The sequence below is a fragment of the Lacticaseibacillus yichunensis genome (assembly GCF_003946405.1).
Lineage (GTDB): Bacteria > Bacillota > Bacilli > Lactobacillales > Lactobacillaceae > Lacticaseibacillus > Lacticaseibacillus yichunensis.
Genome location: NZ_RHOG01000024.1, coordinates 1 through 43,916, shown reverse-complemented (window position 1 = coordinate 43,916; position 43,916 = coordinate 1). Strand labels below are relative to the sequence as shown.

General features: G+C 56.0%; 49 protein-coding genes, 1 tRNA gene and 1 pseudogene. 9 read left to right on the top strand and 42 right to left on the bottom strand.

Going from position 1 to position 43,916, the window contains the following annotated elements:
• Positions 1–239: 239 nt before the first annotated feature.
• From sufB to sufC, 5 genes are read right to left on the bottom strand one after another with little or no spacing between them, the layout of a single operon-like run.
• Complete coding sequence (gene sufB / locus EKM95_RS08305) at positions 240–1,676, bottom strand: Fe-S cluster assembly protein SufB (RefSeq protein ID WP_125697393.1); 1,437 nt, start codon at positions 1,674–1,676, stop codon at positions 240–242.
• Positions 1,669–2,112, bottom strand: a complete 444-nt coding sequence (gene sufU, locus EKM95_RS08300) for a Fe-S cluster assembly sulfur transfer protein SufU (RefSeq protein ID WP_125697391.1) — start codon at positions 2,110–2,112, stop codon at positions 1,669–1,671. Before sufU ends, sufB begins: the two co-directional genes overlap by 8 nt.
• On the bottom strand, positions 2,099–3,295 hold the full coding sequence (locus EKM95_RS08295; protein ID WP_125697389.1) for an aminotransferase class V-fold PLP-dependent enzyme: 1,197 nt from the start codon (positions 3,293–3,295) through the stop codon (positions 2,099–2,101). Before EKM95_RS08295 ends, sufU begins: the two co-directional genes overlap by 14 nt.
• A complete protein-coding gene (locus EKM95_RS08290; protein WP_125697387.1) occupies positions 3,288–4,307 on the bottom strand; it encodes a SufD family Fe-S cluster assembly protein in 1,020 nt (339 codons plus the stop codon). The genes EKM95_RS08295 and EKM95_RS08290 overlap by 8 nt, the downstream gene beginning before the upstream one ends.
• Complete coding sequence (gene sufC / locus EKM95_RS08285) at positions 4,300–5,067, bottom strand: Fe-S cluster assembly ATPase SufC (protein ID WP_125697385.1); 768 nt, start codon at positions 5,065–5,067, stop codon at positions 4,300–4,302. Before sufC ends, EKM95_RS08290 begins: the two co-directional genes overlap by 8 nt.
• A 221-nt stretch (positions 5,068–5,288) precedes the next feature.
• On the opposite strand from sufC, the gene EKM95_RS08280 reads away from it, so the two are divergent.
• Both EKM95_RS08280 and EKM95_RS08275 read left to right on the top strand, forming a co-directional pair.
• Entirely contained in the window at positions 5,289–5,690 is a 402-nt protein-coding gene (locus tag EKM95_RS08280; RefSeq protein WP_125697383.1) for a hypothetical protein, read from the top strand.
• A gap of 51 nt (positions 5,691–5,741) precedes the next feature.
• Positions 5,742–6,440: pseudogene (locus EKM95_RS08275) on the top strand (SDR family oxidoreductase).
• Between the two features lie 72 nt (positions 6,441–6,512).
• Here the strand turns inward: EKM95_RS08275 and EKM95_RS08270 are convergent.
• From EKM95_RS08270 to EKM95_RS08155, 24 genes are all read right to left on the bottom strand, one after another.
• Entirely contained in the window at positions 6,513–7,211 is a 699-nt protein-coding gene (locus tag EKM95_RS08270; protein ID WP_125697381.1) for a methionine ABC transporter permease, read from the bottom strand.
• On the bottom strand, positions 7,208–8,269 hold the full coding sequence (locus tag EKM95_RS08265) for a methionine ABC transporter ATP-binding protein (protein ID WP_125697379.1): 1,062 nt from the start codon (positions 8,267–8,269) through the stop codon (positions 7,208–7,210). Before EKM95_RS08265 ends, EKM95_RS08270 begins: the two co-directional genes overlap by 4 nt.
• Before the next feature lie 21 nt (positions 8,270–8,290).
• A complete protein-coding gene (locus EKM95_RS08260) occupies positions 8,291–9,103 on the bottom strand; it encodes a MetQ/NlpA family ABC transporter substrate-binding protein (RefSeq protein ID WP_125697377.1) in 813 nt (270 codons plus the stop codon).
• Between the two features lie 402 nt (positions 9,104–9,505).
• The gene (locus EKM95_RS08255; RefSeq protein ID WP_125697375.1) at positions 9,506–9,796 is read right to left on the bottom strand and encodes a glycine cleavage system protein H; all 291 of its coding nucleotides are present in this window, start codon (positions 9,794–9,796) and stop codon (positions 9,506–9,508) included.
• A gap of 3 nt (positions 9,797–9,799) precedes the next feature.
• Positions 9,800–11,017: an FtsW/RodA/SpoVE family cell cycle protein gene (locus EKM95_RS08250; RefSeq protein ID WP_125697373.1), complete on the bottom strand. Its 1,218-nt coding sequence runs from the start codon at positions 11,015–11,017 to the stop codon at positions 9,800–9,802.
• Between the two features lie 80 nt (positions 11,018–11,097).
• A complete protein-coding gene (locus EKM95_RS08245) occupies positions 11,098–11,319 on the bottom strand; it encodes a DUF2969 domain-containing protein (protein ID WP_125697372.1) in 222 nt (73 codons plus the stop codon).
• A 2-nt stretch (positions 11,320–11,321) separates the two neighbouring features.
• Complete coding sequence (yidD, locus tag EKM95_RS08240; protein WP_125697371.1) at positions 11,322–11,609, bottom strand: membrane protein insertion efficiency factor YidD; 288 nt, start codon at positions 11,607–11,609, stop codon at positions 11,322–11,324.
• 10 nt (positions 11,610–11,619) lie between these two features.
• A complete protein-coding gene (locus EKM95_RS08235; protein ID WP_125697370.1) occupies positions 11,620–11,790 on the bottom strand; it encodes a DNA-directed RNA polymerase subunit beta in 171 nt (56 codons plus the stop codon).
• Between the two features lie 17 nt (positions 11,791–11,807).
• Complete coding sequence (gene mreB, locus EKM95_RS08230; RefSeq protein ID WP_125697369.1) at positions 11,808–12,797, bottom strand: rod shape-determining protein; 990 nt, start codon at positions 12,795–12,797, stop codon at positions 11,808–11,810.
• Positions 12,798–12,850: 53 nt separating this feature from the next.
• Positions 12,851–13,087, bottom strand: a complete 237-nt coding sequence (locus EKM95_RS08225; RefSeq protein WP_125697368.1) for a DUF1146 family protein — start codon at positions 13,085–13,087, stop codon at positions 12,851–12,853.
• 349 nt (positions 13,088–13,436) lie between these two features.
• Complete coding sequence (locus EKM95_RS08220; protein WP_125697399.1) at positions 13,437–13,847, bottom strand: F0F1 ATP synthase subunit epsilon; 411 nt, start codon at positions 13,845–13,847, stop codon at positions 13,437–13,439.
• A gap of 35 nt (positions 13,848–13,882) precedes the next feature.
• Positions 13,883–15,337, bottom strand: a complete 1,455-nt coding sequence (gene atpD, locus EKM95_RS08215; protein ID WP_125697367.1) for a F0F1 ATP synthase subunit beta — start codon at positions 15,335–15,337, stop codon at positions 13,883–13,885.
• A 21-nt stretch (positions 15,338–15,358) separates the two neighbouring features.
• Positions 15,359–16,285: a F0F1 ATP synthase subunit gamma gene (locus EKM95_RS08210; protein ID WP_125697366.1), complete on the bottom strand. Its 927-nt coding sequence runs from the start codon at positions 16,283–16,285 to the stop codon at positions 15,359–15,361.
• 11 nt (positions 16,286–16,296) lie between these two features.
• Positions 16,297–17,811, bottom strand: coding sequence for a F0F1 ATP synthase subunit alpha (gene atpA / locus EKM95_RS08205; RefSeq protein WP_125697365.1), 1,515 nt, complete (start codon positions 17,809–17,811; stop codon positions 16,297–16,299).
• A gap of 22 nt (positions 17,812–17,833) precedes the next feature.
• Positions 17,834–18,379: an ATP synthase F1 subunit delta gene (gene atpH, locus EKM95_RS08200; protein WP_164510139.1), complete on the bottom strand. Its 546-nt coding sequence runs from the start codon at positions 18,377–18,379 to the stop codon at positions 17,834–17,836.
• A complete protein-coding gene (gene atpF, locus EKM95_RS08195; protein WP_125697363.1) occupies positions 18,366–18,857 on the bottom strand; it encodes a F0F1 ATP synthase subunit B in 492 nt (163 codons plus the stop codon). Before atpF ends, atpH begins: the two co-directional genes overlap by 14 nt.
• A 38-nt stretch (positions 18,858–18,895) precedes the next feature.
• Positions 18,896–19,111 (bottom strand): F0F1 ATP synthase subunit C, encoded by a 216-nt coding sequence (gene atpE / locus EKM95_RS08190; RefSeq protein WP_125697362.1) that lies wholly within the window; start codon positions 19,109–19,111, stop codon positions 18,896–18,898.
• A 16-nt stretch (positions 19,112–19,127) separates the two neighbouring features.
• Entirely contained in the window at positions 19,128–19,844 is a 717-nt protein-coding gene (atpB, locus tag EKM95_RS08185; protein WP_125697361.1) for a F0F1 ATP synthase subunit A, read from the bottom strand.
• A 643-nt stretch (positions 19,845–20,487) separates the two neighbouring features.
• Positions 20,488–21,117, bottom strand: coding sequence for a uracil phosphoribosyltransferase (upp, locus tag EKM95_RS08180; protein WP_125697360.1), 630 nt, complete (start codon positions 21,115–21,117; stop codon positions 20,488–20,490).
• Between the two features lie 86 nt (positions 21,118–21,203).
• The gene (locus EKM95_RS08175) at positions 21,204–22,436 is read right to left on the bottom strand and encodes a serine hydroxymethyltransferase (protein WP_125697359.1); all 1,233 of its coding nucleotides are present in this window, start codon (positions 22,434–22,436) and stop codon (positions 21,204–21,206) included.
• A gap of 50 nt (positions 22,437–22,486) precedes the next feature.
• The gene (locus EKM95_RS08170; protein WP_125697358.1) at positions 22,487–23,497 is read right to left on the bottom strand and encodes an L-threonylcarbamoyladenylate synthase; all 1,011 of its coding nucleotides are present in this window, start codon (positions 23,495–23,497) and stop codon (positions 22,487–22,489) included.
• Positions 23,498–23,536: 39 nt separating this feature from the next.
• Positions 23,537–24,367 carry a peptide chain release factor N(5)-glutamine methyltransferase gene (prmC, locus tag EKM95_RS08165; protein WP_125697357.1) on the bottom strand — a complete coding sequence of 277 codons (831 nt, stop codon included), beginning with the start codon at positions 24,365–24,367 and terminating at the stop codon, positions 23,537–23,539.
• Positions 24,360–25,439, bottom strand: coding sequence for a peptide chain release factor 1 (gene prfA / locus EKM95_RS08160; RefSeq protein WP_125697356.1), 1,080 nt, complete (start codon positions 25,437–25,439; stop codon positions 24,360–24,362). Before prfA ends, prmC begins: the two co-directional genes overlap by 8 nt.
• Before the next feature lie 8 nt (positions 25,440–25,447).
• Positions 25,448–26,029 (bottom strand): thymidine kinase, encoded by a 582-nt coding sequence (locus EKM95_RS08155; RefSeq protein ID WP_125697355.1) that lies wholly within the window; start codon positions 26,027–26,029, stop codon positions 25,448–25,450.
• A gap of 257 nt (positions 26,030–26,286) precedes the next feature.
• Here EKM95_RS08155 and EKM95_RS08150 point away from each other — a divergent pair, with 257 nt between their 5' ends.
• On the top strand, positions 26,287–27,660 hold the full coding sequence (locus tag EKM95_RS08150; protein WP_125697354.1) for a Mur ligase family protein: 1,374 nt from the start codon (positions 26,287–26,289) through the stop codon (positions 27,658–27,660).
• A gap of 227 nt (positions 27,661–27,887) precedes the next feature.
• Here the strand turns inward: EKM95_RS08150 and manA are convergent, their stop codons facing one another.
• The 7 genes from manA to EKM95_RS08115 all read right to left on the bottom strand — a co-directional run bounded on the left by manA (position 27,888) and on the right by EKM95_RS08115 (position 36,340).
• Complete coding sequence (manA, locus tag EKM95_RS08145) at positions 27,888–28,898, bottom strand: mannose-6-phosphate isomerase, class I (protein ID WP_191988593.1); 1,011 nt, start codon at positions 28,896–28,898, stop codon at positions 27,888–27,890.
• Positions 28,899–28,908: 10 nt separating this feature from the next.
• Positions 28,909–29,907, bottom strand: coding sequence for a serine hydrolase domain-containing protein (locus EKM95_RS08140; protein WP_125697352.1), 999 nt, complete (start codon positions 29,905–29,907; stop codon positions 28,909–28,911).
• Positions 29,908–29,922: 15 nt separating this feature from the next.
• Entirely contained in the window at positions 29,923–30,804 is an 882-nt protein-coding gene (locus EKM95_RS08135) for a VOC family protein (RefSeq protein ID WP_125697351.1), read from the bottom strand.
• Positions 30,805–31,196: 392 nt separating this feature from the next.
• Positions 31,197–33,086: an ABC transporter ATP-binding protein gene (locus EKM95_RS08130; RefSeq protein WP_125697350.1), complete on the bottom strand. Its 1,890-nt coding sequence runs from the start codon at positions 33,084–33,086 to the stop codon at positions 31,197–31,199.
• A complete protein-coding gene (locus EKM95_RS08125) occupies positions 33,086–34,816 on the bottom strand; it encodes an ABC transporter ATP-binding protein (protein ID WP_125697349.1) in 1,731 nt (576 codons plus the stop codon). Before EKM95_RS08125 ends, EKM95_RS08130 begins: the two co-directional genes overlap by 1 nt.
• Positions 34,813–35,478, bottom strand: coding sequence for a TetR family transcriptional regulator (locus EKM95_RS08120; protein WP_125697348.1), 666 nt, complete (start codon positions 35,476–35,478; stop codon positions 34,813–34,815). The genes EKM95_RS08125 and EKM95_RS08120 overlap by 4 nt, the downstream gene beginning before the upstream one ends.
• Positions 35,479–35,653: 175 nt before the next feature.
• Entirely contained in the window at positions 35,654–36,340 is a 687-nt protein-coding gene (locus EKM95_RS08115) for a histidine phosphatase family protein (RefSeq protein WP_125697347.1), read from the bottom strand.
• Between the two features lie 88 nt (positions 36,341–36,428).
• Here EKM95_RS08115 and EKM95_RS08110 point away from each other — a divergent pair, with 88 nt between their 5' ends.
• The 6 genes from EKM95_RS08110 (at position 36,429) to EKM95_RS08085 (ending at position 40,436) form a co-directional block, all read left to right on the top strand.
• Positions 36,429–36,749, top strand: a complete 321-nt coding sequence (locus EKM95_RS08110; protein WP_125697346.1) for a hypothetical protein — start codon at positions 36,429–36,431, stop codon at positions 36,747–36,749.
• Positions 36,742–36,930: a hypothetical protein gene (locus EKM95_RS08105; protein ID WP_125697345.1), complete on the top strand. Its 189-nt coding sequence runs from the start codon at positions 36,742–36,744 to the stop codon at positions 36,928–36,930. The genes EKM95_RS08110 and EKM95_RS08105 overlap by 8 nt, the downstream gene beginning before the upstream one ends.
• 150 nt (positions 36,931–37,080) lie before the next feature.
• Positions 37,081–37,151 (top strand) — tRNA-Gln (locus EKM95_RS08100).
• 291 nt (positions 37,152–37,442) lie between these two features.
• Complete coding sequence (locus tag EKM95_RS08095) at positions 37,443–38,873, top strand: C69 family dipeptidase (protein WP_125697344.1); 1,431 nt, start codon at positions 37,443–37,445, stop codon at positions 38,871–38,873.
• A 94-nt stretch (positions 38,874–38,967) separates the two neighbouring features.
• Positions 38,968–39,603: a TMEM175 family protein gene (locus EKM95_RS08090; RefSeq protein ID WP_125697343.1), complete on the top strand. Its 636-nt coding sequence runs from the start codon at positions 38,968–38,970 to the stop codon at positions 39,601–39,603.
• A gap of 74 nt (positions 39,604–39,677) precedes the next feature.
• Positions 39,678–40,436, top strand: a complete 759-nt coding sequence (locus EKM95_RS08085; protein WP_125697342.1) for a potassium channel family protein — start codon at positions 39,678–39,680, stop codon at positions 40,434–40,436.
• Between the two features lie 207 nt (positions 40,437–40,643).
• Here the strand turns inward: EKM95_RS08085 and EKM95_RS08080 are convergent, their stop codons facing one another.
• The 6 genes from EKM95_RS08080 to EKM95_RS08055 form a co-directional block, all read right to left on the bottom strand.
• A complete protein-coding gene (locus tag EKM95_RS08080) occupies positions 40,644–41,411 on the bottom strand; it encodes a class I SAM-dependent methyltransferase (protein WP_125697341.1) in 768 nt (255 codons plus the stop codon).
• Positions 41,412–41,562: 151 nt separating this feature from the next.
• The gene (locus EKM95_RS08075) at positions 41,563–42,156 is read right to left on the bottom strand and encodes an Asp23/Gls24 family envelope stress response protein (protein ID WP_225423248.1); all 594 of its coding nucleotides are present in this window, start codon (positions 42,154–42,156) and stop codon (positions 41,563–41,565) included.
• A gap of 29 nt (positions 42,157–42,185) precedes the next feature.
• Positions 42,186–42,578: an Asp23/Gls24 family envelope stress response protein gene (locus EKM95_RS08070; RefSeq protein WP_125697340.1), complete on the bottom strand. Its 393-nt coding sequence runs from the start codon at positions 42,576–42,578 to the stop codon at positions 42,186–42,188.
• An 8-nt stretch (positions 42,579–42,586) separates the two neighbouring features.
• Entirely contained in the window at positions 42,587–42,784 is a 198-nt protein-coding gene (locus tag EKM95_RS08065) for a DUF2273 domain-containing protein (RefSeq protein ID WP_125697339.1), read from the bottom strand.
• 10 nt (positions 42,785–42,794) lie between these two features.
• Complete coding sequence (gene amaP, locus EKM95_RS08060; RefSeq protein WP_125697338.1) at positions 42,795–43,334, bottom strand: alkaline shock response membrane anchor protein AmaP; 540 nt, start codon at positions 43,332–43,334, stop codon at positions 42,795–42,797.
• 57 nt (positions 43,335–43,391) lie between these two features.
• Positions 43,392–43,658, bottom strand: coding sequence for a GlsB/YeaQ/YmgE family stress response membrane protein (locus EKM95_RS08055; protein ID WP_125697395.1), 267 nt, complete (start codon positions 43,656–43,658; stop codon positions 43,392–43,394).
• Positions 43,659–43,916 lie beyond the last annotated feature (258 nt).

Below are 43,916 nucleotides of genomic sequence, written 5' to 3'. Positions count from 1 at the left end.
CGATAAACCATGGATAAAACCTCCGAGTGAATTTCGTAAATGCACGGGAAATGTCTGAAAACCGGAATTTCGTATGCATTTATTATATGACAGTAATGACCTAAAATCACTAGTATCAAATGCTACACGTTTTTGAACAGCCACTACCTATAGCGTACTTACTAAATAAAAGCGGGCAAAAAACGGGCAGCCGTTTTTTCTTTGCTCAAAAAGCACCCCGAAACCGCGCCATTACGGCATCACCCAACCGAACCGTCCATTTCCATAGAGATCAAGCGGTTGAGCTCCACCGCATATTCCATCGGCAGCTCCTTGGTGAACGGCTCAACGAAGCCCATGATGATCATCTCAGTGGCCTTGGCCTCAGAGATGCCGCGGCTCATCAGATAATAGAGCTGCTCTTCTGAGACCTTGGAGACCTTGGCTTCGTGTTCCATTGCGACGTTTGCATTATGGATCTCATTATACGGAATCGTGTCGCTGCGACTTTTTTCATCCATCAAGATCGTGTCACACTCAACATGGCAAAAGGCCCCGTCCGCTTTTTTCGTGAAGCGGACCGTGCCGCGGTAATCCACGGCGCCGCCATCCTTGGCGATCGACTTGGAGACGATGCTGGACGAAGTGTTTGGCGCGTTGTGGATCATGCGCGCCCCGTTGTCCTGATCGACGCCGGCGCCGGCCACTGCGATCGACAGCATCGTGCCGTGTGCCCCTTCGCCGTCGAGGTAGACACTCGGATACTTCATCGTGGTCTTGGAGCCGAGATTGCCATCGACCCATTCCATCGTGGCATTCTTCATCGCCTGGGCGCGCTTGGTCTCCAAGCTGAAGACATTCTTGGACCAATTTTGAATCGTGGTGTACCGCGCATAGGCGTCGTCCTGGACAAACACTTCGACCACGGCAGCATGCAGGCTGTCCGAGCTGTAATTCGGCGCCGTGCAGCCTTCCACGTAATTGATATGCGCGCCAGGCGAGACGATGATCAGCGTGCGCTCGAACTGGCCCGTGTTTTCCGCATTGATGCGAAAATACGACTGAATCGGCACATCCGTCTGCACCCCTTCCGGCACATAGATGAAGCTCCCACCGGACCAAACGGCGCCATTGAGTGCGGCAAACTTATTGTCGGTCGGATGGACCAAGGTGCCAAAGTACTGGCGCACCAGGTCCTCATGCTCGCGCAACGCACTGTCCATGTCCATGAAGATGATGCCGAGCTTATCGAACTCGTCCTTCATGTTGTGGTACACGACTTCCGACTCATACTGCGCGCTGGCACCGGCGAGATACTTACGCTCCGCTTGCGGCACGCCCAGCCGATCAAACGTGTTCTTGATCGTGTCCGGGACATCTTCCCAGTCACGGTAAGTCTTATCGGTGGCCTTTTGAAAATACAGCATGTGCTCAAGATCAAGGTCCGACAGATCCGGCCCGTAATCCGGCATCGCCAGCTTCAGGTACGTCCGGTAGCTCGCCAAGCGGTAATCAAGCATCCACTGGGGTTCTCCTTTTTCCTTGGAGATCGCCCGCACCGTGTCTTCCGTCAACCCACGGCCGGTGGAAAAGACCGGTTTAATATCATCTTTGAAGTCGCCGGGATTGTCATCGGGCAAAAAGTCGATGTCCGCGGCGACCTGTTCATTGTTTTTGGTATTCTTCGTTTCAGTCATGTCGCTCCCCCTTACTCAAGGCTTGACTTGCCGCCTTCCAGGCCAGCGTGGCGCATTTGATGCGGGCGGGAAAATCATGCACGCCCTTTAAGATCGCCGCATCCCCCAACGCCTCTTCGGCTGGGGCGCGGCCATCGATCACCAAAGTGGAAAAGGTCTCGACAAGTTGTTGCACGGCGGCCGGTGTTTTGCCAATGATCAGGTCAGTCATCAAACTGCCCGAGGCCTGCGAGATCGTGCAGCCGCTGCCGGAAAATTTGGCGTCGGCGATCTGCCCGTCGCTCAGCTTCAGCTGCAAGGTCAAGACGTCGCCGCAGCTGGGATTCTGTAGCGTGACACTGTGGTCGTAATCCGGCAAGCTCCCGTGGTGCCGCGGGTGATAGGCTTCATCCAAGATGACTTGACGATAGAGTTGATCCAGCTTAGATAACGGCATCAAAGACCCTCCTTGCCGACTGGACGGCCGCGATCAGCCGGTCGATGTCCGCCTCATTATTGTAGACGCCGACACTGGCGCGCACGGTCGCCGGCACGCCAAGCCGCGCCATCAGTGGCTGGGCGCAGTGATGCCCGGCGCGCACCGCCACCTGCGCCTCATCCAAGATCGTAGCGACATCATGCGGATGTACCCCGGTGAGGTTGAACGAGACGATGCCGATACTAGCCTCGTCGCCGTACAGCTGAATGCCATCGATTGCAGCCAAGCCCGTGCGCAGCCGCGCGACCAGCGCCTGTTCGTGCGCCCGCACCGCAGCCAGGTCCAGCGTTGCCATGAAATCAAAAGCCGCCCCGAGCCCGATCACGCCGGCAATGTTCGGCGTGCCCGCCTCGAACTTCAGCGGCACCTCGGCCCAGGTGGTGTCTTGATCCATCACCGTGTCGATCATCTCGCCGCCGAATTGCACCGGCGGCATTTTTGCCAGCAAGTCATACCGCCCATACAAGGCGCCAATGCCGGTCGGCCCGTACATCTTATGGCCGGAAAAGGCAAAGAAGTCTGCCCCCATGGCCTGCACATCGACTGGCAGATGCGCGATCTGCTGCGCGCCATCGACGACCATGAAGCCGCCATTGGCATGAACGCGGTCGGCTAGCGGCCGAATCGCGACTGCCCCGCCAGCCACATTGGTCACCGAGGCCAGCGCCAATAGTTTGGTGCGCGGGGTGATCAAGTGCGCGACCTGGGCCGCATCGGTGTTGCCATCTTCCTGAACAGGTGCGATCACAAATTTTGCTCCGGTCCGCTTGGCGAGCTGCTGCCAGGGAATAAAGTTGCTGTGATGTTCCGCGCCTGAAACAAGAATCTCATCGCCGGGCTGCACCACCAGCGGGCCAAAACTGGCGGCGACCAGATTCAGGCCATCCGTGGTGCTGCGGGTATACACGATCTCCTCAGGCCGCGCCGCATGAATGTGCGTGGCGATCTGCTGACGGACCGCCTCGTATTTTTCCGTAGTCGCATAAGCCAGCTGGTACAAGCCGCGATGCACGTTAGCGTTGTCCGCAACATAATAATCGCGCAAGGCATCCAGCACCGCCTGCGGTTTCTGACTGGTCGCCGCCGAATCCAGGTACGTTAGCTCTGGGTGCGCCGCGAAAAATGGAAATTGCTCACGCATCAGCATTCACCAGCGTTTCATCGATCGTGTCAAATAATTCCTGCTTCAATTCGGGATCCGCGATCTCGCCCAGACCCGCTTCCAAGAAGCCGCGAATCACGAGGCGCTTGGCCAAGGCCTCCTGGAGCCCGCGACTCATCAGGTAATACATTTGCCGGGCATCCACCCGGGTGACCGAGGCGGCATGGCCCGCCGTCACGTCATTTTCATCGATCAACAGAATCGGATTGGCATCCCCACGGGCATCTTGGTTGAGCATGAGCACTCGATTTTCCTGCTGGGCATCGCTGCCTCGGGCGCCCTTCACAATGTGGCCGATGCCGTTGAAGATCAGATGCGCCTTGTCGGTGATCACCCCGTGCTGGTTGATGTGGCCAACCGTTTTTTGCGCCTGGTTCGTCACCGCGGTCACATAGCCGACATGCTGGCGCCCGCTGGCAAGCACGCCGACGTTGATGGTCGCGTGCGCCCCGAGGCCATTGAGGTTCACCGTCGCCAGACTCGCGCCGCTGTTGTGGGAAAAACCGGCAATGGTCCAATTCAGCGTGGTGCCGGCGCCAAGATCGACGGTCCGCTGCACCACCGCGACCGGGGCGATGAAGGCATCATAGGTGAGCCAGTCGACTGTGGCGCCCGCGTCTGCGGTGAGCCAAACGCCCACCCCGAGCACATCGCCATCCGCCTGCCAGCGCTCCTGCAACACAACATGCGCATCCTCACCAACATGAATCTGAATCACCCCGCCACCAGTGGCCGGGCCGCGCAAAACGATCGGGGTGTCCGCCTGAAAACCGGCCGGCACGTCGATCGTGGTCACCTGCTGTGGCGCCTCCAGCAACCAGCTGTCCAGCCCATTCACGGTATTTTGCGTCAGCTTGACTGGATGAGCCACTGTGACCGCTGTCGGGGCGGTCACCTCGACCGGCGCGCAAGGCGTGTCATCTTTGCCCTGCGCCAAATACCGCGCCAAGTGAATTTTCGGCGTGTTTGGTAGTGTCAACGTCTCAGGCATTGGCGTCACCCACTTTGAGATGCTCGTACCCCGTCTTTTCCAACGACTTCGCCAGATCCGCGCCGCCGGTCTCGATGATCTCGCCATCTTTCATGACCGATACCACATCCGGCACAATGTAATCTAGCAGGCGCTGGTAATGCGTGATGATCAGGCTGGAAAATTCCGGCCCGCGCATCAGGTTCACGCCATGGGCCACGATGCGCAGCGCGTCGATGTCCAGCCCGGAATCGATCTCATCCAGCATCGCCAGGCCCGGGTGGACCATCATCAGCTGAAGAATCTCGTTGCGCTTTTTTTCACCACCGGAAAAACCTTGGTTCAAATAGCGATCCGCCATATCCTCAGGCATCTTCAAGATCGCCATCGTCTTGTCGAGGTCCTTCAAAAACTGCATGATCGGCACCTGATCGTCTTCCGGCCGGCGCGCATTGATCGCCGCCCGAATAAACTCCGCGTTGGTGACGCCGGAGATCTCCGCTGGGTACTGCATGCCTAAAAACAGGCCAGCCCGGGCACGCTCATCCACGCCCAACGGCAAAATGCTTTGGCCATCGAGCACAATATCGCCCTGGGTCACCAAGTAGCGGGGGTTGCCCATGATGGTCTCGGCCAAGGTCGATTTTCCGTTCCCATTTGGCCCCATCAGCGCATGGATCTCGCCGGATTTGATCGTCAGATTCACCCCGCGCAGAATTTCCGGATGCTCAGGTTCTTCCTTGACTTTGACATGCAGATCTTTGATCTCTAAAATGCTCACAAACGTCGCCTCCTAAAGCTTCTTGCCTAATTGTACGGCATCTAATTGTCTAAAACAAACGGTTACAAGCTGTATTTTGATCCACGCAGACCATCCAATTCAATGTACCATATTTTACGAGCCAGCTCGCCTCACTTCAAAACAAATTGAGATGCCCCGCATCCTTGGCCGCGAATTTGTTATGATAACTGGGTGAATTCAAATCGAAAGGAACCTTCAAGATGACCAAGACGCGCACGCCCAGTCCCTATGAACAGGCACATCCCCATTACGTCAAAAATCTAGGCCGGCTGATGGTGCTTTTCATCGGCGGCGGCTTCATCCTGGCTGTGGCTTGCGATATCTGGATGACGATCAAAGGCTATCGCGGCCCCTGGTATCTCGGTCGCGACAGTTTCGGGCATATGGGCAATACCAACATCAGCCCCTTTGTGTTCTTTTTGATCTTAGGGCTGCTTTTGACTACGCTCGCCGCCATGCTCATGGACTGGCAGAGCACGTGGCAACGCGCCAGAACCGCGCCGAAGCCCTTCATTGGCACGGTGGTCGCGATCGCAGTCATGATTGGCCTCTTGATCGTATTTGGGCCAGACATTTGGCATTTTCTCAGCCAGGTCGCGTAACCACATGGAACAAAGCGCGCATGGCCGCAAGCAGAAAGAAGGAAAATCGGAATGAAATTAGCCACACAAACAATTTTGATCATCGGTGGTACCTCTGGCTTTGGGGCCGCGGTGGCCGTGCAAGCCGCAGCGCAAGGCGCCAAGGTGCATGTGATCGGCCGCAATGCCCAACGGCTTCAAGTGTTTCTGGCCAGCCATCCCGAACTGACTGGCACCGCACTGGACGCCACTGACGAGGCAACGCTCCAACCTTTTTTCACCACGCATCCAGCCTTTGACCATCTGGTGTCGATGCTGGGCGGCGCGGCCAGTGGCGGCTTTATGTCCGATCGGGTCGCCATTCGTGAGGCGATCGAAGGCAAATTTTTCGCCAATCTTCAGCTCGCCCAGCTCGCGGCCCCGCATCTTCTTCGCAGCATGACCTTTACGGCTGGCTCGGGCGGCCATCCCAATGATGCCGCCGGGGCGATCGTCGGTAACCAGGCGATCGCCACCATGGTCCAGGGGCTGGCGGTCGAGTTGGCCCCGCGCTTGCGGGTCAATGCGGTCTCCCCGTTTTGGACGCCGACTGGTCTATGGCGCACGATACCGGTGGCGCAGCAACAACAGCAGGCGGACGCCTTGGCCAGCAGCATCCCGCTTGGCCGAGTCGGGACGATCGATTAAGTCGCGGCGGCCTACCTTTTCGCCATGACAAACACCTTTATGACAGGCCAAGTCCTGCACATCGATGGCGGCGTGGATCTTTAGCCGCTGATTGCAACAGCAAGACGACAGACAAAAACACCAGCCCGCTGTGGACTGGCGTTTTTTCATCCCATTTTAGTGATGCAATTTTTTTGCAATGATATCGCCGACAAACTGAACGATGAAGACCATGATCAAGATCAAGATCGTGGCAACCCAGATCACGTCGTTCTTGAATCCGTTGTAGCCGATCTGGATGGCGAGGTTCCCCAAGCCACCACTGCCGATCGCCCCAGCCATCGCAGTCAACCCGATGACCGAGATAATGGTCAGGACGCCGACGCGGACGAGCTCGGAAAGGCCTTCGCGCAGGTAGACACGCCACACAATGGCAAGTGGTGAGAGCCCCATCGCTTCGGCCGCTTCAACGACCCCAGGATCGATGGTCAACAAGGCATTTTGCACCTGCCGCGCGAAAAACGGAGCGGTGCCTGCGACCAACGGCACCAAGGCCGCGGTCGGGCCGATGCCGATGCCGACCAGCGCCCGGGTGACCGGATCCAAAACGGCGAGCAAAATGATGAATGGAATCGCCCGGAAAATATTGACGAGCTTATCGAGGATAAAATAGGCTGGGCGACTTTCCCACAAGCCGTGGTCGTCGGTCAACACCAGTAAGACGCCGAGCGCGAGGCCGATGACGCCGGCGATCACCGACGTCCAAAAGGTCATGTAAATGGTGTCCTTGGTGGATTGGATGAAGCCCGTGTCGCCGCTCCAGTTCTCAACGACATTTGGCATGATCTTCTCGATCCAATTTTCTAATCCGGTCATGCGGGGGTCTCCTCCTTTCCATCTAGGGCGACCACGGTCACGTCATTGTCATGCAGATAAGTGAAGGCCCGCGCAAGATCTGTGTTTGTGCCAGACAACACCACGATCAAATTGCCAAATGGGGTGCCCTGCAGGATCTGAATGTCGCCAAACAAAATATTGGCGGTGACTTGGTAGTCTTTAAACAGCGTGGCGACAAGCGGTTGATCGGTGCTGGCGCCGACATAAGTCAGTCTGAGCAGGCGATCGCTTGGGGCCAAATTTTGCACGGCTGGCTCTTGGCGAACCGCTTCAAGCGCCGCATCCAGCTGAATGGTGGTGTCAATGAAGTCCTTGGTCAGCTGCTCTTTCGGTTGGGCAAAGATCTGAAGGAGATCGCCGCGCTCAATGATCCGGCCGGCGTCCATCACCGCGACCTTGTTGCAGATCTGCTTGACGGCTTCCATTTCATGGGTGATCAAGACGATCGTGAGGCCCAACGTTTCATTCAGATGCTTGAGCAGATCCAGAATCGATGAGGTGGTTTTGGGGTCCAGCGCGCTGGTCGCTTCATCGGAGATCAGAATCTCGGGGTCACTGGCCAACGCCCGGGCGATGCCGACACGCTGTTTTTGGCCCCCGGATAATTCCGCCGGATACGCATCGGCACGTTCATCGAGGCCGACGAGTTTCAGCAGGCTATCAACTTTGCCCTTGATCTCCGCCTTGCTCTTGTGGCCTTTTAGGGGAAAAGCCACATTTTCAGCAATGGTGCGGGAATTCATCAGGTTAAAATGCTGGAAGATCATGCCGATGCGCTGGCGCTCCTGGCGCAACTGCTTCGCGTTCAAGCTCAGCATGTCTTGCCCAAGCACCAGGCTCTTGCCACCGGTCGGGCGCTGCAACAGGTTGATCGTACGCACCAAGGTGGACTTGCCGGCGCCGGAATACCCGACAATGCCGTAGATGTCGCCTCGGCTGACGGTCAGATCCACATGATCGACCGCATGTACTTCCTGCCCTTTTTCACTGAACTGCACATCGATCTGTTGCAGCTCGATCACTGTTTCACTCGCCATGTTCTTCCTCGTTTCTATTGACTACTTCCAAGCTGGAACGGCTGCGCCCTTGTAGTACTTCTTGATCAAAGCCGCGGTACGGTCAGACTGATAAGCCTTCACGATCTTCTTGTAGGTCTTGTTGTCCTTATCCTTGCTGGACTTTGCGGCGATGATGTTGATCCATGGATGCGCCGCCTTGTTCAGATCGGAAACAGCGATGGCCTTGTCTGGGTTGAGGTCGGCCGCCGCAGCGATATCGTTGGTGACGATCGCCGCTTGCACATCATTCAGGCTGCGGGCAACTTGGGCTGCATCCAGTTCGGAGATCTTCAGGTCAAGCTTGTTGGTCTTGATGTCCTTGACCGTCGGCTGGCTGGCGTCATCCAACTTGATGATACCTTCCTGATCCAGCAACTGAAGCGCACGCCCTTCGTTGGACGGATCGTTTGGCACGGAGACGGTGTCACCCTTCTTGAGGTCCTTCAGCGACTTGATTTTGTTGGAGTAAGCGCGGATCGGTGCGATGTAAGTATCGCCGACAGACACGATCTTGGTGCCATTCTTCTTGTTCCAGTTGCCGAGGAAATCATAGTGCTGGAAAGAGTTGAGCTGAATGTCGCCGGCTTCCAGCGATTTGTTTGGCTTGTTGTAATCGCTGAACTCGACGAGCTTGATGTCGACATTTTCCTTCTTCAAGCGCTTTTGAATGTCTTTCCAGATCGGCAAGTCGTTTGCCATGATGCCGACCTTCACGGTATCAGAGCTGCTGGCGCTGCTATTCCCACAAGCCGCCAAAGCCAAAACTGGTGCGATCACTGCTGCTGCCAAAGCTAATTTTTTTAAAAATTTCATGATGATTATCCTCCTAATGTTTGCCCCAAACGCGGATCGTTGCCACAAAAAAATCCGCTCCTAACCAAAGTTAGAAGCGGATCATCCGCGGTACCATTCTAATTCGACCGTGCGTGCACACACAGTCCTCGCTAACGGGTCGTTTTCAACCCGTGTGCAAGATAATGGTTGCCACCCATTGCAGCCTTACCCCCAAGCGGTTCGGTGCACCGATCCGTGAGCCATGTTCGCGACCACCTGCTTCCCCGCTCTCAGCTAACCGGGTTTTCTGTGCAGCTCAGTGATCACTACTCTCTCACATCGTTCGTTTGTTGCGTTGAATTGACTATGATACTAATCAACTTTCAAAGCCCTGTCAAGCAATTCTCGCAAAATATTTTTTCACACTAACGCCACACCGTGTCAGGCCTTGATCTCCGCGATCCAATTATTCTTGCGCTCCGGGTCGTCCAGCAGCGCCGGGGTCGCGTTGGCCGCTTCGTTCACGGCAACGACTTGTCCAGAAAGCGGCGCATCCAGATCAAGTACTGCCTTTTCCGCCTCAACGGATAAAAAGGCATTGCCAACTGTCACCGTTTCGCCAACGGCTGGCAACTTGGCAAACTTGATCTTGCCAAACGCTTCCTGCGCGCCTTCCGTCAGACCAATGCGCACGCGGTCATTTGCTGTTTCTTGCCAAAAATATTGTGCCATGAGTTATACCCCCTGCTTCTGAAAAGAATCGTTATCGCCGGAAAACATATAGCTTTGATGATGGAACCGCATCGATAAGACCATCCCCACCGACAGCATATTCGCCAGCAGGAACGACCCCCCTTGCGAGATGAACGGAAGGGGAATCCCAGTCAACGGCAATAGGCCGATGTTCATCCCGATGTTTTCAAAGATGTGGAACAGAATCATCATGATCACGCCGGTGGTGATGTAGGCGTAAAACTCGTTTTTCGTGTCGAAGATCACGCGGATCATTTGGTAGATCAACAGGAAAAACAGCAAGATGACGATCGCGCAGCCCAAAAAGCCAAATGCTTCGCCGATCACCGAAAAGATCATATCCGATTCGCGCACCGGTACGGTCACTTTCAGGTTGTTGAAGCCCCGCCCCGTCATTTCACCGGAGCCGATTGCCTTCATCGACTGCCACAACTGATACGAATCGCTGCTGGCCGCGCCGGATGGGTTGCGCCAGGAATCGATTCGGGCGAACTGATAGGCCTTGAACCCGAGCTTGTCCAAGATCGCGCGGCCCCAGTCGGTCGTGACCATGGTCAGCGCCCCGGCGCCAACCACGCCGGCGCCTGCGCCCACGGGAATGATGATCTTCCAGGTGACCCCAGAGACCAGCACCACCCCCGCGTAGATCGCGGCAAAAACCAGTGAGGTCCCAAAATCGTTTTGCAGCTTCAAAAGCACGAGCACTGGTAGCGTCCACAGCAGCATTTCACCCAACAAACGCCAGTCGTTGAGCGTGGTGTGGCGAAAGCGGGCATTGTGCTGCGAGACCACCCGCGCCATCATCAAGATGTAGGCGGGTTTCATGACCTCAGAAGGCTGAAAGGTGATGCTGCCCATCCGAAACCAACTCTTGGCCCCGGTGTTGTTGAAGACTTGTGGGTCATACTTGACCAGCACCAGCACCAACAGCCCGATGCCCAACGCGTACAACAGCGGCGCCACCCGCCAGAGCTGCTCGGCGTCGAATTGCATCACGATGAAAATGCCAACGCCCCCGATTACATACCACACCGCCTGCATGATCATGGCATGCCGCGGCGTGCCGATCGTCGGACTCGTGTCATGACTGACGGCCATGTAGATTGCGACCATGCCGACGAGCGCCAGCAGCATCACGGATAAAATGATGCCGTAATCGATTCGGTTGCCCTTTTTTTCAGGCGTCACTTCCTGCGCCATTGCACGCACCTCTTTCCTTGTCCTATTGTCCAAAAAGGCCACCTCGGCAACAAGTCCGACGCGGCCAAGATAACGAAAAATTAAGCGCGGTGCAGATGATACTCCGAAATGAGAAAGTTCGTCGCGTCGTCCATCGTCTTGAACCGGTGGGCCGTTGTCGCGCCGGCGACGTATGCTAAGAAACGGTCCTCTTCCGTCTGAATATAGCCGATCTCATTTTTCCCGACGGTCAGAACGGTGACGGTGTGCCCATTGCGCGTCACTTCTTCTTCCGTGACACTAATACGTTGTTCTTTTGCCATATTTACCCTCGATGATAGTTAAAATTCGCTGCTTCGGCCATATTCTTCTCTGGATCCGGGTTACGCCGCAGGGTGAAAAAGTCCGGCACAGGATCAAGCCCGCCAGGCACAAATGGGTTGCACCGCAAAATGCGCGCCAAGCCCATGATCAACCCTTTGACAGCGCCGTGTTTGAACAGCGCCTGAATCATGTACGTCGAGCAGGTCGGATAATACCGACAGCTCGGCGGCAACAGCGGCGAGATAAAGCGCTGGTAGCCTTTGACCAGCCACATCAAGACGCGTTTCACACTGTTCGCCTCACTTCAGAAAATCAAAAATATGTTGCCAAGTCTCTGGGTCAAAAACGGCCCAGGGATTCCCGCCGCCGATCGCATAACCGAGCATTGCCCCTAAAACGATCATGAGCAATGCCAATAAAAGACCGCAGCCCAATTTCTTGGTCACACGCTTTGCGTGATCCGTGTTCATCTGCGGCCCCCCTGCCTTTAATACTGCTTGTGATGTGCGATGTTATCTAGTAACGTGCCGGTGCCCAATGCGACGGCGTCCAACGGATCATCCGCCAACAGGACCGGCACCTTGAGCTCAGAAGCGAACAGTTGGCTGATGCCCTTGAGCAATGCCCCGCCGCCTGTCAGCATGACACCCCGATCGATGATGTCCGCAGACAGCTCCGGTGGCGTCTTTTCCAAGACATCCTTGGCCGCGGAAACGATCTGCATCATGGTATCATGCAGCGCCTCGGCGACTTCTGGCGAGGTCACTTCGACCTCACGCGGCAAGCCCGTCGCGATGTCGCGTCCGCGAACCTCGATGGTCTCCTTGGAATCGGCTTCAAAAACGGCGCCGATCTGGATCTTGATCTGCTCGGCGGTGTGCTCCCCGATCAGGAGCTTGTGCTTGTTTTTGACATAAGCCGCGATCGCCGCGTCCATCTTATCGCCCGCCAGACGCAAACTGCGACTGGTGACGATCTCGCCCATCGATAGGACGGCAATGTCCGACGTCCCACCACCGATATCGATGACCATGTTGCCCTGCGGCTGGAAAATATCCAGACCCGCACCAACCGCGGCCACCTTTGGCTCGAATTCCAAGTAGACACGGCCGCCACCTGATTTCTCAGCGGCCTGAATGATCGCCTTTTGCTCGATCGACGTGATGTTGGTCGGCGCGCAGATCAAAATATTTGGCTTTGATAAAAAGCCCTTCACGTTCAATTTATTAATGAAATACTCAAGCATCGCTTCGGTGATGTCAAAATCCGCGATTACGCCGTCTTTAAGCGGGCGAATCGAACGGATGTTGCCAGGGGTGCGGCCGACCATTTTGTAAGCCTCGGTCCCTACCGCTAACACTTTGCCACTATGTGTATCGATTGCAACTACCGACGGCTCATTCAGAACAATGCCCTTACCCTTGACATTGATCAGTACGTTGGCGGTCCCCAGATCGATTCCGATGTCTTTTGCCATGATCTCTTCTCCTCAATATTCGCTAACAGTGCATTATACCACAGACGCTGCGCCTACTTGAATATCAGCGGCAGACTCTGCGCGCTTTGAACCAGCGATAAGACGAACTCGCTGACGTTATAGCCGATCGCGATCGCAAGGAACATGACAAGCAGCTGACTGGCCCGTACCTGATGCGGTTTGAACCATTTATTCATGTCTAAACTCAGCAGCAGCTTGAACGTCAGGGTGATGAAAAAGAAATGCGATAACAGCGTCACCAGCCCGGATAGGCCCATACTCTGATACATCCATACCCCTCCTTGATTGACCACTGGCTTTCATTATACCGATATTTTGCGGCAAACGCGAACCGGTGAGAGGTCTTAAGAAATTATTCTGAAAATAGCGGGTGGGGGCAGGCGGCCGCAACGCAAAACAGCCACTGTTTTGCCCGACCATCCCGCGCACCTTCGCACCCTTTCTTAGTCGGGTTCCGGTGCGCATGTTGGAAACATCTAGGCGTCTCAGGCACTCGGCGGCAAGAGGCGCCACCAAGCGCCTGAGCCAACCTAGCTGTTCCACCATCCCGCGCACCTTCGCACCCTGAATCAAAAAGACAGCCCACTGTGCTGGACACAGTGGACTGTCGCAATATGATCATTTGCCGTTTTTGACGTTGATACGATTGATGGCGCGCTGCAGGGCCACTTGGGCACGCTGCAGTTCATCTGTATCCTGTGTCGTTTTGGCTTCTTCAATGCGCTTTTCTGCGCGCTGACGAGCCGCTTCGGCACGGGACAAGTTGATATCACGCGCACGTTCAGCGGAATCGGCGACCACAGAGACGACGTTGTTCGACATCTCCATGAACCCGCCGTTGACCGCGATCGAGTCTTCGTGGCCTGGATTATCGACCCGGCGCACACGCACCTCACCGATCTCCAGTGGCGCAACGACTGGCGCGTGATTGGCCATCAGCCCCATTTCGCCAGAAGTCGTCTTCACGATGACCATTTTGGCATGGTGATCATAGACTTTACCATCCGGCGTCACGATGTTGACCGTCATCGGTGTTGTTTCATCAGCCACAGGCCCTCGCCTCCTTAATTGGCGGCGGCAGCAGGCTGGTCAGCCTCGTCCGCATCGTCAGGGGCAAAGCCCATCTTCTTGGCCTTTTCGACCACTTCTTCGATGCGTCCGACCTGACGGAAAGCATCTTCTGGATATTGATCCATCTTGCCGTCAAGGATCATCTTGAACCCTTTGACCGTTTCTTCAACTGGGACATAAGACCCTGGCTGGCCGGTGAACCGCTCAGCGACGTTGAAGTTTTGTGACAAGAAGAATTGGATCCGGCGAGCACGCGCAACGGTGATCTTTTCGTCGTCGGACAATTCATCCATCCCCAAAATGGAGATGATGTCCTGGAGTTCACGATAGCGTTGCAAGACCTGCTGGACCTGGGTCGCAACGGCGTAATGCTCATCACCAACAATTTCCGGAGTCAGCGCACTGGAAGAAGATTCCAGTGGGTCAACGGCCGGGTAGATGCCCTGCTCAGTCAGACGACGCTCAAGGTTGGTCGTCGCGTCCAAATGGGCGAAAGTCGTTGCCGGCGCCGGATCCGTGTAATCATCGGCAGGCACGTAAATGGCCTGAATCGATGTGACAGAACCCTTCTTGGTCGAGGTGATTCGTTCCTGCAACTGACCCATTTCTGTGGCCAGTGTTGGCTGATACCCAACGGCAGAAGGAATACGCCCAAGCAGCGCGGAAACTTCTGAACCCGCCTGAGTAAAGCGGAAAATGTTGTCGATGAAAAGCAAGACGTCCTGGCCTTGGACATCACGGAAGTATTCCGCAATGGTCAGCCCAGTCAAGGCGACCCGCATCCGGGCGCCAGGCGGCTCGTTCATCTGGCCGAAGACCATGGCCGTGTTTTGCAGAACACCTGATTCCTTCATTTCGAAGTACAGGTCGTTCCCTTCACGCGTACGTTCGCCGACACCGGTAAAGACCGAGATGCCGCCGTGCTCTTCGGCGATGTTATGAATCAATTCCTGAATCAGAACGGTCTTGCCGACACCGGCGCCACCGAACAGACCAACTTTACCCCCACGCAGGTAGGGCTCGAGCAGGTCGATGACTTTGATCCCGGTCTCAAGGATGTCAGAGCTCGTGCTCAGATCCTCAAAGGCGGGCGCGTCTTTATGGATGCCGTCGCGTTCGTGATCAGGGCCAAATACAGGACCGTCATCGATGCTTTCCCCAAGCACGTTGAACACGCGCCCAAGGGTATCCTTGCCGACTGGCACCGTGATCGGGCCGCCGGTATCTTCCACTGCCATGCCGCGCTGAAGCCCATCAGTGGACTCCATCGCGATGGTCCGCATCACGCCATCGCCAAGTTCCAAAGCGACTTCGAGCACCAGCAGGGAGTCGTCGGATTTTTGGACGTGAAGCGCGTTGTTGATCTCAGGCAGATTCTGATCAAGAGGAAATTCAACATCGACAACAGGGCCGATCACTTGCACGATTTTACCAATAGTATTACTCAATGAAATCGTCCTCCCTGTTGATTATTCAAGTGCTGCAGCACCGCCAACGATCTCGGTGATCTCGGTCGTGATGGCCGACTGCCGGGCCCGGTTATAGGTCACGGACAGATGAGAGATCAGATCATTTGCGTTATCGGTCGCACTCTTCATCGCGGTGGTCGACGCGGCATGCTCCGCCGTCTTCGCGTCCATAATGGCCCCGAAGATCAGACTTTCAGCATACTGCGGGAGAATCGCTTCAAGCACTTGTTCTGGATCCGGTTCGGTGATGTATTCGATCGGCTTGTCTGAGACTTCATCGACATCAAGGTCAGAGATCGGCAGCATCCGTTCTGCACGGAACGCCGATGTCAGCGAATTGACATGATGGTTGTAGCAGACATAAAGCTCATCAAAGACACCACTATCAAACATCGTGACCGCCGTCTTAACGATCTCCCGGACCTCGTTGAAGGTCGGGATATCAGAGACCCCGCGGTACTCATAGGCGAGATTGACACCGCGGGCTTTGAAAAAGTCCGCGCCGACACCGCCGACAGCCATGATCACATAGTCATCGGCAGCCTGATGATCTTGCTTGATCATCTGCATCATTGCCTTCAGAATCGTGCTGTTATACGCCCCGACAAGGCCACGGTCAGAGGTGATGACCAGGTAACCCGTTTTCTTGACAGGACGCTGCTCCAAAAGTGTGGCCAACTGCAGGCGTGCTTTGTTGCCATCGCCGGCAAGCTCTGTGGCTTGTTCACGTTCGATGGCGAGCAGCTGAGCGGCCGCCAAGTGCGTGACGATCTCACGCACTTTACCGGCATAGAGCTGATATTCACCAGCTCGCTTTTCGATCTGGGTCAATTTTGCCCCGGAGACCATCTGCATGGCCTGCGTGATCTGACCCGTTTTCTTGGTCGAAGCGATCTGGCGTTTGATGTCCATCAATGATTCAGCCATGCGGCACCTCCTTATTTCGCGGCGCTGCTGGTGAACCCATCGGCAAAGGCCTTGATGAGTGCATCAAGCTTATCAGTATCCGGTAATTGGCCTGTTTCGGCGATGGTCTTCAAGAGATCCGCGCCGTTGCTATCAGCATAATCGAACAGTTCGTTTTGGAACCGAGTGATATCATCGATCGGCACCGCATCCAGGAAGCCATGGGTCAGGGCGTACAGGATCAAGACCTGCTTGGCCACTGGCAACGGCTTGTGAACGGGCTGCTTCAGCACCTCAACAGTCCGGCGACCACGATTGAGCTTGGCCTGAGTGGCCGCATCCAGATCGGAGCCGAACTGCGTGAAGGCTTCCAGCTCACGGAAGGACGCGAGGTCCAAACGCAAGGTCCCGGCAACTTTCTTCATCGCCTTGATCTGCGCATCCCCACCAACTCGGGAAACAGAGGCACCAGCATCGATCGCTGGGCGTGTGCCTGAATAGAAGAGGTCGCTTTGCAGGAAGATCTGGCCATCGGTGATCGAGATCACGTTGGTCGGAATGTAAGCAGAGATATCGCCGGCTTGCGTTTCGATGATCGGCAAAGCCGTCATCGAGCCCCCACCCAGCTTATCGGACAACTTCGCGGCACGCTCGAGCAAACGGGAATGCGTGTAGAAGATATCCCCTGGGTAGGCTTCACGACCAGGCGGACGACGGAGCAGCAAGGAGAGCTCACGGTAAGCCGTGGCCTGCTTGGACAGATCATCATAAATGATGAGGACATGCTTGCCGTTGTACATGAACTCTTCGCCCATCGCAGCACCGGCATAAGGCGCGATGTAGAGCATTGGGGCAGGTTCAGAAGGCCCAGCCGAAAGCACGATGGTGTAATCCATCGCGCCGTATTTCTTCAGGGTCTCGACCTGTGTCCGGACGGTCGAATCCTTTTGGCCGATCGCGACGTACACACAGATCATGTTCTGGTCTTTTTGGTTGATGATCGTATCGATCGCGATCGAGGTCTTCCCGGTCTTACGGTCGCCGATGATCAATTCACGTTGGCCACGACCAATCGGGACCAAGGCGTCGACCGCTTTGAGCCCAGTCTGTAATGGTTCGAAAACAGACTGGCGCTGCATGACGCCCGGTGCCTTGACTTCGATCGGACGGGTATGTTCGGTCTGAATCGGACCATTGCCGTCGATGGGCTGACCCAGCGCGTTGACGACGCGTCCGATCATATTTTCACCGACAGGCACTTCCATGATACGGCCAGTTCGCTTGACCTGGTCGCCTTCACGAATGTCGTCAAAATCCCCCAAAATAATGATACCCACATCATTGGTCTCGAGGTTTTGCGCCATCCCGTATGAGCCGTTGCTAAACTGCAACAATTCACTGGCCATCGCATTTTCAAGGCCTGTTGCACGTGCGATCCCGTCACCGACGTAGGTCACCGTGCCGACTTCTTGAACATCGAGGTCATCATGGTAATTTTCAAGTTGTTTTTTGATGAGAGAACTGATTTCCTCAGTCTTGATGCTCATCCGGTTCACCTCTTCACTTTCGCTATTTGGCTGTCAGCAATGTGTGGAGCTTCTTCAGTCGAGTGGCGACCGTGCCATCAATAATGGCGGTCCCGGTCTCGACTTTGACGCCGCCCACAATGTGCGCATCGACCTTTTGGGTAAGGGTCACGCGCTGGACGTCAAATTTCTTTGCGATTGCTTGGCGTAATGCCTCTGCCTGATCGTCGCTCAAGGCAACAGCTGTGGTCGCGGTCGCGGACAAAATGCCGTTGGTCGCTTCATAGCGTCGCTCATAATCGTCGATCACATCTTTGAGCCCGCCGATGCGGCCGTTTTCGGCCAAGATCGTGAGCAGGTTTTTCACCAAGTCACTGGCGCCATCAGACATGGCGGCCACCAGCTCAGTTTTTGCCTGCTGAGGGACAGTCTGAGATGTGAGCAGTTGCATCAGGCCAGCTTCTTGCTCGACCACGCCGAGCAAAGCCTGAAGTTCATCATGGACCTGTGCTTGAAGCTGCTGATCCCCAGCCGCTTCAAACAAGGCCTTGGCATAGCGCGGTGCCACAGCGCGATCAGTCAACGCCATTGGCATCACCTAAGCCTTTGATGTAATCGTCGATCAGCGACTGCTGGTCGGCTGCGTTCAGTTCCTTACCGATGATCTTCGTTGCGATTGCAACGGAGAGTTCGGCAACGTCGTCCTTCGCACTAGCAAGCGCATCTTGACGCTCTTGGGCGATGTCGGCACTCGCATTTTGCTTCAATGTCGCGACTTCTTGGGTCGTGGCATCGAGCATTTGCTGACGCTGCTTTTCACCGTTTTCCTTCGCCGTATTGACGATCTTGACGGCATCGGCGCGGGAGTTCTTGAGCTCTGCCTCACGCTTTGCTTGGAGGGCCTGCGCCTCATTACGCGCGTTTTCGGCGTAATCCAGGTCACCATCGACCTTGGTCTGGCGCTCTGTCATGATCTTGGTGACTGGTTTCCACGCAAAATGCCCGACCAAAATAAGCAGGACAACAAACGTCGCGACCAGAAAAAGCGTATCACCTAATGTAGCCATTGATCATGCCACTCCTTTCTAGACAAGATAGTCGGTGCTTACTTGGCGAGTAGCAACATGAACGCGATAACGATAGACATGATCGGGACCGCTTCAATCATGCCGACGCCGATAAACATCGTCCCACGAAGCTGACCGGACAATTCCGGCTGACGCGCCATGCTTTCGAGCGTCTTGGAGATAACTTGGCCGTTACCATAGGAAGCGGCAAGCGCGGCGAGGCCGGATGCGATAGCTGCTGCGATGTAGTTCATATTCTTCTTCCTCCTATTATTCAGAAACTACCTTGTGCGAGGTGTAGACCATCGCCAGGGTGACAAAGATATATGCTTGGATCGAACCAATGAAGACTGAGAACCCTTGCCAGATGATCTCCAGCAGGAATCCTGCAACAAAGCTGACTGGACCGCCAGCACCGGAAAATGCAAGCTGTCGAACAAGCAGAAGCAGGACTTCCCCAGCATAGATATTCCCATAAAGACGTAGCGCCAATGTGATAAAGTTGGTAAACTCTTCGATCACATTGATCGGTGCCAAAAATGCAACTGGCGAAACGTATCCCTTCAGATACCCGGAAATGCCCTTGACAGCGACCCCGAAGAAATGCGACATCACTAGGACGATCAGCGCGAGGCCCATCGTGATCACAGGATCAGCAGTCGGCGAGCGGAACCAGGTCAAACCGCCAGCATCGACCTGGAAAATCAGCCCGATCTGGTTGCTGACAAAGATGAAGACGAACAACACCAATGCCAGAAGTCCAAATCGATTACCTTCAGGACCGGGCATCGCCTGTTTGACGATTCCGTTGGTGAAGTCGATCAGATATTCCAAGACATTTTGCTTGCCCCTTGGTCTCAGCTGCGGCTTGCGCGCCAGCCAAAAGAGCAAGAAAAATACGATCACGGCGGAGACCAAGATCGCAATGTCGTTGGTCAGATTGAAATGGAGCCCGAGAAATGTAACATAGGGATATTTTTCGTTCACAGAATTCACCTCCTTGCAAAACTGACTCGCTAGTATGTATGAAAGCCGCAAGCGGCCGTGCTTGCCAGCGCGCGAGTTTTAAAAATCGCGGTATGACGGATACAGATCCCCCAAAACACAACCATTACTGTAACACCATTCACATGAAAAGACAAAACGATTCATGGTTTTTTAATGCCTACCACAAGGGGCTTTTCATCGTTTTTTTCAGTGAAAGCGGCTTCTTTTCAGCCGCATGGCGGTGCAGTTTGACATGTGTTTGGCGGACGTCGCGCAAGCGCGTGACACTGAACCGCAACTCCCCTGTTTTACACCTTGTAAGTACGAAATGCTAGTCATCCCATCAACTTTAGAAAATCGTAAGCGAAAAAAGGGTGCGGAGCGGGGCGCTTTGGGGTGGGCAGATAGTTCGGCCTGGGCGGTTGATGGCGCACTTGGCCATCGGGCGACCGGGTCGACTACCTGTCCCAGCCCTGCCCCGAACGCGAACAGGCCGAAGCAAAGGCCAAGGGCGACCGGGTCGACTACCTGTCCCGCCCCTGCCCCGCGCAGCCCAACTGCAAAACGGTGTGCAGACTCGCGGCTATACAAACAACGGCAACAAAAAAGGTTGAGCTTTCACTCAACCTTAATAGTAGCATCTTTACTTTGTGCCAAACAACCGGTCGCCTGCATCGCCGAGTCCTGGCACGATATAGCCATTTTCATTCAAATGATCATCAAGCGCCGCTGCGTAGATGTCGACATCCGGATTTTCGTCTTGAACAGCCTTGACCCCTTCAGGCGCTGCAACCAAAACGACCAGGCGAATGCTCTGGGCGCCGCGCTTCTTCAGCGCCTCGATGGCCATGTTAGCGGAGCCCCCGGTCGCCAGCATTGGATCGACAATGATCATGTCACGCTGGTCGATGTCGGCAGGCATCTTTACGAAATACTCGTGCGGCTTAAGCGTCTTTTCATCGCGGTACATGCCGACGTGGCCGACCTTGGCTGCCGGAATGAGTTCCAAAACGCCATCGACCATGCCCAATCCTGCGCGCAAGATCGGCACGATGCAAAGCTTCTTACCAGCGAGCTGCTTTTGAACCGTTTTGCCCATCGGGGTCTCGATCTCGACGTCCTCCAGTGGCAGGTCGCGCGTGATCTCGTACACCATCAACTCCGCAATCTCGTTTGCGATCTCGCGAAACTCTTTGGTGCCTGCATTCTTATCCCGAATCAAGGTCAGCTTATGCTGAATCAGCGGGTGGTTCAAAACCGTAAATTTGCCCATGCAAGGGTCCTCCTTCGATCATATGACATGCGCCTTGCCGCCCACGCGGGGCAACAAGGCGCAACTGTAAGTGCACAAAACCTTTCCTATGATAAAGGATGAGCCCCTGTGAGCGCAAGTACTGACTGACGAATTTCATCAAGTTTTGCTTGATCGTCGCGGTCGGCGATTGCCTGGGAGATCAAATGAGCCACCGTCTTGCATTCGGCCGGGCTAAATCCGCGGGTCGTGATTGCCGCGGTACCAACGCGAATGGCCGAAGTTTTGAACGGCCCATTTTGCTCGCCAGGAATCTGGTTCTTGTTGGCAGTGATCATGACGCTATCCAGCAAGTCTTGCACCTGCCGGCCATTAAGCCCATAACCAGTCACGTCGACCAACACCAGGTGATTGTCACTGCCGCCTGAGATCAACCGCAAGCGCGGATCATCCAGGAAGCCTTCGCACATGGCCTGCATGTTGACCACCACGGCTTTGGCGTAATCCTTGAACTCCGGACGCAGCGCCTCACCCAATGCGACCGCCTTCGCCGCGATCACGTGGTCGAGCGGCCCGCCTTGCGTGCCAGGGAAAACAGCGGAGTTCAACGCCTTGCCATATTGCGCCTTGGCCAAAATCAGGCCGCCACGGGGGCCACGCAGGGTCTTATGAGTGGTGGTCGTCACGACATCGGCATACGGCACCGGATTTTGGTGCTGGCCACCGGCAACCAGGCCGGCGATATGCGCCATGTCGACCATCAAAAACGCGCCGACGCGATCCGCGATATCGCGGAACTTGGTAAAATCGATGGCGCGGCTATACGCTGAGGCGCCGGCGACGATCATTTTCGGATGCAACTCAAGCGCCTGCTCGAGGATCCGGTCGTAGTCGAGCAAACCGCTTTCCGGATCCACACCGTAATGATAGAAGTGATAGATCTTGCCGGAAAAATTCATCGGCGCCCCATGCGTCAAATGGCCGCCATCGGTCAGATCCATGGCCAGCACCTTGTCGCCATTTTCCAAAAAGGCACTGTAGGCGGCTTCGTTGGCCTGTGAGCCGGAATGTGGCTGAACGTTCGCGTATTCGGCGCCGAACAGCTCCTTTGCGCGGTCGATCGCCAGTTGCTCGATCACATCGATATATTGATTGCCGCCGTAGAAGCGGTGGCCGGGATAACCTTCCGAGTACTTGTTCGTGAGCACGGAGCCCTGGGCGGCGCGAACCGCCGGACTCACAATGTTTTCTGAGGCGATGAGTTCAATGTTGTGCTGCTGGCGTTCTTCCTCATCGTGAATCGCACCAAAAACGGCCGGGTCTTGCGTCATCATGTCCATAAAAAGCCCTCCATTTTCAAGATAGCCTCATCATATCAGAACATTGTCATTCAGTCTTGAGAAAAGTGTTCGTTCCCAGCGGATTTTAATAGGCGGTTCATGTAAGCGGCACCGAGGCCATCTGCCGGAAACGCTTGGGCGAGAATCAGGGTCACTGTCGGATGCAGATCGAACCAGCGCAGCCCCGCAAACAGCGCATGCGTCGCCGTGGTGACATCGCTGCCCAAGGTGTACGTGGGCACAGCCGGGTCGACCGTTGTCAGGATATCATCACAGGCCAGCACCCCAAATGGCTGACCACTCGCCTGCGCCCAGTCGATCGCGGCCGGAAATTGCGCCGGTGTATCCACCACCACGACCTGCGCCGCTGGGGCATAATGCTTGTATTTCATCCCAGGCGCTTTGGGGGTCTCCTTGGCGCCAACGTGATGATGATCTGATTGCACCTCGCCGATCACCGGCGCGAGCTCGGCCGGGCCGATCTTCCCTGGCCGCAAGATCGCCGGTGGCTGCACGGTCATGTCGATCACCGTCGACTCCACCCCGACCGTTGTGGGCCCATCATCGAGCACACCGGCGATGCGGCCGTCAAAATCATGCAGCACATGTTCGGCGCGGGTGGCGCTGGGTTTGCCGGAAATATTTGCGGATGGCCCAACGATCGGTACCCCTGCCTCGGCAATCAGTGCCCGCGTCAACGCGCTGGCTGGCATCCGAAACGCCGCCGTCTGCAGCCCCCCTGTGACCACCATCGACAAGGCGCCGGGCAAAATTGGCAGAATAATGGTCAACGGGCCAGGCCAAAATGCGGCCATCAATTTTGCCGCGTCCGGGGTCACAGTCGCAAACCGTGCCACCATCGCAGGGTCCGCAACCGTCACGATCAGCGGGTTATCCGCTGGGCGGTGCTTCGCCTCAAACACCTTGAGGGCCGCCTGCGCGCTTGTCGCATCAGCGCCCAGTCCATAAACGGTCTCGGTGGGAAAAGCGACGACCTCCCCCGCCCGAATCAAGGCCGCGGCTTCCGCCAGATCATCCTTACCAAATTTTTTTGTTTCCATTATATATCCCCTCGTCTCGTTCCTTGGTTCAGATCGATTTTAAAATGCCAGCCGCACCATCCGCGGATGGCCGGCCATATCCTGCCGGAACGTCGCCGTGGCGTCCGGCAGTTTCGCCGCAAACAACGCGGCCAGGGCGGGCTGCTGATGGTAGCCAAACTCCAGATACACGCGCCCGCCTGGTGTCAGATGCGCGCCGACCTGCTCGGTGAACGTCCGAAACAGCGCCAGCCCCTCATCTTCGGCAAACAGCGCAAGGTCCGGTTCAAACTTGAGCGTGCTCGCATCCATCACCGGCGTTTCGCTGCGCGCAATATACGGCAGATTGGCGATGACAAAATCGAACCGCTGATTCCCCAGCGCCGCAAACAAGTCGCTTTGCACAAAAGTCACTTGGCGCTTCAGCCGAGTCGCATTCGTCTCTGCAACGGCCAAGGCAGCGGAAGACACATCACTGAGCGTCATCCGACAATTCGGCAAGAGTTGCGCCAACGTGAGGCCAATCACCCCACTGCCGGTGCCAACATCCAGCCCGCGGGTCGCATCGCCCTCCTCTTCAGCCGCCCAGGCCACCAACTCTTCCGTTTCAAACCTGGGAATCAAAACAGCCGGTGTCACATTGAACAGGTCCCCGTAAAACGGGGCGACACCGACGATGTATTGCGGCGGCTCATTGTTTTGCAGGCGGGCGACGTCTTCTTGAAACTGCGTCCACAACGCTGGCGGCATCGCGTCGCCGCGGTGGAGCTGCAGTCCGCTTGGCGAAAAGCCGCCCCGGATCTCAAGCACGTATCGCGCGCCATCCGCATCACTGCGGCCAGCCAGGGCCTCAGCCGCCCAGCGCAGTGCCTGGTCATAAGTCTCAGTCATTGATCGATTCCAACTTGTTCGTCTGATCCTGCACGATCAGCGCGTCGATAATATCCGCAAGCTCCCCGTTCATAATGCGGTCCAACTTGTTGAGGGTCAGATTGATGCGGTGATCCGTCACCCGATTTTGCGGGTAATTGTAGGTCCGGATGCGCTCCGAGCGATCTCCTGACCCGATTGCAGTTTTCCGTTTGGCCGCATACTCATCCGCGTTTTGGCTTTCGTAAAAATCATAGACACGCGAGCGCAAGATCTGCATCGCCTTGGCGCGGTTTTGCTGCTGGGAACGCTGATCTTGCATGGTGACCACGATGCCTGTCGGTAAATGCGTCATCCGCACCGCACTGGACGTCTTGTTGATATGTTGCCCACCAGCACCGCTGGAGCGGTAAACATCGGTGCGAATGTCTTTGGGGTCGATGTCGAGATCCACCTCATCGTATTCCGGCATGACTCCGACCGTGGCCGTTGACGTATGCACCCGGCCGGCACTTTCGGTGACCGGCACGCGCTGCACGCGATGCGCCCCATTTTCGTATTTGAGCTTGGAATAAACGCTTTCGCCGGTGATCAAAACAGAAACTTCCTTATAGCCGCCGACCTCGGTTGGATTTTCATCGATGATCTCGGTGGTCCAGCCCTGTTTTTCCGCATACTTCATGTACATCGACAAGAGGTCGCCGGCAAACAGGCTCGCCTCGTCGCCGCCAGCCGCGCCGCGAATCTCCATGATGATGTTCTTATCATCGTTGGGATCCTTGGGCAGCATCAGCCGCTTGATCTGATCTTCCAGCTGGCCCTGCTCCGGCTCAAGCGCAGCCAAATCCTCCTTGGCCAGCTCCTCCAGCTCGGGATCCTTGCTGGTCGCAAGCAGCTCCTTGCTTTCCTCGATGTCGTCTTTGACCTGCTTGTATTTGCGGTAGGCGGCCACGACTTCACGCATGCTGCCTTCCTCTTTTGACAGCGCCATGTAGCGCTTCGTATCCTGAATGACTTCCGGATCGCTCATCAATTCCTGCAGTTCATCATAGCGATCCAGCAAGCCATCCAACTGTTCAAAGATCTTATCCATGTTGCCTCCTAGGCCTTTAACTCTTCGGGCGGAAAATAATAATGGTGCCGGCAGACCGGAAAATAGCTCTCATTGCCGCCAATTTGAATCTGCTCACCGGAATACACCGGCACACCATCATGCACGCGCAAGTTCATCGTCGCTTTTTTGGCGCAGAACCAGCAGATCGTTTTCATCTCTTCGATCTTGTCGGCATACAGGAGCAGGTATTTAGACCCCTCAAACAACTCATTCTTAAAGTCGTTTTTCAGACCAAACGCCATCACCGGAATGTGGAGTTCATCGACGACCTTCGCGCATTCAAACACGTGATGCTTTTCCAAAAACTGTGCTTCATCGATCAGCACACAGGCCGCCCCGGCATCCAGTTCCTTGACCAAGTCAAAGACGTTGGTGTCGTGGTGAATCGGCACCGCCGCGCGCTCCATGCCAATGCGGCTGGCAATCACGCCGACGCCGGATCGATCGTCGACCGCGCTGGTCAAGATGATCACCTGCTTGTGCTGCTCCTCATAGTTATGGGCGACTTTCAAGATCTCGATCGTTTTCCCCGAGTTCATCGCGCCGTAGAGGAAAAATAATTGCGCCATGGTGAAGCTCCTTCCTTATTCTGCACAAACAAGGGGCGTTTGAGCAAAAAACACTGGCTCCAGTATACCAAATTTCATCGGATTGAACACGGCCATGACAGTCCAAGCGTCCATGACAACTCTATCAAACAGCACGGGGCCGTCGCTTTTCTTCGAATCAGGTATCCTCCCCCCCTTTCTCCGCTTAAGTTTTGCCGTCGTTCCGCCGCGGGGGCTGAAGATATGCTATCATCAAAGATAAACAAGGGGGGACGCAATTGACAACGCGCAATTCCGCCAAAGCCGGCCTGGCCACGATTGTCGGGCGCAGCAGCTATTGGTTTTTACACACATTTCTCAAAGGCGGCAGTTCGCTTCCCGGCAAACTCGCACAGCGCATCGACCCGGGCGTCTTGGCCGCGCTGGGCAAAGATTATGACGTGATCGTCGTGACCGGCACCAACGGCAAGACCCTGACCACCAATTTGATCGTCAAAGTGCTCCGCCAAAAATATGACGACATTTTGACCAACCCCACCGGCAGTAACATGATGCAAGGTATCATCGCCGCGTTTTTGGCCCACGGTCGCGGCAAGGCCCATCCCGGCCAGCGCAAATTAGCGGTGTTGGAGGTCGATGAGGCCAATGTCGCCCCAGTCGCCAGCTACTTGCATCCCAAGATGTTCGTCTTGACCAATATTTTTCGCGACCAAATGGACCGCTATGGCGAGTTCTACACGACCTATCAAAAGATCCTGAACGGCATCCAGCAAGATGCTTCCGCCCAGGTCATCGCAAATGGCGACGCGCCGATCTTCAGCTCCCGGCCTCTGGAAAATCCCGTTTCCTACTATGGATTTGAGTTGGCCGACCAAAGCACGACCAATGTGATGGCCCCGCCGAATACGGATGGCGTGCTTTGCCCGGTTTGTGAGCACATTTTGCACTACCGCGGCATCACTTATGCCAACCTCGGTAACTATTTTTGCCCGAATTGCGGCTTCAAGCGGCCCGCGCTGGCGCATGCCGTGACCGCGGTGCACGAACTCACGCCTACCAGCTCCCAGTTTGCGATCGACGGCCACGAATTCGCCCTGCAGATCGGTGGCACGTATAACGTCTATAACGCCCTAGCCGCTTACACAGTCGGCGCCACATTCGGCATAACGCCAGAGCAGGTCAGCCAGGCGTTTGCCTACGACGAGAAGGTCTTTGGCCGCCAAGAGGAGATCAGCCTGGATGGCAAGGCCGTCACCTTGATCTTGGTAAAAAATCCGGTCGGACTCAACGAGGTCCTCGCCATGATTCAGCGCAATCAGGAACCATTTTCCTTTGCGATGTTGCTCAATGCAAAATACGCAGACGGCACCGACACCAGTTGGATCTGGGACGGCAATTTCGAGCAACTGGTCCAAAGTGGCAAAGCGACTAGCTATCTGGTCGGCGGCGAGCGCTACAAGGATATCGCCTTTCGGATGCAAGTCGCCGGCGTACCAGAAACCGAGCTCGTCCAGCGCCCCGATCTCGGCGACGTGATCACCGCGCTGAAAGAGGCCCCAAGCAAGCATGTCTACGTGCTGGCGACCTACACCGCCGTGCTTCAGTTGCGCAAAAAGCTCAGTGATGCGGGGTATATCAAAGCGGGGTTCTAGAAAAGGGTGCGGAGCCGAGCGTTTAGGTCTGAGCGGATAGTCTGGCTTGGGCGCTTGAGGCCGCAATTTGCCTCGAGTGAACAAGACAGCTAGACGTCTCAGACCTGCTCGGCGGAGCCCAACTACACAGTGCACCGGCCACGGGATGGCGGCTCAGGCCAACTGACTCCAACTAACCGCAACACACAAAAAGGCGACACGCAGAATTTTTGCGTGTCGCCTTTTGCTTATTCTTCGGCCTTGCCCGGTGTGGACGTGATGATGTCCATGTCACCGGTGAATGCCCAGTGTTCGATCTGATTTGGAATGATGAAGTGGATGCCTTTTTTGATCGGATAGGACTTGCCATCCGCTTCGAAGGTGCCGTTGCCGGCCAAAACAGAGACCAGCGTGTATGGCGCTTCGCGATCAAAGTCCAAGGACCCCTTGAGCTGAATGCGATAAACAGAGAAGAACGGTGACAGCGGCGCGGTCACAAAGGTCGTGACAGTCGAGTCGCCGCGTTTTTCCGTTTGAATGTCGAGCTTTGGATCTTGGGATGGCACGGTGGTCGTGTCGATGCTCTGCTGCAAATGCAGCTCACGCTTTTTCCCATCGGCGCCGACGCGGTCGTAATCATACAGCCGGTATGTCGTGTCGGAGCTCTGCTGCGTCTCGAGCACCATGATGCCCTTGTTCAGCGCGTGGATGGTGCCACTTGGAACATACACAAAGTCGCCAGTCTTGACCGGCACTTTGCGCAGCAGGTGGTCCCAATCGCCGTCGTGGATCATCTGCGCCAATTCCTCGCGGGTCTTGGCGTGATGGCCGTAGATGAGATACGAGCCGGGATCGGCTTCGATGACATACCAGCACTCGGTCTTGCCGAGCTCGCCGGGACGTTCATGGGCCTTTGCGTAGGCATCATCTGGGTGCACCTGCACCGAGAGGCTGTCGTTGGCATCGAGGATCTTCGTCAACAGCGGGAAGACTTTCCCCTGCTGATGGCCAAAATACTCCTGATGATCCGCCCACGCTTGGTCCAGCGTCAAGCCTGCCAGCGGCCCATTTTCGATCACGTTCGGGCCATTTGGATGCGCCGAGATCGCCCACAGCTCGCCGATCTTGCCGTCTGGAATGGTGTAGCCAAAATCGGTCTCAAGCTTACGCCCGCCCCAGATCTTTTGATGAAAGACTGGTTCCAAAAAAATTGGTTCCGTCAAAATGTTCACTCCTATCCTATTTCGTACAGGCCTCATTCTAGCATATTCAGGCCGGTGATGAAGCGCTTGCGAGAAATCCAGCCACGATTTCGTCGCGCCGGGCCAGAAAATCTAGGTTGACCCGCGGATGGACACGGTTTGTCAACACGATGAGCCCGCGCTGCAGTTGCGGTTGCAGGAGCCAAAACATGCCAGTGTACCCTGTGTGATACAGCCACAACGCCCCGGCCCCCTGGCGCAGATCCCAGCCCAGGGTGCGACCCAGTCCATTTTTCGTCTGGTCCCGCACCAGATCGCGGTAGGCATGCGCTGGAAACGCGGCCGCCTGACGTATGCCAAACACAAACTCCGAAAAACGTACCAGGTCGGCCAACGTCGCAAAAAGTCCAGCGGCGCCACTGTGCGTCCCTAAAATGGCGCTTTTGGGGTCATGCACCAATCCGCGCCGTGCCTGCTGCGTCGTGTCATCGTAGCTGGTCGGGACGCACTGCGCCGGATCCGGGTGAAAACTCGCCCCACTCAGCCCAAGTGGCTTCAGCACCCGCGTTGTGATCAGGTCCTGAATCGGCGCCCCGTAGATTGTTTCAAGCGCCCAGCCCACCAGCAGCAAATTGACGTCTCGGTACACGACCTGTTGATCACATTCATCCGTCACCTGCATCGCCTCGATCAACGCCGCCTTCAGTGCTTTGGCCGGCAAGCTGTCGCGGTGCGGAATGTAGCCTTCAAGCCCCGATGTGTGCGTCAGCGCCTGGCGAAACGTGGTCGGCTGGTGAAACCCCGGAATAAAATCCGCCAATGCTGCATCCGGCATCACCCGTTTTTCCTCAACCGCTTGTAAAAAAACGGTGGTGGTGCCCAACACCTTTGTCAGGCTCGCCAGATCATAGGCCATGTTCGGACGCAAGGGTTCCCGCGTGGGCAATACTTGCGCCGCCCCGGCCACATGCGTCGCGACGTTGCCCGGCGTCAAGATCGCCCAACTGGCCCCTGGGACAATGTGGTCGGTGATCAGTTGGGTGATTGCGTCATCTGTTTCTGACATAGTTGCTCCTTTTCGCTACAACACACTGAACCACATGGTGAGCCGGTTCGGCCCGGCCGCCATCAAGTAGCGCTTCTTTTCATCATAATGATAGGAGCTTCCCGGCGCGGTGGCAAGGTTCGCGCGCAACAGCCGCAAGATCAAGGTGTTGGGCACCACCAGATTGACATACTTGGCGCCAAAATGGTCCGGCATGGGCGGCAGCGCGCGCGGGTCCTCTTCCAGCGTCAGCATGATGTGCATGCTCGCATTGCCGACCGTCAGCGAAAATTGTCCCGGCGGCTGCTTGCCCGGTAGCTCGTCAAACCCAAGCACCTGCGTCACATACGGCAGCGTCTCCGCCAGCGAATGCACCCGAACGACCAACTGCCCCAGCGTGGTTCCGACCGGCATCGTGCGCTCAACGGCCCCACCCGCGAACAAGGCCGGCGCCGCAGCGACCCGGTCCGCACTGCGCCAGCGATACCCCGGCGGTTTGGTCGGCCCCTCTTCGTCATAGGCAAACGTCACCGCATTGCCAAGTGGATCGACCGTCGTGAACCCCAGCCCCCAAGTGGTGGTAAAACCTTGCACCTTTTCCCGGGCGGACACCCGCCGATACGCCGCCAGCAGGCTTGACCGAGTGGGCAGCATCACCGAAAACCCGCTGAGGCCCGTCAACGGCCCATTTGGCTGCAGCCCCACGACTTCTTGCAAGATCAGCAAAACTTTGCGGTCAGCGTGAATGCCCAGCATCACCTGCTTCTCTTTTTCCTGAAGGGTCTCAAACCCCATTTGCCGATACCAGTTTGCGACCGGCCCAGCCTCCGCCACCTTTAGCGCGATGAACCCGATGCGTGTGGCCGCATCCAAAATAAAATGCCCCTTCACGACCATCGCCCCCTTTGCGCAAAGCATACACGCCCCCGGGGAAAAAAGCTGAGTTGACGACTTGAGGGTGCGCAGGTGCGCGGGATGGCGGGGCAGCTAACTTGGCTCGGGGGATTGAGGCGCACTTCGCCTCGAGCACACGAGACAGTTAGATGTCCCCCCATGCGCACCGGAGCCCAACTGCAAAAGGGTGCGCAGGCTCGCGTTTAGGGGTGGGCAGCTAGCTTGGCCTAGGTGCTTGGTGGCGTCCCTTGCCACCGAGTGCCTAGGTCAGCTAAATGTCCCACCCCTGCGAGCCGGAGCCCAACTGCAAAAGGGTGCGCAGGTGCGCGGGATACCGACACTGTCCTCTCACTCGAACAACAAAAAAAGATCCGGCCACCGCCGCAATGCGACGAGGCCGGATCTTTTTTGCGTGCTTAGATCTCAACGTTACCAGAGAACTGACTGTTGTACAGATCGGCGTAGAAGCCGTTTTTCGCCATCAATTGATCATGGTTCCCGGTCTCAACAATTGAGCCGTGGTTCATGACAATGATGTTGTCCGCGTCCCTGATCGTGCTCAGCCGGTGGGCGACAACGAAGCTCGTCCGGCCCTTGAGCAGCCGACCCATCGCGTGCTGGATGTGCACCTCAGTCCGGGTATCGACAGAGCTAGTCGCTTCATCCAAGATCAAGATGTCCGGATCGGCAACAAACGCGCGGGCGATGGTCAGCAGCTGACGCTGGCCTTGCGAGATATTGGACGCGTCTTCGTTCAAGACCGTGTCGTACCCCTTCGGCAGCTGACGGACAAAGTTATCCACATGCGCCGCCTTGGCTGCTTCAAGGATCTGCTCCTTGGAGGCATCTTCGCGGCCATACTTCAAGTTGTCCCAAATGGTGCCGGTGAACAGCCAAGTATCCTGCAGAACCATCGCAAAATGGCTGCGCAAGTCTTCTCGACTCATGTCACGGGTATCCGTGCCATCGAGGCGAATGGAGCCGCCTTTGACATCATAGAAGCGCTCGAGCATGTTGATGACGGTGGTCTTGCCGGCCCCGGTCGGCCCAACGATAGCGATCATCTCACCTGGCTTGACGGCCAGCGAGTAATCTTCCATCAAGATCGGGCTGCCTTCATAGCCAAACTTGACGTGATCCATGACCAGTTTGTTCGGATCATTTTCAACGACTGGCACAGGCAGACCGGATGGCTTGTCCTCCATGTCTTTTTCATCCAGCACTTCAAAGACACGTTCCGCAGAGGCGACGGTGTTTTGAATGGTGTTGGCGAGGTTAGCCAGCTGGGAGATCGGCTGGGAGAACTGCTGGGTGTACTGCAGAAACGCCTGCACATCCCCGATCGAGACAGAGCCGTTGGAAACGCTGATGCCCCCGATGATGGCAACGAAGACGTAACCGATGTTATTCAGGAACGTCATCAGCGGCATGATGATGCCAGAGACGAACTGCGCTTTCCACGCGGCATTGTAGAACTGCTGGTTTTCTTTTTCAAAGTTGGCCATCACCACGTCTTCACGGTTGAAGGACTTGATGATCACCTGGCCGGAATAATTTTCTTCGACCTGGTTGTTCAAAAGGCCAAGCGCTTTTTGCTGAGCGGCAAAATAGCGCTGTGACTTCGGGGCCACGATGCCGACAATGACCAGGGAAAGTGGAATGGTGACCAGCGCGATCAACGTCATTTTCCAGCTGATTGACAGCATCATCCACAACGTGCCAATAAAGGTGACCGTCGATGTGACCAACTGCGTGAGACTCTGCTGCAGGGTCCCAGCGATGTTATCCATATCGTTGATCGCACGGGACATGATATCGCCATTGCTGTGGGTGTCGTAATAATTGATGGGCACCGTCTGCATCTTGCCCTTGAGCTCCTTGCGCAGGTCATAAACGGTGCGCTGGGAGATGCGAGTCATGATGTACTGCTGCAGGAAGCTGAACAGCGCAGACGCCAGGTACATGAAGATGACGATGATGATAATGTTCTCGATCTTGCCAAAATTGATTGGAAACTCCGTCATCTTGATGCCGGCCTTTTGCATGGCGGCACCCTTCATGTAGCCCTTAAAGATCTCGGTGGTCGCTTGGCCCAAGACTTTTGGCGTCCGGATCTGGAAGATCGCGGACACGATCGCCAGCAGGACAACGATCACGATGCCGGCCAACCGAGACTTCATGTAACCGAACAAGCGGAACGTGGTGCCCCAGAAATTCTTTGGCTTTTCAACCAAGCCACCCGGGCCATGGCCAGGGCCGCCGGGGCCACGCATTGGACGATTCGTTGATTTCGTATCTTCTGCCATTACGCTTCGTCCCCTTCCCTGATCTGCGACTTGATGATCTCTTGATAGGTATCATTGGTTGCCTTGAGCTCGGCATGCGTGCCGCGGCCGACCATCTTGCCATCTTCCAGCACGAGGATCGTATCGGCGTCGGCCACGGTGGAGACACGCTGGCCAACGATCACGACGATACGCGAGGAGATCTTGGCATCCTCTTTCAGTGCCTGACGCAATTCAGCATCCGTCTTAAAGTCCAGCGCGGAAAAATCGTCATCAAACACATAAACTGAGGCGTCCTTGACCAAGGCGCGGGCGATCGCCAAGCGCTGACGCTGGCCACCGGAGAAGTTGCCGCCGCCTTGCTCGACGTGATAATCCAGCCCTTCCGGATTTTCACTGATGAAATCCTTGGCCTGCGCCACTTCAAGTGCATGCCAGATCTCATCATCCGTCGCGTCTTCATTGCCGTATTTCATGTTGTCGCGCACGGTGCCCGTGAACAGGTTGGCCTTTTGCGGCACAAACGCGATCTGGCGATGCAACTCTTGCAGATCCAGATCCTTCACATTTTGGCCATCGACTTCAACAGCGCCTTCTTCCACGTCGTAAAAGCGTGGCATCAGGTTGACCAAGGTCGATTTCCCGGCGCCGGTCCCGCCGATGATTGCCAATGTTTGCCCGGCATGCATGTCAAAATCGATGTCGGTCAGCGCAGGTTCTTCAGCGCCGGCATAACGGAACTTAACGTGATCAAAGCGCAACTGCGGCTTATCCGTCGCCATTTCTTTTGGCGTCGCCGAGGACTGAAGCGTCGTGGTCTGTGCCAGCACTTCGTTGATTCGGACCGCAGACGCCTGGGCACGCGGAATGAATACGAAAATCATCGACAGCATCATGAAACTCATGAGAATCTGCATCGCGTATGTCAAAAACGCGATCATGTTCCCTGTTTCAAGAGATTGCTGGGCGATCAAGTGGCCGCCCCACCAGGTGATGCCGATGTTCGTCCCGGACATGATCAGCGTCATCACCGGAAACATCAAGGCCATGATGGAAAAGACTTTCACCGCGTTGTTGGTGTAATCCTTGTTGACGCCATCAAAGCGGTCCTGTTCGAACTGATCCTGACGAAAGGCGCGAATGACGCGGACCCCGGTCAGGCCTTCACGGAAGACCAAGTTGATGTTATCTGTTTTCTTCTGCATCGCGCGGAAGAGTGGCACGGCGAAATACATCACCACGCCCATGAACACGGCCATGATCGGCAAAACGATCAAGAAGATGTTGGTCAGTGCCGGGCTCTTTTGGTAAGCCAGAAAAGCCGCGCCAACCAGCATGATCGGGGCCATGATCATCATCCGCAAGATCATGACCCAGACGTTTTGAATCTGTGTCACGTCGTTGGTGGTCCGGGTGATCAGGCTGCTTGCGCCGATCTGATCCATCTCATCATGCGAATAATTGATCACTTTGCGATAAACATCTGAGCGAATGCGCTGGCCCAGTTTTTGTGAGACCTTGGACGCCACGTACACGTTGGCGACACTGGCGACCACACTTAAGATCGCAAAGGCGATCATTTTATACCCGGTCTTCCAGATATAATCGATATCGCCAGTCACGACCCCGTTGTTCACGATGTCCGCGGTCAGATTGGGCAGGTAAAGACTCGAGATCACCTGCACGATCATGAACCCGACCGCGGCCAGGATCGCCCACAGGGAGACCCTGCCTTTTGCGAGTTTGATCATTGCTTCTCCTCCTTTGTTTCACCGACGCCGAACTGCAACCAATCAAGTTGCTGGTCCAGACGCCGTTTTAATTCATCCGAGCTGAGCTGTGCCCCACTGGCCAGCTGATTGAAATAATGGCCGATCGATTGCATCAACATCCCAAAGAGCTGATGGATCAAGACGCGCAGATCATCATCTGCCTTGACCCGCAGCCGGTCGCGGTCCACATTTTCCAACAAAAACGACGAGACCTCGCCTTTCTTAGGGCCGTGCGGCGGCATGACCGGCCCAGTGCCTTCCCTCGCCATCTTATCCGCGGAATGAAAATCCATATACATGAATAGGTTGCTATAAAAGGCGTGGTACGGCCCAGTGGTGATCGTCTCGACCAGCCGCTCGACCACCTCGTGCATGGTGGCAAACAGATCGCCGTGATTGGCGCTCAGCGCGTCTTTCAGCCAAACGTTGGCACTTTGCCGAATCAGATCCAGCAGGTAAAAGAAGACATCACTTTTATCTTCAAAATATTGATAAAAACTGCCGCGCGGAATGCCGGCTTCTTTGATAATATTGCTGATACTGGCATCGGCAAACGGCGCGCGAGAAAACTCGTTGTACGCCGCGACGATCAGGCGTTGGCGCTTTTCATCTGCAAGCCGATAGAAGGTGGATTTAGGCATGGCCGCTCCTTTCATTGGGGTGTGACGTTCTGTCATGTGACAAGTTGTCATTCTACGCGTCATGCTCATGCGGTGCAATGCTCTGTCTCGATTTTCACAAAAAAGTCATATTTGGACGACAAACGGGTCCGCCTCTGGCCGCGGCCAGTAAGCAGACCCGTCATTTCTGTTTCTTCTATAGAATAGGCGCCGCCAGTGCGACCGCCTGCGAAGCGGTCAGGTTCACCGCCACCACTTGCCAGGTACCCGCGGTTTGATCAAAATCAAGCCGCGTCACACTAGTGTTTTTCAGTAAACCGATCGGCACTGACTGCGGCTTGACCCACTCGATCATGGCCGACAAACTCAGCCCGTGCCCGACCACCAGCACGTTGCCAGAAGCCGGCGCTTGATCCGCGAGGCGCTGGAACACGTCGCGCATCCGCATTTGCAGGGCCGGCAAGCTCTCCGCCTGGCCCGTGTCATCCAGCTTTTGAAAATTGCGCACCAATTTCGCAAAACGGTCGCCGCCTTGCCACACCTGGGGCATCGCGCGCAGACCATAGCGCTGAACGGACAGGCGCATCACCTGGGCGGAACTCTTGCCTTCCAGTCCTCCAAAATAATCCTCGCGCAGGCTGGCCAGGCGCATCAAGATAGGCGCAGTCGGCGCGGCCGCCAAAATATGCTGCGCGGTGGCGACAGCGCGCTTTCGGTCCGAGCTGTATGCCTGGGCAAACGGCACCTTGGCCAACGCCGCACCCAATGCGTCGGCCTGCGCGACCCCCTTTTCAGTCAGCGGCGCATCCGTCACCCCTTGCATGTGCTGCTTGCGATTCATCTGTGTTTCGCCGTGACGCACTAGATAAAAATGGACTGTCATCTCGCATCCTCCATTCTATACATCGAGCTATTTTCATGCTATCATGCAAGGCGCAGGGCAACCAGCGACTTAAGACGGAGGCAACCCGATGAAAATTCCCACGCAAGTTCTTGAATATTTGCACACCCATCCTCAGCAGGTCACCTTGATTCGCCGAGGCTATTCAAATGTCATCGCGTTTGCCCTTTCCGACCAAGTCATTTTTCCATGCCAAGCGGAACTTTTTCCCGAGGAACGCCTCAACGCCTTTCGCCTGCCGGATGACTTCATTGTCAGCAATCAGAAATTGGTGCGCTGGCTGGCGGAGCTGATTGCGCCCGACGACCCCCAGGTACCAGGTGAGATCTGGATGACCACGAGCCACATTGCTGGCTCTGGCCATCTGTTCATCGAGGTCTCATTTGAGTGAGCCGGTCAAAAAGCTGCTGGCCCGCACTCTGCGCGCGTGTCTGCTCGCCGGCTTGCTCTGGCTGGGCGCCTTGAGCTTTGGCCTGCGCTGGCTCAGCTTCGCCGCCTTGGCTCTGTTGATCTTCGCCGCCTTTTGCATCGGCTACGCAGGGTTTCTCTGGTTGCTCGACCATCACCAATGACCACCTCTAGTTTAGCACGCCGGCCAAAAGACCCACTAGCGCCGCGTTTGCCGAAAAAACGCCACTTTTTAAAAAAGTCTGCAAATGCGGTTGACAGCTGGCGTGGTATTTTGTAAGATATTATTCGTTCGTTAAGTGCTTCACACTTATTGGGTAGTAGCGAAGTGGTAACGCAGTGGACTCTGAATCCATAATCATAGGTTCGATCCCTATCTACCCAATCACGAAATGCAAAGCGGCGTGCCGGAGCTGAAAAGCTTGGTGCGCCGCTTTTTTGCGTGCCAGTGAGCACGGTGGGCTTGCATCCCGACACCCGAATCTCAACAGAATATGTCCGTTCATATGTCCGCAGATCGGATAGGATATCAAAAACGAAGAATGGCAACGCAGTCAGTCCGTCGTGGAAAGGCACTAAGGACGATCAGACATACCGCAGAACCATACCCGCTCGCCCTTTCGCGTCCTGCATTTTAGGCGTACACTGGAATCAGCTTGAGAAAAGAGGGACACTCATGAAAAAATTGACCGCATGCACATCGATCCTCGTTGGCAAAAACGCTAGCATCGATGGTAGCACAATGATCGCCCGCAACGATGACACCTTCCACGTCCTGGCGCCGCACCGCTTTTACATGCATCCGGCATGGCATGGTGAAAAAGACTTGATTGTCACCTCACCGCTGAACGGCTTTACCGCCCCACTTCCGGAAAACGGCTACCGCTATAACGCAGTGCCAAACGTGGACACCGCCCAGTTTGGCGATTACGAAGAAAGTGGCATCAACGAAAAGAACGTCGCAATGTCTGCGACTGAAAGTACCTATGGCAACGAACGCACACTTGCCATCGACCCACTTGTTGAAGACGGACTGGACGAAGATCTGATGGTCAACATGGTCCTGCCTTTCATCGAAAGCGCCCGTCACGGCGTTGAATACTTGGGCCAGCTGATCGCGCAATACGGCTCGCCGGCTGGCAACTCGGTCCTGTTTGCCGATAAGAACAGCGCCTGGTACATGGAGATCGTCACCGGCCATCACTGGGTCGCCCAGCGCATCCCCGACGACGCCTATGCCGTGGCCGCCAACCAAGTCGCCATTCAGCAAGTTGATTTTGACGACCCAGACAATTTCATCTGGAGCAATGGCATCCAGGAGTTTGTCGAAGCCAATGACCTGAATCCTGACAAAACCGGCTGGAACTTCCGCCACATTTTCGGCACGATGAACGAAAAGGACCGCCACTACAACACGCCGCGTGTCTGGTACGCGCATCACATTTTGAACCCGGAAACCCCTGAGGAGCCGGAAAGCGCCGAGTTGCCGTTCATCATGCACACCGACCACAAAATCACGCGCGAGGACATGGCTTACATCCTCGGCAGCCATTACAACGAGACGCGGTTTGATCCGCTCGGCCATGGCGCCGACGCCGACAAGCTGCGCTACCGCCCGATCGGCCTCAACCGCACGCAGAATTCGCACATTCTGCAGCTGCGCGGCAACAAGCCGGCTGGCCAAAGCGCGATCATGTGGCTGAACATCGGCATTCCGACCTACTCGCCGTATGTGCCGTTTTACACCAACGCCACGGACACGGATCCGAGCTACTCCCAGACGCCACTGACGCTGGATCTGGACACGGATTCCGCCTACTGGTTGCACCGCAGCCTCGGCATGCTGGTCGAAAGTCATTACAGCAAGTTCATCCAGCAGGACCGCGACTATCTGACCGCCCTCAACCAGACGTTCCGCGCGCATGTGGCGAAAACAGATGCCGCCACCGCCGAGCTGGTCGACAAGGACCTGACCGCTGCGCTGACCCAAGCCAACTACGACATCGTGGCCCAAGTCAAAGCCACCACGAAAAAAGAGATTGCATCCTATCTGATGCAGGGTCTCGAGCAATCGCACTTGACCTTCAATATGGATAAGAACCTGTAACCAGTCAAGTCACCAAAGAAGCCACCTCCCGCCTGATCGCGCAGGTGGTTTTTTGGTGGCCTGACGCCTTATAATAACGCTGGAGGTGATCGCCATGTCAAAAGAGCGGGTCAACGCGCTGAGCGATGGCGTTTTTGCCATTTTGCTCACGATCTTGATTCTGGAATTCAAGCCTGAGACCATCGCGCCGGGATCCTTGACGCATGTGGTCCTGCAGCAGGGCCCCCTGTTTCTGATGTACCTCATGTCGTATTTCTACGTCGGCACCAGCTGGCTGTTTCATCATGATTATTTTCAATACGTGAAAAAAACGGACCGCACCCTTAACATCCTAAACCTGATCGTGTTGTTCACGGTGACCTTGGTCAATTATGCGATGGTGCTGCTCATCGAGGCGCTGACCAACGGCAACACCCAGGATATTCGCGTGGCGATCATCGTCTATGATATCGTGGCCCTGCTGATCTCGCTATCCTTTCTGGTGCTGTATCGCTACCTCGAGCATCACGCCGAGTTGCGCTCGCTCACCGGCATCGAGCAGCACTATCAGCGCATTCGCCTCGACCCCGCTCGCAGCGTGCTGATCTACCTGACGTCGATCCTCGCTGCCCTCTTTTCCAATGTGCTGGCGGGCCTGCTGCTTGCGGCCGGGGTGCTGTTTCATTTCATCGCCTACCTGCGTTTTTCCCGCGTCCTCCACATCGGCGTCAAGCAGAAATCTTCAGATTGAGTAAAAAAACGCCTCGAGCTATGCCGCCTTGTTGCGAAGGTGATACGCTATCGCAGATATGAGGTGAAAATTGTATGAATCCAAAACTGATGCGCGGCTTTCGGCTGTACAATCTAACACTATTGATCGTGACGCTGGGGAGCCTCGGCCTCCTGCTGCTGGAATTCCTGGGTGTGATCACCGCCCCAAGTCGGCTGGCGCGCATCCTGACTGCGGTGCTGCTGCTATTATTTAGCGCGGATTACCTGCTGCGGCTGTGGCTGGCAAAGGGCAAGGCCAACCTGCTGGCCAGCAATTCCTTCCACCTGTCCGCCTTGGTGCCCACCAGCGGCGTCCTGTCGCCCGAGCAGGTGAAAACAGTGTGGCAACGGCTACGCCAATTGCGCCAGCGCCTCGTAACGCGCCTGCGCGATAAGACCGCTACGTTTCGGGCCCATGCCTCGCGTTTTCTGCATCGCGGTGGGTTGATCTATTACCTGATTCTCTCGGCGCTGCTGATCATTATCGTGTCCGTGATCTATGCGATCGCTGAGCACCAAAATTACGGCAACGCGCTGTGGTGGGCGGTCGTCACCGCCACCACCGTCGGGTACGGCGACATCTCGCCGCACACCTTGGTCGGCCGCATCACCGCGGTCGTCTTGATGTTCAACGGCATCGGCTTGATTGGTACCCTGACCTCCTCGATCACCGCCTATCTGGCCGACGATCGAAGCACCGCCCGCACCTCGGTGGCTGAGGAGATCGCACGCTTCGACGCCTTGCAAAAAAGCGGGGCGATCAGCGCGAAGGAATATGCGCATGAAAAGCGGAAACTGCTGAATAAGCGCTAATGCCCCAAGAAATCAAAAACGTCTGACCACCTCACTTGCGGTCAGACGTTTTTTGTTTTGGCTCATAAGTTGCCCGCGGGCCTACGCACCCTTTTTCAGTTGGGCTTCGGCCCGCATGACGGGGACATCTAACTGTCTCGTGCACTCGATGGCGAAGTGCGCCATCCAGCACTCGAGCCAAGTTACCTGCCCCGTCATCTCGCGGGCCTACGCACCCTTTTTCTCTGCCAATGTCGCCCAAAAACTGGGGATGCCCAGCGCATCCAGGCGGCCGTCGCCATTGGTATCTTCGTACATGTCCACGAACTGCAGGCCGGCTTGGAGCTGGCCGCGTAGCTGCGTCTCCAGCGTGTGGGAAAATTGGATGCCGTCTTCCATCACATCCTTGCCGGCCAGCAGCTCAGGGTCCTTGATGGGATCAAAGGGCAGCCCGCGCGCGATTTTTTCCTCGGCCTCATCCACGATGTAGTTGAGTCCGTTGTCCAGCCCGACCATCAGCCGCCCGCCTGGCTTCAAAATGCGCGCGCACTCGCGCCAAAGTGGCAGGACATCCTGGATGTAGCAATTGGCGACCGGCTGGCAGATCAGGTCAAAAGACGCATCTGCAAACGGCAGCGGCTGCGTCATGTCCCCTTGCACAACGGTGAGCGGATACTGTTCGCGTGCCGCCACTTCCCGATCGCCGGCCAGCTGCGCCGAGGACAGGTCAAACACGGTGCCGACCGCGCCCATCGCGGCAAAAAGCGGCATCTGCTGGCCGCCGCCGGATGCCAGGCCAAGCACCTGCCGGCCAGCCATGTCCGGGAAAAACCAATTGCGCGGCACCGGCTTGGTCGGGGTCAGCAGCATTTTCCACCCCCCCGCCTGCGCCCGCTGATAGGTCTCGTGGCTGATTGGCTGACCCCATTGCCACCCTGTTTTGACCCAATGATCGATCACCTTGGCATTGGTCGCCGTATATGAATTCTCTGTCATGATAACGCCTCCTCGCTGAGCTCAATTTTACCCGACGATACGAAAAAAAGCACCGGTCGTCGCCGATGCTTTCAGCTGGCCCCCGACGCTTTGTGGTCGAGGCCGCTATGTTTGGTGCACTCAGCTCTCGCACATTCAGAATTTGGCGTGATCAGGCCGGCTGCAAGTCCTTGTCGTCGCGGGTCATCCGCACCTCATCTTTGGCGTCATCGTGATCATCGGCGTCGTCTTCCTGGCGCGCGATCTCTTCTTCCGTCAGCATGTCCTTCACGTGCATCGACACCCCGATCACCGTCATTCCGGTCATTTCCTTCACATTGCGGACAATGGCCTTGGTCACCTCGGCAAAAACAGCCGGCGCATCCTCGCCATAGCGCATGGTCGCATCGAGTTCGACTTTGACATTTTGATCATCATCGACCGCCACGGCCACGCCCTTTGTTGGGTCCTCATTCTTGCGGAAAAAGTCAGTCATGTCATGCAGCATGCCGCCTTCCAGACTCAAGACGCCGGCCACTTCGCCGCTGGTGCGGTTGACGATCTTTTTCAGCACACTTTCGTCAAACGTCAGCTTGGTCTCAAGCTCAGGCGCCATGTCCTTGTCCGGTGTCATTCCCGGGCCATGTGGCATGTCCTTATCCATGTGTGGGGGCATCTCCTTGTCCATGTGTGGCGGCAGCGGCTTTGCGCCCTTCATCTCATTTGGCATGTCGTGCATCATCTCATTATTTTTCTCTTCTACCATGCTTGCTCCTTTCAGGCCTTAGCCTGGGGTCACTTGGTTGTCTGTTGCCACTCGCGGCGCGTCAACACGTCATTGATGTGCAGGTTCAACTCGACCAGCTGCAGGCCAGTCATGCGATCGATCGCATCGGCCAGCTTGGCGCACAGTGTATCAAAGATGGCCTGCGCGTCGGCGTCGTATTCCAGCAACGCGTTCATGTCGATTGCCACTTGGTGTTCGCCGACTTCCGCCTTGATTCCTTTCGTCTGGCGCTCCTGATTGAAGGTCTCGGCCAAACTGTCGACCATCGACCCTTCCATTCCAAGCAGCCCATCGATATCTTGCGCATTGATGGCGGCAATCTTTTCCAGTACCTTGTTGTCAAAAGACAAATGCGAATTACTTTTCAGCGTCTCTAATCCGTTATCCGTGATCGTCTGCATCCTGTCACCTACCGATTCTTTTGCAGCTGGCGCTTGCCAGAGCGCAACCAAGCCATCAGCTCTTTGCGCGCAGGCCACAGCCAGCGTTCCGTCATGTAGCCAACGATTGCAAGAAGCGCGGTCACAAGCATGCCCCAAAAGCCAAAGCGAAGGAGCACGATTGCAATCGCAAACCCTGCAAGCAGGCCAATTGTGCCAGTTTTCATAAGCGTCTCCTTACAGCACGCGCGCGGTGCCGCGCGGGGCTTGGCTGACCGGCATCAGGTGCACTTTCACTTTTTTGACCTCAGTGCCCAGCAGTTGCACCACCTTGGCGCGGGCCGTTTCTTCAATGCGCTGCCCTTGCGCCGCCAGACTTTGGCCGCTCATGCTGATTGCTTCGACCATCACCTTGGCCGCCTCTTTCTTGTGCATGGTCACATCCACACTAACGCCTTTGACCGCATGCTCTTTTGCGATTGCCTTGGCCACCGCACTTTCAACGGCTTGCCGAGAGATTGCAAGAGAGCCGCGGTCGCCGGTCATCACCAGCTCTTGGTGCGTCGAGCGGCGAAAAAGCGCGACCAAAAGCATCGCCACGAAGACGATGAACACAAGGCTGGTCAAGATCAACATGATCATGCGGCTGATCGCCCAGTGGTCAAGCAACCACGTGTCCACCGCGGCGACCGGCCAAAAATAAGCGGCAATGAGCAGTGTCTGACAGATGCCGAGCAATGCGACTAATACCAATGCGACTTTTGTGAGCGGTCGCATAAAACCTCCTGACAAAGACACCGCCGAAAGTAGTTTTCGCCGGTCAGCCTTTGCTGACTATGCGCGTTTGCGCTTGCTGCCGAGCGTGCCGATCAACAGCGACACCACGAAGACCACCACGATGGCGCCGATGATCGCAGGGAAAATGGCCATGCCCGCCACGCTTGGTCCCCAGGAACCCAGCAAGGAGGAGCCGACCCATGCGCCAACGAGACCGCCAATAATATTGCCGATCCAGCCACCAGGCAGATCACGGCCAACGATCAACGACCCGATCGCACCGATCACCGCCCCAACGATCAGGACCCAGATAAAATGCAGCATTGTCATCACCCTTTCTCTTCTGATTTGGGCACTCTGCCCTAAATCAAGCGTACCGAAATGGTGTCAAAACGCGCAATAAAGATGCTTATCTCGAATATTAGTTTGCTGATATTCAGCGGGTAGATGGCCGCGATGAGGCTTGTCCTGCAATGACTTTTGGAAGATGCCTAATCGGGTTAAGTAGTGGCTGTTCAACTAGGCCACCATATTCTTGGTGCTGGTAGTAAATTTGTACCGGAAACGATAGGTTTGCCCGTC

What these genes read in the sequence shown, in the direction of transcription:
- sufB (WP_125697393.1), bottom strand. Translation starts at nt 1,676, where the DNA reads ATGACTGAAACGAAGAATACCAAAAACAATGAACAGGTCGCCGCGGAC.
- sufU (WP_125697391.1), bottom strand. Translation starts at nt 2,112, where the DNA reads ATGCCGTTATCTAAGCTGGATCAACTCTATCGTCAAGTCATCTTGGAT.
- EKM95_RS08295 (WP_125697389.1), bottom strand. Translation starts at nt 3,295, where the DNA reads ATGCGTGAGCAATTTCCATTTTTCGCGGCGCACCCAGAGCTAACGTAC.
- EKM95_RS08290 (WP_125697387.1), bottom strand. Translation starts at nt 4,307, where the DNA reads ATGCCTGAGACGTTGACACTACCAAACACGCCGAAAATTCACTTGGCG.
- EKM95_RS08280 (WP_125697383.1), top strand. Translation starts at nt 5,289, where the DNA reads ATGACCAAGACGCGCACGCCCAGTCCCTATGAACAGGCACATCCCCAT.
- EKM95_RS08270 (WP_125697381.1), bottom strand. Translation starts at nt 7,211, where the DNA reads ATGACCGGATTAGAAAATTGGATCGAGAAGATCATGCCAAATGTCGTT.
- EKM95_RS08265 (WP_125697379.1), bottom strand. Translation starts at nt 8,269, where the DNA reads ATGGCGAGTGAAACAGTGATCGAGCTGCAACAGATCGATGTGCAGTTC.
- EKM95_RS08260 (WP_125697377.1), bottom strand. Translation starts at nt 9,103, where the DNA reads ATGAAATTTTTAAAAAAATTAGCTTTGGCAGCAGCAGTGATCGCACCA.
- EKM95_RS08255 (WP_125697375.1), bottom strand. Translation starts at nt 9,796, where the DNA reads ATGGCACAATATTTTTGGCAAGAAACAGCAAATGACCGCGTGCGCATT.
- EKM95_RS08250 (WP_125697373.1), bottom strand. Translation starts at nt 11,017, where the DNA reads ATGGCGCAGGAAGTGACGCCTGAAAAAAAGGGCAACCGAATCGATTAC.
- EKM95_RS08245 (WP_125697372.1), bottom strand. Translation starts at nt 11,319, where the DNA reads ATGGCAAAAGAACAACGTATTAGTGTCACGGAAGAAGAAGTGACGCGC.
- EKM95_RS08235 (WP_125697370.1), bottom strand. Translation starts at nt 11,790, where the DNA reads ATGAACACGGATCACGCAAAGCGTGTGACCAAGAAATTGGGCTGCGGT.
- mreB (WP_125697369.1), bottom strand. Translation starts at nt 12,797, where the DNA reads ATGGCAAAAGACATCGGAATCGATCTGGGGACCGCCAACGTACTGATC.
- EKM95_RS08225 (WP_125697368.1), bottom strand. Translation starts at nt 13,087, where the DNA reads ATGTATCAGAGTATGGGCCTATCCGGGCTGGTGACGCTGTTATCGCAT.
- EKM95_RS08220 (WP_125697399.1), bottom strand. Translation starts at nt 13,847, where the DNA reads ATGACGGTCAACATCGTGACGCCGGATGGTAAAGTCTATGATCACCAT.
- EKM95_RS08210 (WP_125697366.1), bottom strand. Translation starts at nt 16,285, where the DNA reads ATGGCTGAATCATTGATGGACATCAAACGCCAGATCGCTTCGACCAAG.
- atpA (WP_125697365.1), bottom strand. Translation starts at nt 17,811, where the DNA reads ATGAGCATCAAGACTGAGGAAATCAGTTCTCTCATCAAAAAACAACTT.
- atpH (WP_164510139.1), bottom strand. Translation starts at nt 18,379, where the DNA reads ATGGCGTTGACTGATCGCGCTGTGGCACCGCGCTATGCCAAGGCCTTG.
- atpF (WP_125697363.1), bottom strand. Translation starts at nt 18,857, where the DNA reads ATGGCTACATTAGGTGATACGCTTTTTCTGGTCGCGACGTTTGTTGTC.
- atpE (WP_125697362.1), bottom strand. Translation starts at nt 19,111, where the DNA reads ATGAACTACATCGCAGCAGCTATCGCATCCGGCCTCGCCGCGCTTGCC.
- upp (WP_125697360.1), bottom strand. Translation starts at nt 21,117, where the DNA reads ATGGGCAAATTTACGGTTTTGAACCACCCGCTGATTCAGCATAAGCTG.
- EKM95_RS08175 (WP_125697359.1), bottom strand. Translation starts at nt 22,436, where the DNA reads ATGGACATGATGACGCAAGACCCGGCCGTTTTTGGTGCGATTCACGAT.
- EKM95_RS08170 (WP_125697358.1), bottom strand. Translation starts at nt 23,497, where the DNA reads ATGGAAACAAAAAAATTTGGTAAGGATGATCTGGCGGAAGCCGCGGCC.
- prmC (WP_125697357.1), bottom strand. Translation starts at nt 24,367, where the DNA reads ATGACTGAGACTTATGACCAGGCACTGCGCTGGGCGGCTGAGGCCCTG.
- prfA (WP_125697356.1), bottom strand. Translation starts at nt 25,439, where the DNA reads ATGGATAAGATCTTTGAACAGTTGGATGGCTTGCTGGATCGCTATGAT.
- EKM95_RS08155 (WP_125697355.1), bottom strand. Translation starts at nt 26,029, where the DNA reads ATGGCGCAATTATTTTTCCTCTACGGCGCGATGAACTCGGGGAAAACG.
- manA (WP_191988593.1), bottom strand. Translation starts at nt 28,898, where the DNA reads ATGAGGCCTGTACGAAATAGGATAGGAGTGAACATTTTGACGGAACCA.
- EKM95_RS08140 (WP_125697352.1), bottom strand. Translation starts at nt 29,907, where the DNA reads ATGTCAGAAACAGATGACGCAATCACCCAACTGATCACCGACCACATT.
- EKM95_RS08135 (WP_125697351.1), bottom strand. Translation starts at nt 30,804, where the DNA reads ATGCTTTGCGCAAAGGGGGCGATGGTCGTGAAGGGGCATTTTATTTTG.
- EKM95_RS08130 (WP_125697350.1), bottom strand. Translation starts at nt 33,086, where the DNA reads ATGGCAGAAGATACGAAATCAACGAATCGTCCAATGCGTGGCCCCGGC.
- EKM95_RS08125 (WP_125697349.1), bottom strand. Translation starts at nt 34,816, where the DNA reads ATGATCAAACTCGCAAAAGGCAGGGTCTCCCTGTGGGCGATCCTGGCC.
- EKM95_RS08120 (WP_125697348.1), bottom strand. Translation starts at nt 35,478, where the DNA reads ATGCCTAAATCCACCTTCTATCGGCTTGCAGATGAAAAGCGCCAACGC.
- EKM95_RS08115 (WP_125697347.1), bottom strand. Translation starts at nt 36,340, where the DNA reads ATGACAGTCCATTTTTATCTAGTGCGTCACGGCGAAACACAGATGAAT.
- EKM95_RS08110 (WP_125697346.1), top strand. Translation starts at nt 36,429, where the DNA reads ATGAAAATTCCCACGCAAGTTCTTGAATATTTGCACACCCATCCTCAG.
- EKM95_RS08095 (WP_125697344.1), top strand. Translation starts at nt 37,443, where the DNA reads ATGAAAAAATTGACCGCATGCACATCGATCCTCGTTGGCAAAAACGCT.
- EKM95_RS08090 (WP_125697343.1), top strand. Translation starts at nt 38,968, where the DNA reads ATGTCAAAAGAGCGGGTCAACGCGCTGAGCGATGGCGTTTTTGCCATT.
- EKM95_RS08085 (WP_125697342.1), top strand. Translation starts at nt 39,678, where the DNA reads ATGAATCCAAAACTGATGCGCGGCTTTCGGCTGTACAATCTAACACTA.
- EKM95_RS08080 (WP_125697341.1), bottom strand. Translation starts at nt 41,411, where the DNA reads ATGACAGAGAATTCATATACGGCGACCAATGCCAAGGTGATCGATCAT.
- EKM95_RS08075 (WP_225423248.1), bottom strand. Translation starts at nt 42,156, where the DNA reads ATGGTAGAAGAGAAAAATAATGAGATGATGCACGACATGCCAAATGAG.
- EKM95_RS08070 (WP_125697340.1), bottom strand. Translation starts at nt 42,578, where the DNA reads ATGCAGACGATCACGGATAACGGATTAGAGACGCTGAAAAGTAATTCG.
- EKM95_RS08065 (WP_125697339.1), bottom strand. Translation starts at nt 42,784, where the DNA reads ATGAAAACTGGCACAATTGGCCTGCTTGCAGGGTTTGCGATTGCAATC.
- amaP (WP_125697338.1), bottom strand. Translation starts at nt 43,334, where the DNA reads ATGCGACCGCTCACAAAAGTCGCATTGGTATTAGTCGCATTGCTCGGC.
- EKM95_RS08055 (WP_125697395.1), bottom strand. Translation starts at nt 43,658, where the DNA reads ATGCTGCATTTTATCTGGGTCCTGATCGTTGGGGCGGTGATCGGTGCG.